Below are 41995 nucleotides of genomic sequence, written 5' to 3'. Positions count from 1 at the left end.
CCGGTCTCCGGGTCCCGCCCGATCGGCGCGATCTCGTCCCACCGGGCGCGGAACTCCGCTGCGCCGGCTCCGGCTCCGGCGCGGGCCCCGGCCTGGGCCCGCAGCGAGAGGTGGGGTCTTTCCACAGAATCCGATGTCAGAGGGGCCCTTCCTTACCGCTCGGCCATGGGGATGCGCAGGTTGCCGCTGGCGGCGGCCTCGGCCGCGTCCGGGTAGCCGGCGTCGACGTGCCGGAGTACGCCCATCGCCGGGTCGTTGCTCAGCACCCGCTCGATCTTCTGTCCGGCCAGCGCGCTGCCGTCGGCCACAGACCTGGCCGGCGTGGATGGAGCGGCCGATGCCGACGCCGCCACCGTGGTGGATGCTCACCCAGGAGGCGCCGCTGGCGGTGTTGACCAGCGCGTTGAGCAGCGGCCAGTCGGCGATCGCGTCCGAGCCGTCGGCCATCGCCTCGGTCTCCCGGTACGGGGAGGCGACCGAGCCGGCGTCCAGGTGGTCCCGGCCGATCACCACCGGTGCGGAGAGCTCGCCGGCGGCGACCATCTCGTTGAACCGCACCCCGGCCCGGTCCCGCTCGCCGTGGCCGAGCCAGCAGATCCGGGCCGGCAGGCCCTGGAAGGCGACCCGCTCCCCGGCGAGCCGGATCCACCGGGCCAGCGACTCGTTCTCCGGGAACAGGTCGAGCACCGCCCGGTCGGTGGCGGCGATGTCGGCCGGGTCACCGGAGAGCGCGGCCCAGCGGAACGGGCCCCGGCCCTCGCAGAAGAGCGGCCGGATGTACGCCGGCACAAAGCCGGGGAAGGCGAACGCCCGGTCGTACCCGCCGAGCTGCGCCTCGCCCCGGATCGAGTTGCCGTAGTCGAAGACCTCGGCGCCGTTGTCCAGGAAGCCGACCATCGCCGCGACGTGCTTGACCATGGAGGCCCGGGCCCGTTCGGTGTACTCGGCCGGCTTGACCCGCGCCAGCTCGGCCGCCTCGGCCAGCTCCACCCCCTCGGGCAGGTACGACAGCGGGTCGTGCGCGCTGGTCTGGTCGGTCACGATGTCGATCTCGACGCCGCGGCGGATCAGCTCGGGAAAGACGGTGGCCGCGTTGCCCACCACCCCGACCGAGAGCGCCCGCCGGTCCCGTCTGGCGGCGACCGCCTGGGCCACCGCGTCGTCGAGCGAGTCCGCGACGGTGTCCAGGTAGCGGGTCCGCACCCGCCGGCTCAGCCGTTCCGGGTCCACGTCGACGATCAGGCAGACGCCGCCGTTCATGGTCACCGCCAGCGGCTGCGCGCCGCCCATCCCGCCGCAGCCGGCGGTCAGGGTGAGCGTACCGGCGAGGGTGCCCGAGCCCGGCTCCGGCGCCCCGCCCCGGGCGGCGAGTTTCGCGGCGACCGCGGCGAACGTCTCGTAGGTGCCCTGGAGGATGCCCTGGGTGCCGATGTAGATCCACGATCCGGCGGTCATCTGGCCGTACATGGTCAGGCCGAGCTGCTCCAGCCGGCGGAACTCGGGCCAGGTGGCCCAGTCGCCAACCAGGTTGGAGTTGGCGATCAGCACCCGGGGCGCCCACTCGTGGGTGCGCAGTACGCCGACCGCCCGGCCCGACTGCACCAGCATCGTCTCGTCGTCGGCCAGCGTGCGCAGCGTCCGGACCAGCGCGTGGTACGACGGCCAGTCCCGGGCCGCCCGGCCGGTCCCGCCGTACACCACCAGGTCGTCGGGGCGCTCGGCCACCTCCGGGTCGAGGTTGTTCATCAGCATCCGCAGCGCGGCCTCCTGCGGCCAGCCGGCGGCGCTGCGGGTGGTGCCGCGGGGAGCGCGGATCGGCTCGGGCATCGGATCTCCTTCGTGGTGGTGCGGGTCAGCCGACGAAGAGCTGGCGGCGGGCGGCGGACTGCTCGAACTCCTCCAGCCGGCGCTGGGCGTCGGCCGGCGTGGCGTCGCAGATCGCCTGCAACAGCACCATCGACAGCGCCATCGGCGCACTGTGCAGGTCGAAGACGAGCTGGGCGCCGGCGGCGGGGAGGACGATCTCGGCGTACTCGGCGGCCGGGCTCACCGCCGAGTCGGTGATCACCACTACCGACATCCCGCCCTCCCGCGCCTCGCGTAGCGCCTCCAGCGCCTCCCGGGGATAACGGGGCAGCACGATGGCGAGCATCGCGGTGGCGCCGGCGGCGCGGGCCTGGTCGAGCCGGTCGGCCAGCAGGCTGCCGCCGGAGTCGCAGACCCGCACGTCGGGGTGCACCTTGGCGGCGAAGTAGGCGAAGTACGCGGCCAGGGGGGCGGCCGCGCGCAGCCCGAGCACCACCAGCGGCCGGCTGTTGGCGAGCAGGTTGCCGGCGGTGGTCACCCGGTCCCGGTCGGCGAGCTGGTCGGCCAGCCGGTGCAGGTTGTCGGCCTCGGCGCGTACCGCCCGCTGGGTCTCGTTGCCGGCCGGCGGGCCGGACTCCGGCCGGGCCTGCCCGGCGGCGGCGATCTCCCGCAGCCGGCGGCGCAGCGCGGGGTAGCCGTCGTAGCCGAGTGCCATGGCGAATCGGGTCACCGACGGCTGGCTGACCTTCGCCAGCTCGGCGACCTCGGCCGCCGAGAGGTACGCGGCGGAGGCGGCGTGCTGGACGAGGCTGTGCGCGATCCGTCGCTGGGTCGGCGTCAGCCGGATGCCCTGGAACAGGTCGAGCACGCGGTCCGTCGGGGGCGCCGCGATGACACCGCTGTCATTCACGACAAGACTGTATGCATGAAAGCATTCAGAGGCAATGGGGCCGGCCAAACGTGATAAAACACTCCAGGTGGACGGTACGAAGCTCCGGCGCGCCATCGCCCGGACCCGCCTGGCCCCCGTAGCCGCCTTCCCCATGCGCTTCATGCGGGTCGCCCGGCACGACGCCCGGATGATCGGCGTCTCGGCCAGGTGGCTGCTCACCTCGCGCGAGCACCACAACTACACCTACGACCTGACCCGGCTCAGCCGGGAGCACCTGGCCTGGTTCGTCAGCGTCAGCTGCGACGCGCCGGTCAAGCAGGTGCGGGGGCACCTCGACGAGATCGAGCGGGACGACACCCTCCGCCAGCACATCGAGCGGGCCACCGCGGCCTCCGACCGGCGCGGCCTGGCCGACCGGACGGTCCGGTACGCCCGGCGCGTCGGCTGGTACGCGATCGTCCGGGCGATCCGCCCGACGCACGTGGTGGAGACCGGGGTCGACAAGGGACTGGGCACCTGCGTGCTCGCCACCGCCCTGCTCCGCAACGCCACCGACGGCGCGCCCGGCCGGGTCACCTCGCTGGACATCAACCCCGAGGCCGGCTACCTGGCCCGGTCCGAGCCCTGGGCCAGCGTGGTCGATCTGGTGATCGGGGACTCCATCGCCTCGATCAAGGCGCTGGACCGTCCGGTCGACCTCTTCCTGCACGACAGCAACCACCACGCCGGGCACGAACGGCGGGAGTTCCAGGCGGTCGAGCCGAAACTCGCCCCGGGCGCCCGGCTGCTCACCGACAACGTCACGATCACCAACGTGCTCGCCGAGCACGCCGAGAAGACCGGCCGCCGCTTCCTCGCGTACCGGGAGACCCCCGCCCGGCACTGGTACCCCGGCGACGGGATCGGGATCGCCTGGTAGCCGCGCCGGCCGTCGTCAGGGCAACGGCAGCCAGAGCAGGATCTCGTCGCGGTCGTCGCCGGGGGCCACCCGGAGCGCACCGGGCAGCCGGCCGACCTCCTGGTAACCCAGTCCCTTGTAGAACCTCTCCAGCCCGTGCCCGCTCCGGACGGTGACGTGCAGTGCGGCCCAGCCGTTCGTCCGGGCCACCCGCTCGGCCGCGCGCATCAGGGCCAGGCCGTGGCCCTGCCCCTGCCGGTCCGGGTGCACCATCACCCGGGTGAGGAGCCGCCAGTGCGCCTTGAGCCAGAACCCGGGGTCGGTGACGAAGAGCAGCGCCACCAGCCTGTCACCCTCGTACCCGACCAGCAGTCGGTCGGGGCCCGCCCCGGTACGCGCCAGGGTGGCCCGGGCGAGCGGCCGTACGTCCTCCTCGGTGACCGGGGGGACGAACCCGACGGCGCCGCCGGCGTTGGTCGCCGCGGTCCAGAGCCGGACGACCTCGTCGGTCAGCTCGGTGGTCAGCGGCGGGTCGAGTACGAAGCGGAGCTCCATGTCGATCATCCTCGTCGCAGCGCTGGCCCGGTGGGCGACGGCGGGCGTCGGCCGTGACCGTGCTAACAACCGGACCGGGCGGCCGGCGCGACCGGGCGCCGTCGGGCCGCCGGACTGATCGGTGCGGGAGAGGGGAGTCGAACCCCTACGCCCGAAGGCACAGGAACCTAAATCCTGCGTGGCTGCCATTACACCACTCCCGCTCGCGTCTGCGAGTCTAGACCGCCGGGGCGCACCGGGCCGCAACCCACCCGCCGCCTCGCGACGGCTGCCCCGCACGTGGCCGCCGCCTCGCGACGGCTGCCCGCACCCTAGCCGTCGGACCGGCGGCGCCCCCGAACCGTGCTCGCGGCGACCAGCACGGCCGCACCGACGACGGCCCAGATCGCCAGGGTGCCCGCCGGCCAGCGGGCCGCGTCGGCACCGAAGTAGGCCACCGACTTGATCATGTCGGTGGCCAGGCCGGGGATGTTCCACCGGTGCATGGCGCGGAAGAAGTCCGGCAGGAACTCCGGGGCGTAGACGCCGCCGGAGCCGGGGTTGCCGAGCACCACCAGCACCAGGATGACCAGCGCGGTACCGGGCAGCCCGAGCCAGCTCTGCACCGCCGCGGTGGCCATGGCGGCGGCGAAGGCCACCAGGGCTCCGGTGCCGACCAGGCCGCCGAAGTCGCCGGGGAAGACGTCCAGGCCGGGGCCGACGACCAGGGCGCCGGCCAGCCCGAGCAGCGCGGAGTGGACCGCGAGGGCACCGATCCGGACGGCGGCCCGGGACAGGCCTGCGGGCACCGGGCCGAGGGTGATGGCGAGGGCGACCGAGCCGAGGTAGCCGCCGAGGACGAACCCGACGCCGAGATAGAACGGAACCAGGCCCCGGGGGTCGCCCGCGGCCACCGGGATGGCGTCGCGGACCACGAGGGGGACCTGCGCGCGTTGCGCGGCGGTGCTCACGAGCTGGCCGATCGCCTGGGCGGCGAACGGCGCGGCGCCGCTCGCGGTGGTCAGGGTCAGCCCCGGCGCGCCCCCGGCCGGCCCCGATTCGAGTACGGCGTATACGTCGCGCCGGTGCAGCGCCCGGTCCGCGGCGCCCCGGTCGGGGTAGGCGATCGGGGCGAGTTCCCTGCCGTGCTGGCGTACGGCGGCGAGCAGGGTCCGGGCGGGCTGGTCGGTGCCGACGACGGCGACCGGCAGGTCCCGGGGCCTCGGATCGTGCAGCGCCCCCACGTAGGAGACGATGAAGCCGGTGGCGAGCACCAGGGTGCCGAGCAGCATCAGCGCGCCGCGGAGCAGCGCCGGGCGCCAGATCCGGTCCGGCTCCGCCCGCTGCCCGGCGGCCCCGGTCGACGGCGGGTACGGACTGCTCGGATTGTCCATCAGCTCACGCTATAAGCAGGTAGTCACCGTCTAGGGGTGATTCGCCGGGGCCGGGCCGACCCGGACGATCTCCCGGCTCACCACGATCGCGTAGCCGACCAGCACGGCCGCGGTCAGGGTCAGCGCCAGCAGGGGCCGGGTGACCACGGCCATCACCAGGCCGGCGGCGGCGACGCCCAGGAACGCCAGGACCAGCCGGATCCGGGCGACCGCGCCGAGGGAGAGCCGGTGCAGCGCCAGGCCGGTCAGCATCCACACCCCGATCGACACCCCGAGCACCAGGCGCAGCACGCCGGGCAGCCGCTCCGACCCGGCGGCGACCTCCCGGACGACCTGACCGAGCGCCCAGCCCAGGAAGAGGATCGCGGCACCGACCGGTGCGTGCAGGTAGGCGTACCCCTGCCCGCCGCGCAGCCGGGACGCGGCCAGCCCGCTGGTCAGGAAGGTGGTGTAGACCCACCAGAGGCAGGCCGGCACCAGGAAGGCGACCGCCGCCGCGGCGACCGCCTCGCCGTTGCGCCCGTGCAGCGGTACCGCGCTGAGCAGGTTGGCCAGGGTGCTGCCCAGAAGGATGATCACGTACTGTCCGACCCGCTCCGGCAGGTGTGACCGGTCGACCGGATGCCGCGCCAACCAACGGTGCCCCAGCCAGGGCGTGCTCAGTTCGAGCAGCAGCGCGACGGCCCACAGCACCGGCCGGGTCGACGGCGCGAGCGCGAGCGAGGCCAGCCAGAGCAGCCAGCCGGTGCCGAAGCCGGCCAGGTAGACGGTCGCCACCGGGCGGGCGGAGCGCCGGGTGCCGAACACGCGCAGGTACATCAGGATCAGCGCGCCCCGCAGCAGCAGGTAACCGATCGGCAGCAGCAGGCCGTGCGGGACCTGGTGGGCGCCGAGCGCGAGACCTCCGGCGCCGATCGCCGCCGCGAAGACCAGCAGCCGGTGCGGCCCGTCGTCCGGGTCGAACCGGGTGTCGTAGAACGACTGGCTGAACCACGCCCACTGGACGAGCAGGAACACCCCGAGCGCGGTGAGCGCCCGTCGGGTGTCCGGGGACGCATCGGTACCCAGCCGGGCGGTGGCCGAGGTGAGCGCCAGCACGATCACCAGGTCGAAGAAGAGTTCGAGCCAGGTGGCGTGCCGCTCGCTGTCCTGACCCGCCGGTCCCGGGGCGCGCAGCCGCACCAGGCGGGCCGCCGCGTGCAGCCCGGGAACCCCTCGCCACCGGGCATCGCCACGTTTCCGGCCAGGAGCGATCACCAGGGGTAATCATCGCGTACCCCGGGACGGCGCGCGGCGGCTCGGTCCAGGTGCTCCCCCGGCGGGCCGGTCCCGGCGACGGCAGGCGTCAGTCCAGGCCGAGGTCGCGGCGGAGCTTGGCCACGTGCCCGGTGGCCTTGACGTTGTAGAGCGCCCGCTCGATCCGGCCCTGCTCGTCGATGACGAAGGTGGAGCGGATCACCCCGGTGACCGTACGTCCGTAGGACTGCTTCTCGCCGTAGGCGCCGTACGCGGTCAGCACGGCCTTGTCGGCGTCGGCGACCAGCGGAAACGTGATGGCGTCGCGCTCGCGGAACTTCGCCAGCCGGTCCGGGCTGTCCGGTGAGATGCCGACCACCTCGTAGCCGGCCGCCTGCAGGGAGGCGAGCGAGTCCCGGAAGTCGCAGGCCTGCTTGGTGCAGCCCGGCGTCATCGCGGCCGGGTACGCGTAGAGCACCACCTTGCGACCGCGCAGCTCCGTCAGCGAGAGCGTCTCACCGCTGTCGGTGGGGAGGCTGAAGTCGGGCGCGGCGTCGCCGGGCGCGAGCGGGGAGGGCGAGGTCATGACCTGGACCCTATCGCCCGGTGGATCCGAGATTGCGCGTGGTGTACGCCTCTTGCAAAGTATTGGCAACTGTTGTGGCCGGCCCATAGGCTGAGCCGGCCGGCGCGGCGGATCCCGTGCCGGGGACAGGGGAGGTGACGTGGACAGTCTGGCGATGCACATCTCGAACGGGATCGTCAACGGTCCGGTGGCAGCGGTCTTCGCCGTGTTCGCGCTGGTGGTGCTCGCGCTCTGCGTGGCCCGTGGGCGGCAGGACCTGGACGACCGGCTGGCGCCGATGGCCGGCCTGGTCGCCGCGTTCATCTTCGCCGTGCAGATGCTCAACTTCCCGATCTTCAGCGGCGCGGTGAGCGGGCACCTGCTCGGCGGGGCGCTGGCGGCGGTACTGGTCGGGCCCTGGGTCGGTGCGCTCTGCGTGGCCGTGGTCCTCATCGTGCAGTCGCTGATCTTCGGTGACGGCGGGGTGGCGATGCTGGGCCTGAACATCACCAACATGGCGATCCTCGGTACGGCCGTCGCCTACCTGCTGGTCGCCCTGCTGCTGCGCCTCCTGCCGCGCACCGTCAACGGGCTCGGGGTGACCGCCTTCGTCGCCTCGGTGGTCAGCGTGCTGGTCGCCTCGCAGGGCTTCGTCCTCCAGTACTGGCTCGGCGGCACCACCGACGTCGGCAGCAGCCTCGGCGGGCTGGCCGGCACGATGGCCGGGGTCCACCTGCTGATCGGCATCGGTGAGGGGCTGATCACCGCGACCACCGTGGTCACCGTGGCCAAGGTCCGACCCGACCTGGTCTACGCCCTGCGCGGCCTGCGGCCGGTGCCGGCGGCGGCCGACGCCGTGCCGGTCACCGGAGGTGTGCGATGACGATCACCCGGCGTTCCGGGGCCTTCATCCTCGGCGGGCTGCTCGTCGCCCTGCTCCTCGCCGGGGTGGTCAGCAACTTCGCCTCGGCCCACCCCGACGGTCTGGACTCGTCGCTGCGCAAGGGCTGCACCTTCGACGCCGAGGACAACATCACCGGCGGCAGCTGCCCGGCGCAGGAGACCAGGGAGCACGAGCTGGCCGACTCCCCGCTGGCCGACTACGGCGTACGGGGCGTCGACAACCCGTACCTCTCCACCGGGCTGTCCGGGGTGCTCGGCGTGCTCCTCACCTTCGCCGTCGGCGGCGGGCTGTTCTGGCTGGTCCGGCGCCGCCCCGGCGCCGACCGTGCGGACGCCGGCCCCGCCGCCGGGACCGGCACCGGGGAGTAGGGGACCGGGTGGGTGCCGGGCACGCGCACGTGCTGTACCGGGAGCGGACCTCGCCGGTGCACCGGCTGCCACCGGAGGTCAAGATCGCGGCGATGGTGGCCTTCACCCTCGCCGTGGTCGCCACCCCGCGCGAGGCCTTCTGGGCGTTCGCCGGCTACGCCGGGCTGATCGCCCTCGTGGCGGCCCTCGCCCGGGTCGGCGCCCGCTGGCTGGTCACCCGCTCGCTGATCGAGCTGCCGTTCGTGGCCTTCGCCTTCGCGCTGCCGTTCCTCGGCGCGGGCGCGCGGGTCGAGTGGCTGGGGTTGCAGCTCTCGGTGGACGGGCTCTACGGCGGCTGGAACATCATCGCCAAGGGGACCCTCGGAGTGCTCGCCTCGCTCCTGCTCGCCGGCACCACCACGATGCGGGACCTGCTGCTGGGCCTGGACCGGCTGCGCTGCCCGCAGATCCTGACCCAGATCGCCACCTTCATGCTCCGCTACCTCGACGTGCTGGTCGGCGAGGCACAGCGGATGCGGGTCGCCCGGCTCTCCCGGGGCGACGATCCGAGGTTCCTGTGGCAGCTGCGCGGCTTCGCCGTCGGGGTGGGCGCGCTCTTCCTCCGCGCGTTCGAGCGGGGCGAGCGGGTCTACCTGGCGATGGTGTCCCGGGGCTACCAGGGCAGGATGCCGGCGGCCTGGCGGGACGACGGGGCGGCGCGGGTCCGGCACTGGCTGGTCGCGGCGACGGTGCCGCTCGCCGCGACCGGCATCGCCGCCACCGCGGTGGTGCTGCGATGATCGGGCACGTGGAGCCCCTGCCCGGGCCCGGGGCGTCCCCGCCCCGGACGTCCCGCCCCGACGCGCCGGCGTCCTCGGCCGCCGTAACCGCCGTACCGTCGCTGGACGTCCGCGGCCTGCGGTTCAGCTACCCCGACGGCCAGGTCGCGCTGCGCGGGGTCGACCTGACCGTGCCCCGGGGCGGGCGGGTGGCCCTGCTCGGCCCGAACGGCGCGGGCAAGACCACCCTGGTGCTGCACCTCAACGGCATCCTCTCCGCCGGGGCCGGCACGGTGACCGTCGGCGGGCTCGCGGTCAGCCGGGAGCGGTCCACCCTGGCCGAGATCCGGCGCCGGGTCGGCATCGTCTTCCAGGACCCCGACGACCAGCTCTTCATGCCGAGCGTCGCCGAGGACGTGGCGTTCGGCCCGGCGAACCTCGGCCTGCGCGGCGCCGAACTGGCCGCCCGGGTGGAGGAGGCGCTCGCCGCGGTCGGCATGGCCGAGCACCGGGACCGGGCCCCCCAGCACCTGTCGTTCGGCCAGCGCCGCCGGGTGGCGGTGGCCACCGTGCTGGCGATGCACCCCGAGGTCCTGGTCCTCGACGAGCCCTCCTCCAACCTCGACCCCGCCGCCCGACGCGAACTGGCCGCCATCCTGCGGGGGCTGCCGGTGACCCTGCTGATGGTCACCCACGACCTGCCGTACGCGCTGGAGCTCTGTGACCGGGCGGTCATCCTCGACGACGGCCGGATCGCCGCGGACGGGGCGACCGCCGACCTGCTCGCCGACACCGACCTGCTGGCCCGGCACCGGCTGGAGCTGCCCTACGGCTTCGACCCGGCGCTGGCGGCCCGGCAACTCGCCGCCGGCGGGTAAGGAAGGGCCCCCGCTTATCGCTTCCGGTAGAGGAAGGGCCCCTTCCTAACCGCCCTCGGCCGTCCGCAGGCCGGCGCGCGGCGAGGCCGCCACCGGATCCTCCGGTGCGGCCGGGTCCACCGGCCGGGTCGCCCGCAGCCGCAGCACACCGGCCATGGTGAGCCCGGCCCCGATCGCGATCACCAGCGCGACCAGCAGCCGGGCCGCCCCCGCCGGCCACGGCACCGGCACCACCGACCGGAGGAAGACGGCCGCGTTCGTCACGCCGGCGAACAGGGCCAGACCGGTGCCGGCCAGCGCGAGCGCGAAGTCCGCCGCCGGCCGCCGGGAGATCGCGTACGCCCCGGCGGCGAGCGCGCCGAGGCCGGTGAGGGTCGGCCAGAGCTGCCCGCCGAACAGCACGCCGAGCAGGGCGCCGGTTCCCGCATCCGCGCCACGGCCGAGCGCGAAACCGATGGCGGCGACCCCGCCCAGGCCGGCGAGCGCGGCCAGGGCGACCGTGCCGGCCCGACCCGCGCGGGAGGCCCCGGGCAGCAGGCCGAGGGCGCCCACCGCGAGGCCGCCCAGCAGGCTCAGCGCCCACCAGGGGAACGGATCCGGTGGAGGTAGCCAGTCCAGGCTGCCGTGCAGCTCCAGCGCGGTGGTGCCGTCGCGCAGGGGCACCACCCAGTCCCGGATCCGGTGCTCCTGCTCCGGTGCCGCCGCGACGGCCGGTGGTTGCCCGGACCCGGTCCAGCGGCTGCGCTGGTCGTGCCAGCGCGCCAACGGCTCGGTGCCGACCCGCTGCCAGGACGGCGGTTGGCTCGGATCGGCACCGGCCGGGATCCCGGTCTCCCCGTCCAGGGTGCGGTTGAGGTACGTGGCCGGGGAGCGGCTGTTCTCGTACACGCCGTCGGGGCGGATCTCCAGGTACGGCTCACCGGCGTACCCGAGCACCTCGATCGTGCGCCCGGTGTGGTTGAGCAGTTCCAGCCGGGCGCCCGCCTCGATCACCCGTACGGTGAGGCCCGGCACCTGCGGGTTGACCCCCCGCACCGTGCTGCGGTAGTTGGTGCCGTCCGGGGCGTCCGCACCGTGCGCGGCGGCCGGGGCGGCGAGCGCGAGCGCCCCGAGCAGCCCCGCGACCAGGGCCCCGAGGAGCTGGGTCGGGCGGGCCCGGAGCACGCCGTGCCGGCTCACCGCCCGGCGGCCGCCACCGCCGCGGTGATCGCCTCGGCGCTGGCCTGTACCTGCTTGCCGGCGACCAGCACGGTCGGCGTGCCCGTGACGCCGGCCCGGCTCGCCGCGTCCGTCACGTGCTCGGTCCATGGTTCGAAGGTATTCGCCCGGACGCAGTTGCCAAAACTGTCCCGGCCCAGCCCCACCCCGGCGCCGATGTCGATCAACTCGTTGTCGGTCAGCCCGGCGCTGCCCTCCGGCGGCTGCCGGTCGAACAGCGCCCGGACGTACTCCCGGAACTTGCCGCCCTCGGCGGCGCAGCCGGCGGCCGCGGACGACCGGGTCGAGTACTGCGTGCTGGAGAAGCGGTTCAGGAAGGCGACCGGGTGGTAGGTCACCTTCACCCGGCCCTGCGCGACGAGTTGGTCCAGGGTGCCGCCGGCCTGCTGCTCGAAGGTGCGGCAGATGGGGCAGATGAAGTCCTCGTAGACGTCGACCGGGACCGGGCCGGAGCCGAGCACCACGCCGGTGCCGTCGGGGTTGGCGCCGGCCGGCGGGGTGAAGTCGCCGGACTGCTGGCTGCGGTAGATGCCCCACCCGATCAGGCCGGCGAGGACGAGCAGGACGGCGGCGGCCGCCGAGGTCCAGAGCGTCCGCTTGCGCCGTCGCTCCCGGGCGAGCTGTTCCCGGACCACGCGGGCGGGGCGACCCCGCCCCTTCGGGTTCTTGCTGTTCATTGCGTCTCTTCCTCGCTGTCTTCCAGTGGGGCGCGGCCGGTCGCGGCGTCCACCGAGAACGGGGTACGCGGCCAGGCCAGCAGGAAACCGGCGAGCACCAGGAACGCCAGGTCCCGGAGGATCTCCGTGCCGTACGTCGGGTCCTGTCCGGCGGCCAGGTCGCCGCCGCTGCCGAAGCAGCCGCAGTCGATCGAGAGGCCGCGCGCCCAGGCCGAGGCGATCCCGGCGATGAAGACCACCAGCAGTACGGCGGAGACGCCCGCGACCAGCCGGGTCGCGAGCCCGATCAACAGGAGTACGCCGAGGGCGAGCTCCACGAAGGGCAGGGCGGCTCCGATCACCACCGCCAGGTCGTACGGGAACACCTGGTAGGCGTTGACCGCCCGGCCGGAGGCGGCGAGGTCCCCGATCTTGGAGGCGCCGGCGACGAGCCACACGGCGGCCAGACCCAGCCGGGCGGCGGTACCGATCCAGGGGCGGGCGGTCAGCCAGCGGCTGGTTCCTGTCACACGCTCAGTCACGATCACTGGTCGTCCCGACCTGCCCGGAAGTTCCGGGCAGCCGTGGTGAGCTTTCCGTCAGTTCCGTCATCGCCGTGGGTGGAATCACGGTCACTTACGGTACGCGGACCCTTCCGGTCGGGAGCGGTGATCGACCTTCCCGCCCACCGGGTCGACCGGAACCCGCCCTCCGGGCCGTCCGGGACCCGCCCCACCGGGCCGATCGGAACCCGTCCCGGCGGTCGATCGGAAAAGGCCGGACACGCCGGGAACTTTCCGGGGTGGGCCGCCGACTATCGAGACGTGGCAGGGGATCTGGATCGAGGGGCGGCGGCGTCGCGGGCCGATGCCGCCCCGGGGGCGGACGGCCGCCGGGCACCCGAGGTCGCGCCGGGTGGGGTGGTTCGGCGAGCATGTCTCGCATGACTGCTGCGAACCGCCGTCGGCTGACGCGCGCCGGGGCGACCCTCGGCCTGCTGCTGGCCGCCCTGGCCCTGCTGCTCGGCCCAGCCACCCCGGCCAGCGCACACGCCGTCCTGGTCAGCAGCAGCCCGCCCGCCGGGGCGGTGCTGCCGGGCGCGCCGGCCGAGGTCGTGCTCACCTTCAGCGAGGCCGTCCGGAAGGTCCCGGACAAGATCCGCGTGCTGGGTCCGGACGGAGAGCGGGTGGACCGGGGCGAGCCGACGTTCAACGGCGCGATCGTCACCATCCCGGTCGACCAGGCCGGCCCGTCCGGCACGTACCTGGTCAGCTATCGGGTGATCTCCGCGGACAGCCACCCGGTCGCCGGCGCGTACACCTACTCGGTGGGTGCGCCGTCGACGCCGCCCACCGACAGCGGTACCGACGGGGTGCACCCGGCGGTCGACGTGGCGGTACGGGTCGCCAAGTACCTCGGGTACGCCGGCCTGCTCCTGCTGGTCGGTCCGGTGCTGGTGCTCAGCCTGCTCTGGCCCCGGCGGCTCGACCGGCGCGGCCCGGCCCGGCTGGCCTGGACCGGTGTGGGACTGATCGCCCTCTCGACCCTGGCCTCGATCTGGCTCCAGGTGCCCTACGCCGCCGGAGGCGGGTTGTTCGCGGTCAGCGGCAGCGGCTTCGGCGACGTACTCGGCAGCGCGTTCGGGGCGGCTCTGCTGGTCCGGTTGGGCATCCTGGCGGCGGCGGCCATCCTGCTCCGCCCGCTGCTGACCGGGCGGGCCGGAAAGAGCGACCACATCCTGCTGGTCGTCCTCGGGGTGGCGGGGCTGGCGACCTGGCCCATCGCCGGGCACGCTGCCGCGTCGCCGGTGCCGGCGGTCTCGGTCGTGGTCGACACCGTCCACCTGGCCAGCATGGCGGTCTGGCTCGGTGGCCTGGTGATGCTCGCCGTCTTCCTGCTCCGGCAGGCGAACGACCGGGAACTCGACGCGATCCTGCCGGTCTGGTCCCGCTGGGCGACGGTGGCGGTCTCCGCCCTGCTGCTCGCCGGCGTCGTACAGGCCCTGATCGAGGTGAGCACGCCCAGCGCGCTCGTCTCGACCACGTACGGCCGGCTGATCATTGCCAAGGTCGTCCTCTTCGGGCTGGCCATCGCGGTCGCGGCGTACTCCCGGCAGCTGGTGCGGCGCGCCCTCGTCGGTGAGCTGGCGGACCCCGCCGAGCTGGCCGAGGACGCCGAGCCCGACGAGCATGCCGAGCTGGATGAGCATGCCGAGCACGCTGAGGACGCCGGGCCCGACGGGCCGGACGAGCCCGACGGCTCCGAGCCGGACCTCCGGTCGGACCGGGCGGCCCGACCCGGCCGGATGCGTCGCGCGGTCTGGGTCGAGCTGGCGATCACCGCCGTCGTGCTGGCGCTCTCCGCGGTGCTCGTGCAGACCCCGCCGGCCCGGACGGCCGGTGCCGAGGACGCCGCCCGGGACCTCTTCTCCACCACCCTGACCAGCGAGCTCTACCGGTTGCAGGTGGAGGTGAGCCCGGCCGGTGTGGGCAGCAACTCGGTGCACCTGTACGCCTTCACCCCGGAGAACAAGCCGCTGCGGGTCATCGAGTGGCGGGCCACCGCCGCCCTGCCGGACCAGGGCGTCGAGCCGATCGAGGTCCCGCTGCTGCCGTTCACCGACAACCACGCCACGGGGGAGATCAGCCTGCCGACCCCGGGGAGTTGGCAGCTCCGCTTCACCCTCCGGATTTCCGACATCGACCAGGCCACGGTGAGCGCCACCGTGCCGATCACCTAGAGAGGTAATTCATGATCCGTCACCGCAGGGGCGCGCTCTCCGCCGTCGCCCTCGTCCTCGGTGCCAGCGCGGTCGGCGTGTTCGGACTCGCCGCTCCGGCGTCCGCACACGTCACGGTGAACCCGAAGGAGGCGACCCAGGGGGGCTACGCCGTGGTGAACTTCCGGGTGCCGACCGAGAGCGACACCGCCGCCACCACCAAGGTGGAGGTGACGATGCCCGAGGACGCCCCGGTCGCCACGGCGGCCATCAAGCCGGTGCCGGGTTGGACGGCCGCGGTCGAGAAGCGCAAGATCGATCCGCCGTTGGAGGTGCACGGCAGCCAGGTCACCGAGGCGGTCTCCAAGATCACTTGGACGGCGTCCTCCGGCGCGGCGGTGAAGCCGGGCGAGTACCAGGAGTTCCCGGTCCAGATGGGACCGCTGCCCAAGGTCGACCGGATGGTGTTCCGGGCGCTCCAGCACTACTCCGACGGCAACGTGGTGCGCTGGATCGAGCCGCCGGCGGCCAACGGTGGCGAGGCGCCGGAGGATCCCGCGCCGGTGCTGACGCTGGCCGCGGCGCCGGCCGCCGGTGCGCCGTCCACGTCGGCCCCCGCCGATCCGGCCCCCGACCTGGAGGCGGCGGCGTCGACCGGGGACGACGACAACTCGCTCGCGCTCGGACTGGGCATCGCCGGGCTGATCGCCGGTCTCGGCGGACTCGCGCTCGGCGGACTGGCGTTCGCGCGGGCCCGCCGGACGAGCGTTCCGCCAGCCGCCTGAGCCGCGGTCCGCACCGATTCGGCGGCGATTCCCGGGGGCTCTCCGCCGGCCCGCCCGGCAACCGATCCGGGGTACGTCCACTGGCCCGTCGACCTCCGTCGGCGGGCCAGCGGCGTTTTCAGGCAATAATCCGTGTTCAAGCGATTTCGCTCGGTATGGTCGGCGGATACTGCGACCCAGAGGAGAGACGCGAATGCGGTTCGTACGGCTGACCGCCGGGATACTCCTGCTCACGATCGGACTGCCGGTACTGCTCGCGGGTGGGGCACTGTGGACCGTCTGGCAGCAGCGCGGGCCCAGCGGGACGTTCGGTGGCCCGTTGGAACGGGTCGAGACGGCCGGCCACGCGATCGTCGTACCGGATCTGGATTCGCTGCTGCGCCGGGACGCGCCGTTCGTGCGTACCGGCCGGACCGGGCTGCGGATCATCGCCCGTACCGGCCCGGATCCGGCCTTCGTCGGGCTCGCGCCCGCTGCCGAGGTTTCCCGCTATCTCTCCGCCACCTCGTACACCCGGGTCGACCGGGTGAGCCTGACCAGGGGGAGCCTGCCGCTGCGGGTCACCGCCGCGGAGCGTCCGCCGGCCGGTGCCGCGATCGGCCTCCCCGGTGAACAGAACTTCTGGGTCCGACACGGTGTCGGGGCGCTCGACCTGGCCCCGGACGAGGTCTTCGGACACGGCCTCAGCCTGGTCGTGATGTCCCCCGAGGCCCGGCCCGGCGTCGGCGTCGACCTGCGGGCCGAGGTACGTCCCGGGTGGCTCGCGCCGCTCACCCGGGTCTCGCTGGCCGCCGGGGCCTTCCTGGCGCTGATGGGCATCGCCCTGCTGGCCTGGCCGGTGCGGCCGGTCCGGCCCCGCGAGGTGGTGTTCGTCGTCGAACCCGACCAGGTGCCGGTGCTGGCCGCCCGGCTCGGCGTGCCCAGCCTGGACCAGGTCGGCCGGTCGCCGGAGACGGCGCCGGGCCCGCCGGGCCAGGCGGGGACGTTCTCCGCTCGGACGCCCGGCCCCGCCGGGCCGGTGTCCGAACCTTCTGGTCAGGTCCCCCTGCGGGCGGCGCAGTTCTCCCGATCGACCGGACAGTTCTCCCGGCCGGCGGAGCAGGTTCCCGGGCCGGCGGAGCGCGGGATGCGGCCGGCGGAGCAGCCGGCCCAGTCCGGGTCGGCGGGGTCGTCGGCGGACGGTTCGGCCCGACGCATCCGCGACACGGTGCCGATACCGTTCCGCCCGGCACCGCCCGCGGCGGGCCACGCGGAGCGTACGGCGGCTGCCGAGGCGAGACCGCCGGACCGGCCCGAGACCCTGGCGGACGTGCTGATGGGCTTCGGCGGAAGGAACGAGCCGGTGTCGACGCCCCGGCCCGACCGCCTCGGCTGGCCCTCGGCAAGTCCCTTTCTGGGCACGCGGCTCTCCGCGCCGGTCGGGCCACCGCCGCCTCCCGGGCCGGTCGGGCCGCCGCCTCCCGGGCCGGTCGGGCCGCCGCCTCCCGGGCCGGTCGGGCCGCCGGTGTCCGCGCCGCCCGGTTCGGCGTCGATGTCGGTCGCGCCGGTGTCGGCGCAGCCCATGCCGGCGCCCGCGCCGGTGCCGGTACCCGCGCCCGCACCCACCCCGCCGATGCCGCCGCCACCGGCTCCGCCCCGCCCCATGCCTCCGGTGCCCTCACCGGTGCCGCCCGTGCCCGCGCCGGCCCCGGTACCGGCGGCGGTGCAGAACCAGCCGCTCCGGCTGCTCACCGTACGACCGGCGAGTCCGGGTGCGGAACTGGTGGCGGCGGAACAGCCGCAGGCCGGCCGGACGCCGCCGAACCGGTCGAGGTGGTACGACAACGAGCCCCGGCGCTCCGATCGCCTGCCGTCGAGTCACTGAGCAGGGCGGGGCCGGAGCGGCGAGTGGCCCCCCGCGCTGCCGACACGGAAGGCCACTCTCACCGGGGGATCGGTGTACCGAAGGGACGTTGTTGGTGTTGGCACTAGATTAGCCGCATCAGGGCGGACTAGATAGATCTGTCCATTTGGTGCAAGTTCTGCTCCTACCGGACGCTCGGCTCCCGCCGGGGCTCGACGGGTTCGGCGCGGGGCTCCGTCGCGTTCGGCCGGATGGGGAGCACCACCAGCAGCAGCAGGGCGAGCAGCACGTAGAGGTTGCGCAGCAGGAACTCGCCGGGGGCATTCGTCCGGTCGAAGTCGCGCCCCCAGTCGTAGTACGAGACCACCCCGTACACGATGACGACGGTGACCAGTGCGGAGAGTGCCAGCAGCGCGATCCGGCGGCGGCGGCCGGGCGGGCCGGCGGCCGGATCCGGCCGGCGTAGCCCGACGTCGACCAGCACCACCAGGGCCGGGATGAACCAGTAGGCGTGGTGGGGCCAGGTGATCGGTGAGACCAGGATGCCGACCAGCCCGGTCAGGGTCAGGCCGGCGACGACGTCACCGGCCCGGGCGGCCCGGGCCGCCCGCCAGAGCCCGTACCCGGCGATCGCGACCACCAGCAGCAGCCAGAGCAGCTGGTGGGGTCTCTCCGGCGTGGTGAACCGGCTGAGCAGGCCGTACAGCGACTGGTTGCCGGTGTAGTCGGGGCGGCCGACCCGGTCGGTCAGCCAGAGTTCGTGGGTCCAGAACCGCCAGGAGTCGCCGGGGGCGATCGCCGCCGCCAGCAGTGTCGCGCCGGCCGCCGTGGCGCTCGCCACCAGCGCCGCCCGCCACCGCCGGGTGGCGAGCAGGTAGACGATGAAGATGCCCGGATAGAGCTTGATCGCCGTCGCCAGCCCGATCCCGACGCCGGCCCAGCGCGACTTCCGGGGTACGGCGAAGAGCAGGTCGGCCAGGACCAGCACCACCAGCAGCATGTTGATCTGGCCGAACAAGATCGTCTCGCGGGTGCTCTCCACGGCGAAGACCAGCGGTACGGCGAGCCCCGCCGCGAACCACCGGGACACACCGTGGCGGCGGGCGACCGGCGAGACCAGCCACCAGGTGGTCACCACCAGCGCGAGCGCGGTGAGCGTGGTGAAGAGAGCGACGGTGGCGCCGATCCGCAGGTCGGCGAAGGGCCGCAGCAGCAGGGCGGTGAAGGGCGGATAGGTGAAGTACAGCTCACCCTGGACGTCGTCGGCCTGTACGTAGTCGTAGAGCGGATTGCCCGCAGCCCACCAGCGGGTCGCACTGACGTAGATCTTGAGGTCGAAGAAGTGGTGCGGGGCGTTCAGCGCGTAGAGGAAGGGCACCACCGCGGCGATCAGCACCACGATGACGATTTGACGCGCGGTCCGCCCGCCAGGATCGTCCTCGACGGTGTCCGGGGGCGCGGTGGGATCGGGGGGCACGGGAAAACCCTAGCGGGCCGTTCTGTCCGCAGCGTTGAGGCGCGGGTCCCCGGGCTGCGCGTAGTCTGGGCGGCGTGGCTGATCTTCTCGTCTGGGTCGACTGTGAGATGACCGGGCTCGACCTCGGCAAGGATGCGCTGATCGAGGTCGCGGCCCTGGTCACCGACCGGGACCTCAACGTGCTCGGTGAGGGTGTCGACGTCGTCATCCACGCCGACGAGCAGGCGTTGGACGGTATGCCGGAGATCGTCCGGGCGATGCACGAACGGTCCGGTCTGACCGAGGAGGTGCGCCGCTCGGCGGTGACCCTCGGCGAGGCGGAGGACCTGGTGATGGAGTACATCACCACGTTCGTGAAGGAGCCGCGGACCGCCCCGCTCTGCGGCAACTCCATCTCCACCGACCGGGGTTTCCTGGCCCGGGACATGCCGAAGTTCGACGCGCACCTGCACTACCGCATGATCGACGTCTCGTCGATCAAGGAGCTGTGCCGGCGCTGGTACCCCCGGGTCTACTTCGGCCAGCCGGCCAAGGGACTGACCCACCGGGCCCTGGCCGACGTCCGGGAGAGCATCCGGGAGCTGGAGTACTACCGCCGGACGGTCTTCGTGCCGTTGCCCGGTCCGGACGTCGACACCGCCAAGGCGATCGCGGCCGAACTCTGAGCCGTCCCGCCCCGCTCGGCCAACCCGGTCGACGGGGCAGGTCGCGATGTGGCTATCATTGGTCGGCGCCCCGCCCAGGATCGACTCCCGGGTGTGGCGTTGCGGATGTTTCCGCGCGTGGTGGCTGTAGCTCAGTTGGCAGAGCACCGGGTTGTGGTCCCGGGTGTCGTGGGTTCAAATCCCATCAGTCACCCCACGAAGAAGGCCGGTCGGGGAGTCCCCGACCGGCCTTCTCACTTCTACCGGGTCATGGCGTCGTCGTCGCGCTCGCCTGCGGCGACGGCCCGCCCGAGGGGGTGCCGCCGGGTGCCTGGTACGGGATGGCGCTGCCCTTGACGTACTCGGACCAGCTCATGTTCCAGTCGGTCCAGCCGTTGCCGTTCTCCAGCCTGCGCTCGGTCCCCTTGACCACGATCGGGTCGCCGACCTTGGTCTGGCTGAACAGCCAGGAGGCGTTCGCGGTCGACATGTTGACGCAGCCGTGCGAGACGTTGGTGCGGCCCTGCGAGGCGACCGACCAGGGTGCGGCGTGGACGAACTCCCCGCCCCAGGTCAGCCGCTGGGCGTACTCGATGTCGGTGACGTAGCGGTTCGCCGGGTTCGGGTCGTCCCGGGTGTCGAAGACGGTCTTCCTCAGCTTCTCGATGACCACCATCGTGCCGCTGGAGGAGGGGGTGCTCTTCTTGCCGAGGCTGATCGGGATCGTCTTGACGACCCGGCCGTCCTTCTGGACCGTCATCTTCTTGGTCCGGTTGTCCACGGTCATCAGCACCGCCGCGCCGACCTTGGCGTCGACGGTGAGGTCGGCCCGGCCGTACCAGCCGCCGCCCATCGGCAGACCACCTGCCTGGATCTTGTAGAAGACCTTGGTGTTGGCCTTCCAGTAGGTCTTGGGGCGGTAGCGCACCTCGGTCGGGCTGACCCAGCGCCAGATCCCCTCCTGGGCCGGGGTCGCCCGCACCGTCATCCGGCGCTGCACGTCGTCCCGGTAGTCCTCGGGGATCGCCCGGCTGAACTTCACGATCAGCGGCATGCCGACCCCGACCGTCTGACCGTCACCGAGGAAGCTGGTCACCCGGATCTGCTTGCCCGGCTTGGCCATCGTGGTGAAGGTGCTGGTCGCCGTCGCCGGCTTGCCGTCGTCGCCGGTCGCCGTCACGGTCGCGGTGTACGTCGTGCCGTAGTCGAGCTGCTCCTCCGGCAGCCACGTACCGGCAGCGGTGAGCGTGCCCTCGACGGCCGCACCGGCCGCGTCCTTGACCTCGACGGTGGTCTCGGTGGCGTCCTTGCTGGTGAAGGCGATCTCCGCCGACGCGGGCACGTCCTTCGCGTCGGCGGCCGGCGCGGTGATCGCGGCCGAGGCCTTGGGCTTCTGCTCCGGGTCGCCGCCCTGCCAGGACGACCCCCCGCCATCCTTGCCGCCGCTGGTGCAGGCGGTCCCGGTGAGGGCGAGGGCGCCGGCGAGCAGGACCGAGGTCGCCACCCGCACCGCCCGCAGCCGCCGGGATGCCGGCCCCGCTCCGCTGGTACACCGCCTCAACTGTCCTCGGCTCGCTCGCATGATCCCCTCACAGTGTTCCCACGGCCGTTTCCCCACTCGGTACCCACGGCCATCCTCTATCAATGACGCCAGCCGGCAAGTTTTCGTTTCCCTCCGTGCTGGGAAACACCGTGGAGCGGACTGGTATGGACGGGTAGGCGGGCATTTGTCACGACCTCGGCATGCGCCCGCCGACCCGTACGCCGACCGTCCGGCTAGCCGGACTGTCCCGCGCCGCCGCCGTCGGTGACGGGGATGGCGCTGCCCTTGACGAACTGCTCCCAGGAGAGGTTCCAGGCGGTCCAGCCGTTGCCGGCGGCCAGCTTGCGCTCGGTGCCGCTGACCGTCACCGGATCACCGACCTTGGTCTTCTCGAAGAGCCAGCGCGCGTTGGCGGTCGAGACGTTCACACAGCCGTGCGAGACGTTGCGCCGACCCTGGTTGGCGACGGACCAGGGCGCGGCGTGGATGTACTCCCCGCCCCAGGTCAGCCGCTGCGCGAAGTCGATGTCGGTGACGTACCGGTTCGTCGGGTCCGGGTCGTCGCGGGTGTCGAAGACGGTGGACTCCTTCTTCTCCATCACCACCATGGTGCCGCTGGAGGAGGGGGTGCTCTTCTTGCCGAGGCTGACCGGGATGGTCCGGACCAGCTTGCCCCCCTCGTAGACCGACATCTTCTTGGTCCTGTTGTCGACCTTCATCTCGAACCTGTCGCCGATCTTGCCGGTGGCCTTCCGGTCGACGTTGCCGTACCGCCCGTTGCTCAGCGGAATGCCCTCGAGCCCGATCCGTACGTCGAGCGTGGTGCCCGGCTTCCAGTACTCCTTGCCCCGGTAGTAGGCCTGGGTGCCGTTCTCCACCCAGTGCCAGGCGCCCGGCTGTGGCGGGTCGGACGTGACGAACATCCGCCGCTGCACCCTCGCCCGGTCCTTCTCCTTGATGCCCGGTGAGAACTCCACCACCACCGGCATGGCGACGCCGTAGGTCCTGTCGTCGAAGAGGTAGAGGCCGGAGCCGATGACCGAGCCCGGCTTGGCCATGGTGGTGAACGAGGTCGTCTTCGTCTCGCTCTGCCCGGCCGGCGTGGTCGCGGTGACCTTGGCGGTGTACGTCTTCGCGTACTTCAGCGGGGTGGCCGGCACCCACGAGGAGCCGTCGTCCCGCAGCGAACCCTTGACCTCGCCCCCACCGGCGACGGTCAGGGTGACCTGCGTGATCTTCCCGCCGCTGACCTTCGTACCGATCTCCGTGCTGACCGGCTGCTTCTTCGCTCCCTCAGCCGGCGTCACGGCCAGCGCCAGCGGCTCGGCGGGCGGCGTCGGACTGGCGCTGGCGCCCGCCGACCCGCTCACGAGCCCCGGTTTCTTGTTCTCGTTGCCGCACGCCGCCGTCCCAAGCGGCGTGACGACGGCCAGGGCGACAACCGTCGCCCAGGCCCGCGTGACCTTCCCCATCCCCACCTCGGTCCACTCGAATCCCGCAGACATCGTGCCGTATCACGGCCATAGTTTCGTGCCCCGACACCGGACGTCTGGGCGGAATGGGGACTTTTGTCCCGATAGAGGTGCTGGACACCGGCGGGGGGTATCTGGTTGGAGGGCCCCTGCGCGCCCGTGTTAAGGTTTCTCCCGTTGTCAGCGAGCGCCGCTAGCTCAACTGGCAGAGCAGCGGACTCTTAATCCGCGGGTTCGGGGTTCGAGTCCCTGGCGGCGCACCAACGATGAAGGCTCTGACCTGGCGTTTTACGCCGGATCGGAGTCTTTTTCGCGTCCATTGTGGATGTGTGGGTGCTCCGTGGGTGCTCGGCGGTTTGGGCGGGCGTGATCTTGCCTGCCGGCCGGTGTTCCGACCGCCGCCTTGTCGCGGGTCTGTCCGTGTGATGTTGCGGAAGCTGGCGGTGTCGGTGGGACGTGTTGTCCCGGCGGGTATCGGGTGTGACTCACCTTCGGGCGGGCCGCTGGCCAGCCCAGATGGCCCCACCTGGGTTCGGGCGCAGGGACAGCGCTCGCACGTCATCGGGGTCTGCGGTGAAGCGCGGGATCGTGGTGGGCAGACCGACGGCGGTCAGCTCAGCACGATGGGTCGGTCCGGACCTTGCAGCGTGACGACCAGTTGGGGTTGCGGGCCGGGCCGGACCAGCAGGTCGATGTCGAGGGCGGCCAGGCTCTTCCGGATCGGGGCGGGATCGGGGTGTTCGGCCTCCAGGGACCGCAGCGGCAGCGTCGGCAGCCCAGTCGTGGTGGGGTGGGCTGTGGTGCCCCAGTCGATGAGGAATGGCACGATCCCGTCGGCTGGGTCATCGGCACCGGGGGTCAGGCGCCACGTCAGGAGGTTCCCGTCCGAGGTGTGACGCGACATCGTCCTGGGCGGTCCCGGGTCGTAGCCGCGGGCGATCACGGCTGCGACGGCGTGGTCGAGATCCGGCGGTCGGATCGACCAGGTGACCACCCGGGAGGCGGTCAGCCGGTCGATGCCGAACGGGCGTGGCTGGACCGGATCGGGTTGATCGGGGTCCGGACCAATGATCTCAAGGTACGCGGCGCCGCCCAGGCCGACGAGATGGTTCGCGGTGCCGAGACCGACGTGGCTACCGCCCCTGACTGGACGGACGCCGGTCAGCCGTTCGAACCCCGCTACCGCGTCGGCGAGATCCGGCACCGCGAACACGATGTGGTCAAGCACGTGGGGTTCCTCCCCGCAGACGCCGGAAACGTGATCCGCACAACCGTACTCATCGGCCGAAAGGAGTTAGCCGGCGTCACCCGCTGGCTCGGTTCGACGGGTTCCTCCGACCTGCCGAAGCGCAGCCCTATCCCGATAACCCTGCCCGGCGTAACTGTGGACTTGGTCGCGTTGATGGCTGTGGGTCACGGCTATGGCACGGCGGGATAGGACAAGATGATGACTACGGCGAGATCATTCGCCTCACCGTTGAGAACCTGGGGTGCCCGATGAAAACCCCGGCCGATGCCGCCGCCGCCCGCGTCTCTTTCCAGCTCACCTACGCCCGTAGCCTCAAGCGCCGCGAGTTCATGCCAGGGGAACTGACCGGCCCCGACATCCCGTGCGCCTACGACGGAGAGATCAACGCATCAGGCGACTGGAACGACTCCCGCGACGACACACCCGCCACCGATGACGGCGGGTCGGAAGAGAGCGGCGTAGCCAAAACCGTGTTCGCAGGGCGAGACGAGTCCGGCTGGATCGACCGGTACGCCAACTACGCTGTCAACGAGGCCGTCCACGAAGCCCTGGAGTGGTACCGGGTGGACGGCCATCCGTGGCTGGATCCGCACGGGCCGGCCGAAGACGAGATCTACAGCGCCGTTAACGACCTGGTCGACCGACTCGCCGCCATCCGGGCCCGACACGCACCAGTTGTGGCGCACCGGCTCTGACCGTGCCGGAAACCGCTGGTGGGCTGCCCGCCGCGCTTGCTGGTCTGCCTGATCCGCCGGCCCGGCGAGGGATCCGACATCCGCTGACGGTCGTGGTGACCGCGGCGGTGTGCGCCGTGGTGGCCGGCTACCACTCGTACACCGCGATCGGCGAATGGGTCGCCGATGTTCCGGCCGCGACGGCTCTCGCCCTGGGCATCGCTCCCGACCGGCGGCCGTCCGCGGCGATGACCGCGGACCACGGTGGGACGCTGCCGGACCTTCGCTGCGCGCTGCCGCTGGGAGCGGAGCCTCGGTGGTCGGACATGCTCGCGGTGGTGATCGCCACCGACTCCAGCGGGGTGGGTCAGCCTTGTCAAGGCCCTGTTCGTCGGCTGGACATGATCGTTGGGAGGGGTAGAAACTCGGGTTATGGCTCCGGCTACGCATAGCGCTGCCCCCAACGCGGTCGGCTACCAGCATCAGACCTGGTGGGCGTTGGTGGAGCTCCTGCGGTCTGGGGGTGATAGGCCAGACGCGTCCATCACCCTGGAGTTGCATGACGACGTCGCGTGGGAAGAGGACGGTAACCCGACGCAGCTGCTTCAGGTCAAGCACCATCAGCACACGCATCGGGCGTTGACTGACACCTCGCCGGATGTGTGGCGCACGCTGAAGGTTTGGATGGATGACGCGGCGCCAGGCGACGCGTCCGGGCCGCAGTTGCTGCTGGTCACGACTCAGACGGCGGGCGGTGGCACGGCGGTTGCGGCCCTGCGACCCGAGACGCTCGATGAGCGCGCTGCCCTCGCCGGGCTTGAAGCGGTCGCCAAAGACACGACCTCGGCGCAGACCAGAGGCGCCCGGGAGCAGTTTCTCGCGTTGGGTCCGGGAGACCGGCGGACCTTCCTGTCCAGGATCCGTGTTATCGATGGCTCGCCGCACATCCAGGACGTGCCGAGCCTGGTACGCGCGCATCTGAGCTGGGCGCTGCCTACGGGGCATGAGGAGCTGTTCTTGGCGATGGTCTGGCGGTGGTGGGATGAGCAGGCGTTGGCGATGTTGCAGGGGAGGCTGCGTAGCCTCGATGTTGGTGTGGCCCGAGCCGCGATCGCTGATATCCGTGATCAGTTCACCAGCGAGAGGCTGCCCACCCTGGTCGAGTTGCTGGACGTTGATGTCGACTCCGTCGCCGCGGAGTACCGGACCCACACGTTCGTGCAGCAGATGCAGTGGGTCGCCTATCCGCCGCGGAACCTGCAGAAGGCGATCGTGGACTACTACCGCGTTTATGCCCAGACGGTCCGGTGGCTGGATGAGGATCTAATTGGTGTGGCTGAGCTGACCAAGTTTGAGGCTGAGCTTGTCGATGAGTGGGAGCGTGAGTTCGACTGGATGCTCGACACGCTCGATGATGACGCGGACGAGGCTGCCAAGCAGGAGGCCGGTAAGCAGATGCTGCGGCAGCTGCTGACGCAGACGGGCATCACCGTCCGTGCGCGTTACAACGAGCCGTTTTTCGTTCGCGGGAAACGTCACGTTCTAGCTGATGCGGGGCGGATCGGTTGGCATCCGGACTTCGAAAGCCGTGTCAAGCAGTTGTTGCAGGTCGCCGGGTGAGCGGGCGCATCCCCGCCGGAGCAGTACGTGACGCTGGGAGGCCCTGTGACCTTGTGGACTGACCGGCCGCCGATCGTGGCGGCGATGTTGAACCCCGCGCTGATCGCGGTGATCCTCGCTACCGCCGCGGACGGGTACCGCAAGGAGTCGCAACGCGCGTTGCCGTGGGCGTTGGGGTTCATCATCGTTCCATTGGTGCTGCATCGGGGCACCCGGCAGGCTCTACCCACCTCGACCAGGACGCACCTCGCGACGTGGACCTCTCGTAATCCGTTGCTGCGTGCCGGCTTCCCGCTCCGGGCGCTGGGCCTTGTCGAGCCGGTGCGAGAAGGTGTGCGGTTCGGCCTCGCCCATGGCGTGTTGACTGTGGAGGGAGACACTTTAGGAGGTAGGACCCGCCGGGCGAGAGGCTTCCAGATGCCCGATGAACTCGCCGACATCCTCCGCAGGGCGAACTTCGTCGGCCGTTGGTTGGCGAAGATTGACAACACCGCGACCGTCTTCGCGGTCCTCGGCGTGACACCCTGATTACGTGCAGCTGCTAGCGATCATCCTCTACAGCAACCACGGCCGCCGACGTGTCCTCAGTTTCACCACCGGGGCGCTCAACATCGTGACCGGGGAGTCGAAGACAGGCAAGAGCGCCCTGCTCGACATCGTCGAGTACTGCCTGGGCCGCGACACGCTCCAAATGCCGATCGGTCCGATCACCAGCACGGTGTCCTGGTACGCGGCGCTGTTCGACCTGGACGGCGGTCGAGCGTTCGTCGCACGCCCCGCTCCTGACATCGGCAAGGCGTCAACCCAACGCGCGATGCTGGAATTCGGTGCCGACCTGACCCCGCTAGAGTTCGACGATCTCGTGGTGAACGCCGACTCGGATGCCGTTCGGGAGCAACTCGGACGCCGCATCGGCATCGAGGAGAATCTGCACGAGCCGCCGGTGGGCTCGGCGCGGTATCCACTCGAGGCGCACATCGGACACGCCGCGTTGCTGTGCCTGCAGCGGCAAGGCGAAATCGCCGCCCGCGACCTGTTGTTCCACCGCCAAGGCGATCAGGGCATGGCCCAAACCCTCAAAGACACCATCCCGTACTTCATCGGCGCGGTACCGCGAGACCAGGCGCTCAAACGAGCCCAGCTCCATGCGGCCCGCCGCGAGCTGCGCCGTGCGGAAACGGCCTACCGGCAGGCGATCCGGGCGAGCGAGGCCGCTGACGCGGGTCTGGCAACGCTGTGGCGGGAAGCGCACGCCCTCGGAATGGTTGACGCCGAGCAACCGGCGCAGCGGTCCAGCGTCGTTGCCCTCCTGCACGCCGCGGTCACGGCGTCCACTGCGCCGGAAGTACCCGACTCCGAAACCGCCGTGCGCGTCGCCGCCTTGCAGCGGGAACGCGACCAGGTACGCGACCGACTTCGCGCTCTCAACGCTGAACGCGACGTGCTCCTGCAGCAGAACGACACCGAAACCGACTTCGCCGGAGCCGTCCGAGTCCAGACCGCCAGACTGGCAAGCCTCAACCTGCTGGGGCTGCCGACCAACGGCCAGGCGGCCCCGGCGAGCCGCACCCACGACGGGGCAGAGCCGTGCCCACTGTGCGGCTCGTTGCTCGCCGAACCGGACCCCACGCCAGAACAACTCCGTCAGAGTCTGGTCCAGCTCAACAACCAGCTCAGCGGCGTCGACGCGGCCCGACCGGCCCGACGCGAAGCATTGCAGGCGCTGGACGAGCGAGCCACCTCGCTGCGGAACCAGCTCAGAGCGGCCGAGGGCGCCATCCAGTCGCTAACCGCCAGTGGGACGGTCACCGAACAGCTTCCCGACACCGCACGACGGGACTTCACCCGCGGCCGCATTCACGCCACGCTCACCACACTCCCCGGCAGCTCCGAGGCCGAGTTGGCGCGACTACGCCACCAATACGATGCGGCCCTCGATCAGGTACACACGCTCGAAGCCGAACTTGACCCTTCCGAGGAACGCGAACAACTCACCTCACGCTTGGTGACCATCAGCCAAGACATGACCAGATGGGCCGACCGGCTTCAGCTGGAGCACCGCGGCGGAAGCGTCCGTCTCGATCTCAACCGCCTCACCGTCGTCACGGACACCGAGCAGGGCCCCGCACCCTTGTTCCGCATCGGTAGCGGGGAGAACTGGGTCGGTTACCACCTCGTCACCCACCTCGCACTGCACCGCTACTTCGTGCGACAACACCGACCGGTCCCACGGCTACTCATGCTCGATCAGCCCACCCAGGTGTGGTATCGCTCCGAGGTCGACCAGAAATCGGGCACACCAGATCAGGACACCGACCGTGAAGCAGTCGATCGACTGTTCCGCCTGATCTACGACGTGGTCACCGAGTTGGCACCCGACATGCAAGTGATCGTCTGCGACCACGCCAACCTCCCCGAGGGCTGGTTTCAGGACTCCGTGCAACACAACTGGCGCGGCGGAGAAAAGCTGATCCCCCAAGAATGGATCGACCAAGTCACACCGCGGTGAACTTGACCCAAACCGACAGCGTGGGCGCTTGCTGTGGCGGGGCAACCGGTGCGTCAACGTCGTCGAGCCGGCGTGGAGGTGCGCCAGCGTGGCCCTCGATCATGTGCTCGGCGATGCATCTGCACCGGGCCATCTAGCGCGGAACCAGCCCGATGATTGCGCGCGCCACGCGCTGCCGCCCGATCGACGGCACCGACCCCGGGCCAAGGATGTAGACGAGATGCCATGGCGAAACGCGAGGACGTCAACATCCTCGGCGAACTGATCCTGCTCGTCCGCTGGGCCGAGATCGGGCGACCTGGTACTGGGAACTCAGTCCAACGAGTGCGCTGTGGAGCCGTCGTCTGCAAGGCCAAATCGCCGCAAGGAATCCGCCCCGGACTGGTCGCCAGCCCGTTTCCACAGCTCGGCCAGGTGCCACAGCGCCTCGGTGTTGCCACGGTCGGCATCCTGCCGGTACAGGGCCTCGGCTCCACCCTGGTCGCCGGCCCATTCCCGCAGCTTGGCCAGGCTCCGTAGTGCCTCGGTGTTGCCGCGATCGACGGCCTGCACGGCTAGGACCTCCGCTCCGGCCTGGTCGCCGGCTCGCTCCCTCAGCCTGGCCAGGTTCCACATCGCGTCGGTGTCGCCACGGTCGGCGGCCTGCTGGTACACGGCCTCCGCCCCGGCCTGGTCTCCAGCCCACTCCCGCAGCCTGGCCAGGTCTCGCAGCGCGTCGGTGTCACCGCGGTCGACGGCTTGCCAGTACCGGGCCTCCGCCCCGGCCTGGTCGCCGGCCCGCAACCGCAGCACGGCTAGGTCCCGCAGCGCCTCGATGTTGCCGCGGTCGACGGCCTGCACGGCCAGGGCCTCCGCCCTGGCTCGGTCGCCGGCCCACTCCCGCAGCATGGCCAGGTCCCGCAGCGCCTCGGTGTCACCGCGGTCGGCGGCCCGCCGGTACAGGGCTTCCGCCCCGGCCTGGTCGCCGGCCCGCAACCGCAGCTTGGCAAGGTCCCACAGCACCCCGGTGTGGCCGCAGTCGACCGCCTGCACGGCCAGGGCCTCCGCCCCAGCCTGGTCTCCGGCCCGCTCCCGCAACCGGGTCAGATCCCACAGCGCATCGGTGTTGCCGCGGTCCGCGGCCTCCCGGTACACGGTCTCCGCGCCGGCCTGATCGCCGGCCCACTCCCGCAGCCCGGCCAGGTGCCACAGCGCGTCGGTGTTGCCGCGGTCGGCGGCCCGCCGGTACACGGATTCCGCCCCTGCCTGGTCATCGGCTCGCTCCCGCAGCCCGGCCAGATACTGCAGCGCGGCGGTGTCACCGCGGTCGGCGGCCCGCCGGTACAGGGCTTCCGCCCCGGCCTGGTCGCCCGCCCGCTCCCGCAGCCTGGCCAGGTCCCACAGCGCGGCGGTGTCACCGCAATCGGCGGCCCGCCGGTACAGGACCTCCGCCCCGGCTCGGTCGCCGGCCTCCTCCCGCAACTCGGCCAGGTCCCGTAGCGCGTCGGTGTTGCCATGGTCGGCGGCCTGCCGGTACAGGGCTTCCGCCCTTGCCTGGTCGCCGGCCTGCTTCCGTAGCCTCGCCAGGTACCGCAGTGCATCGGTGTTGCCGTGGCCGGCGGCCTGCCGGTGCATTTGGACAGCGCGGCGGTAGCGGCCCCGTCGGGTCGCCTCGTGTCCAAGGGTCTGCAGGAGGTCCGGGTCGGCGATTGTTGAGGCGGCCGCGTTCCAGAAGGCGGCGGGCGGAAACACGCCGGCGCGTTCGGTGCGGCCGGTCTGTTCGAGGTAGTCGGCCAGCCGGTAGGTGGGTTGCGCATCCAGAGATGGTGGGTCTCCGGGGCGAGGGCGGATGCGGGTTACCGGTCCGGGTACGCCCTTGGACGGTTTGGCGGTGTAGGCCAGGGCCTGTGTGAACCACTCGTCGCCGGCTCGCTCCCAGTCGTGGTCGTTCAGGTATCCGGGTGCGGCTTGTTCGAGCAGCGTGTGGGGGATCGCCAAGGGGTGGCCGAGGCGGCGGGCATCGATCGCGACGTCGATGACGGCCCGGGCGGCGGGTGGGGCGTTGCGGTAGCGGCGCAGCAGCTCGGGCGCACCGGCGAGGTGTTGGGTGATCCGACCGGCGTCGGCGTGCTCGGCGGCATGACGCAGCCGAGGGTCATCGCCGGCGGCATTTCGTAGGGCCATCAGGTCGGTAGCGGCGAACGTGTTCGGGACCTGGATATCCGTGCCTTCGAGGAGTTCGCGTGCCTGCGCGTGTGGGTCGGGCTGGCCTGCCGCGGGTCGGCTGGTCAGCTCGTCCCAGAACTGCGGCCACAGGGTGGCCAAGACGAGCACGGGGCCCCGGTCGGGAGCGTGCAGCAACTCGCGCAGCCCGGCGCTGATGCGTTCACCGGTCGCCGGGTCAGTGGTGATCAGGTAGTGCTGGGCTTCGTTGAGCCACACCACCGTGTACGGGCCGACCTCGCCGATCGCCTCAGCGGCGGCGTCGGAGCGGGACGGGCTGATCGGATGCCACACTCGCCACCGGCCGGACGTGCCCAACGGCCGGATGGCTTCCCAGCAGGCGCGGGTCTTACCCGTCGACGACCCCCCAACCAAGGTGGCCATCCGGCTGGCTTCACCGGCGACCGCGTCGATGACCTTCGCTAGCCGGCCGTCGTGTGCGCGGGGGATGTAGCACGGCAGTTCCGACAACGGGACGCCGTGGTCGGCAACATCGATCGCTCGGTGCACCTCCAAGGCGGACGGACTGCACTCGGTTACCGGTATCCCCAGGCGCGTAGGCATCGCCCCCCAGGGCGGGGCCATCTTCGCGGCGACCCAGAGATCGCGAACACGGTCGGCCGCCACGGCCGGGTCCCGGCCGGCGTCACGGGCGAGCGCGACGACCACGGAGACCGCGTCCTGCTGCTTCGCCGGAACCTCACGTCCGCCGATGATCCGGCCGATGACATCGCGTTTCGGAGCGCCCGGCAGGTCGTCGTCGGCGGCGATCTGGTTGACCAGGTCGTCCAACGTCGGCGAATCGGCCCTTAGATACAGCTCGTAGACGGCATCACGCAGCTCACGCGCCGGCCCTGGGGACAACTCCACGAACTCGATCTGCCGGGGCCGCCGAACGGGCGGTCCTGTCTCGTCGGCACTCATCGCCGTCCAGCATCCCCTACCAACTGCTGGGCGGTCATCCCCGTCGTCACTCATCGCACCTGAAGTGGATCTCCTCGAATCGCCGTGAAGGTAGTGGAACAAGCCGGCGCCGATCATTCGGCGTTCCTCGACTACAGGAGCATTCGATGTCACAACACGATCCTGGCCACGACAACAAGCCGCGAACCAAGCTGGCCTGGGCGGCGACCACCGGCATGATCGCCGGAGTCACCCGGGCATTCGTCGACTGGGCCATCCGGCACCTGACTCACAACTCCTGACCACCCGGCGCAGCCTCGCCGGCCGGCGCTCGGCGGCCAGGGAGCGCGACCAGTCCGACAACTCATTGAACGAATGGCTGCACCGCCTTGGCTGACCTGGCCGACGGGGAACATCTCGGTGGCCGCCACCAGATGGCCGGTGGCCCTTCCACCACCGATCACACGTCATCCGCTACCGGTACCGCGTGTACTGGGACGGGTAGAACACTCACCCCACGCCCGGATCGAGGTGGTGACCTGGATTGTGATCGCGGGCGTCGCGTCTGCTGGTAAATCGCCGGGCACGCCGAGGCCGCGGTGGTCGAGAGCGGCGCCGAGTCAGCGAGGTGACCGCCTAAGGTGTGCCAGGGCAGGTCCGGGTTTTCGGCGCAGCGATCTTGCCAGAAGGAGGACGGGTTTCGGTGGAAGCACTTGGAGTTGATGTTGGGGGCGTCATCACCGACGCCCGCGCCAAGGGAACCGAGAGATGGCTGGACAGTGGATCGGACTACCTGAACACGCCCCTCAACGAAGGTGTCATCGAGGCGCTGAGCCGGCTGTCCCGGCAGCGGTTTGGCTCTGGCATTTTCCTGGTGTCCAAGTGCGACCCGCTGACTCAGGAGACGACGCGTCGGTTCCTGCACCACATCGACTTCTTCGCGCGGACAGGCGTTCCCCCGGAGAACGTGCACTTCTGCCTGGGCAGGAAGGACAAGGCGCCCATCGTCGCCCAGTACGGGATTACCCACTTCGTGGATGACCGGCTGGAGGTGCTGTCCCACATGAACACCGTGCCCAACCGCATCCTGTTCAAGCCCAACGAAGCGGAGGTGGACGCCCACCGGCAACACCTGCCGCACGTCACCGCGGTGCACAGCTGGACCGAGGTCACCCAGGTCATCCTGGAGGAGCGGCACACGATCTAGCGCGCGGACCGTTGCGGGCAGCGCGAAACGGCAGCCCCGGCACCGCGGCGATGGCCCGTAGTGGACCTCACTTCGGCGGTGCCTTGCGGCTGAGGCGCATGGCGTCCCCGCTGCTATGGGCCGCCGGCCGAAACACGTCGTGCGGGGTCACGTCGTGCGACGTCACCGATGTCCAATTTCATCGATAGCCGATTCACGGAACCTCGTACGTCTGGAAGAGGTCCTCGAAGAAGACGCGCAGCATCAGACGGGCGGACTGCTGCTCGTTCAGGTCTGCGGCGCACTGTCATGGCGTTGAAGCTTGCAGCTGCGAGCCGCCCATGACTGAACGCGCACCCTGGGCCGGACCGGAGGGGCCCATCGGGTATCCGGTCACGGCCGGAAGAAGTCTCGCTGATCGCGGCCGCTCAGCAACCCGTCCGGGATGCTTGGGCCGGCGGGTGCTGGCCCGCCGGCCCAAGCAGGTTCTGGCCCGAGGTGACTTGCGCGCGGGTGCGCCTGGCCGGGCTTATGCCGCCTTCGGTCGTCGGCGGGGGACCAGTGCGGCGGCTCGTTCGGCCTTGGCGCGTTCCACGTCGAGTTCGGCGATGACGGAGGTGTAGGTGTCGCCGGTGATGGTGATTGAGGAGTGTCCGAGGAGTTCCTGGACGTCCTTGAGGTCGGCGCCGGCGGCTTTGAGGAAGGTGGCCGCGCAGTGGCGGAGGTCGTGCAGCCGGATTGGCGGTAGTCCGCAGTCGCGTACGAGGCGTTCGAAGCGGTATGTGACCGTGTCGGGGTGCCATGGTTGGCCGTCGGGTTGGACGAAGAAGAAGCCAGTGTTGGGCCATGGTCCGTGGCAGGCGAGTTTCCACCGGGCGCGTAGGGCGTGATAGCCGCGTAGCGCGGCGAGGGTGAAGGTGTCGAGTGAGACGTTTCGGTTGCCCGCGTCACTCTTGACGGCCTTCGTGACGGGGGTGTAGCCGAGGGTGGCGACTTGCTGTGAGATGCCGATGAGCGCGGTGTCCAGGTCGACGGCGGTGTCGGGCAGACCGACGGCTTCGCCTCGCCGCAGCCCGCGGTGCAGGATAAGGACGAACATGGGGTAGAGGGCTCTGTCGTGGTCCTCGGCGTAGTCGAGGAACTCGCCGGCTTGCTGCGGCGTCCACACCATCACAGGGCTGGGACGCTGTCCGGTTTCCTTCCACCGCTGCACCGCCTTGTCGGTCCAGATCCGGGCCTTCGGCCGTTGCCCGGAGGGCAACTCCACATGAGCGGCTGGGTTGAAATCGATCAGCTGTCTGGTGATGGCGTCGTTGAGGGCCTTCCGGAGAGTCGCGCGGATGCGGTGCATCGTGGCCGGCCCGATGGTGCGAACGCCTCTGACGCTGTCCCGGACCTTGCGATCGTCGCTCTGCCGAGCGAGTTCGATCGCGGTGTTGCGGTCCGCGATGCTGTTGAACATCGCCTCGATGTGATCGATCCGCAGCTTGTCCAGCGGGATCTGCCCGAGGTGGGGTATCAGATGGATGCGGAGGTGGGATTCGTAGGAGAGGGCGGTGGTTGCCTCGATTTTGCGTCGCGACGTGTGCCACTGCCGGAGATATTCGGCCAGGGGCATGGTCACGGTGGTTGGTAGTCCGGCTCGTATCCGCTTGCTTATGGTTTCGGGGTCCGGCAGCGGCGAGCCGGGTTTGACCGTGACGAGCATCGTCGCAATCTCGCTGCGGACCTTCTGATCATCGCCGGCGAGATCAATCAGCGCCTTAGCTTGACCGCACTCGGCGACAGCGTCGTCGCGGCTGTCGAAGCCGCTGCGACGTAGCTGGCGGCGTGGGCCGTCGAGCAGTGGGGGGAGTTCGAGTTGGTAGGCCCACCGACCGTGGGTGGCGCTCCATGCGCCAGTGGCGCGGCGTAGCTGCGGGCAGCGTATGCCGAGCTTCTTGCCGTTTTCGTCACGGCACGAGCAGCGTTTGAGAATGGATCCTTCCGCCATGTTGGCAGTTCTCCTTCAGAGACAGACACCTAGAAATGCCCGTTGGCTGTGGATTGCACGCGGGTTGATCGACGCGTGCGTTGGGGTATGTCGTCAAGTCGCCTGTTACCTAATAGGCGAGCGGCCGCGATGTCGACCGCCCTCACGGCCCGGCCTGAAGTGGCTCCGGCAAGCATTCTGTGGCGTCGGTGTTTTTCACGTAGTCGTGAGAGTTCGTTCGCCGAGTACGTCGAGGCAACCCGCGCAGTCGTTGCTTGATGGTCTCGGTGCGTTTCACGTGGCTCTCGACGCAGTTAAGCCTTCAGGGTTGGTGCTGGCGTCAACGACGGCGGGGAGGTGGTCCCCGGTTCGAATGGCGCCGATGTCGGCTCGGTCGGGAAGCCCGACAGTCTGGGCTCCTCAATCAAAGGTCGAGCGCTCGCCTGGTGCCGCTGTGGCACATCAGGCAGGTGAACCGGCGGGCGAGGCGGGCCACCGTGTCGAGGCCGCGCTCGTGATCACGGGCGGGCCGGGCGCGGCCGGTGTGTCGGCAGTGGTCCGGGCGGCGGCCAGGTCGGCCAGGGCGGATCCGTCGTCGCCGCGTGGCAGGAGGGCATCGGCCAGTGAGGAGCAGGAGGTCATCTCCGGCGATGAAGTCGGCGGCGAGGATGGCCGGCAGTGCGGTGCCGTAGCGGCCGGTACGGGGCTGTTCGATGGACGGGCTGTGCCCGGTGGTGCACGTCAGCGGCGGCGCTGTACTCGTACTGCCAGCCCTGTTCGGTGAAGTGTGCCTTCAGGTCGCGGTCCTCGGCGAAGTAGTGGCGGACCGTGCCGCCGACTGCCGTGGCGGCGACCCGGCTACCCCTGCGACTGCCATGGGGATTTCCGGTCAGGCATCGGCGGCGTCTAGAGGTTATCGAGTTGCCACGGTGTGGTGCCGTACCCGGTGTGGTCCTGGCACCAGCGCCGCAATCCGTAGGAGTCCTTGCGCAGCTCGGCGATCAAGGGGCCGGCGGCACGGACAGTCGAGTCGATCTGTCCGGTGACCTGTCCGAGCCCGGCGATGTCGAGAGTGCTCAGGTGCTGCACGATCAGGTCCTGGCCGGCGGTCAGGTAGGGCTTGGGGTCGCTGGTCAACTCGGCGGCCCACGACACCACCATCGCGATGACCGGTTCCGGCTCATCGCAGTCCGCGGTGACCAAGCCTTTCCAGTCGAGCTTGTCGGCCTTTCTGATACCCACGGCCCAGGTACCGAAGGGCGCGGACTGTGGGCGGGCGGACACCTCGTAGGGGCCGTAGCCCTCGCCGCCGTCGATGAGGACGGCTAGGGTACGCCGCCGGCCTGACCCGGGTCGGCTTTCCAGCCACCGGTCCACCGTCTGCGGTCGCCAGTACGGGCGTGCGTGACCCTTCTGGATCACAGTGCCGTCCTGGGGCGGCATCTGCTGTCGCCTGCGGTAGCCACGGATGGTGCCGGGAGAAACGCCGGCTCTCGTGGCGAGATCATCGGTGTGGTAGCGGCGGCTGATCGGCGGGTCCACGTCGCCGGCCAAGGCGTTGATATGGACACGCCAGGCGGTGGTCAGCTCGCCAGTGGTACCTGCGTGTCCCTCGACCATCCGGCAGTAGCGGTCGATGTACTCGCGCAGGCCGCGCTCGTGGCGCCGCACCGAGGTGATGGACGGGTCCAGCCAGCAGGCGAGGATGTCGTCCACGACGAGCGCGTGCCCGTCATTGGGGATGACCTGCTCACGATGGGCGTAGATCTCAGCCCAGATCAGGGGTTCGGCGGCCTCAGGGGTCCGCAGCTTGGCCACGGGTAGAAAATACAGCGCGGGCTGCATTCAGGGAAGCCGGCGTAGGCCGGCTCGCTGCTCACGGCCGAGACTCCCACGCGTCGCGGCCGTCCCATCGGCGGTGGATGGTCAGCCAGGCTGTTGAGCCGTCCCGGCGTTGCGCCGACTCGCTGGTGGCCCCGCAGGGGCAGCTGATCGTCAGGTGCCGGTCCGCCTCATCTGGTGGCAGGACGTGCGGATCGTCGATGTGCACGAGTTGAGGGTACGGCCGGCGACGGACATGGGGGAGGTCCAACGGTCACCGGTCGACGGCCATCTCCACGATCGCGACGTCGCAGCGGTCGCAGTAGAGCCGGTACCGGTTGTCAGGTTGGCTTTCGCCGACCAGCCCGCGGGTATGCCCTCGGTGGCCGCGCTCGTCGGCGAGCCGGTCGAGGCGCCGCCAGAACTCGTCACCACCGAAAACAGCTTGCGGAACGTGGACTGGTTCGCTGGTCATGGCTGCGTCCCATCGGCCGCAGTCACCTGGCGTCGATGACGGCGTCCCACGCCTCGACCGTTTCGATCGGGCACAGGCAGGGGTCGACGTACCAGCGGACGTCACGATCGCTGGTGTTCAGGTCCGCTGGCGGGTCGGGGAAGCGTTCGAGGATGTCTCGTTGCTGGCGCGGTCGCCGGGTTACGCGGACCAAGCCAGTCATCGGGGTGGCGCAGGTGATGCATCTGCCGCGTTGCAGGGTGATGGCGGTCATGATCCCGATGGTGGCTCGCGGCTGAGCCGGGTGACACCGGTTGGTGGTGTCGTGATCACGGAACGCTCGTTCAGGTGCCGCCTCCAGGCGTGTGGGCCGTTCGACCGTCGCGTCTCGACAGTTGGAACGACCGGCTGACCCGGGTCGGCCGGTTGCGCAGGGGAGCGCGACGGACAGCGGCTGTGCGCTCCTTCGTGCACGCCAATAGCGACAAGTCGGATATAGCCACCCCTCGGCCTAACTCGGCAAGATGAGCCAGTTTCCATTCGGCCGCTCGCGCGTTGGGGAGATCGATAGCGGGGCGGACCCGACCTGCCCCGAAACTTCTAGGCCGAAGGGAACCCGCAATCGAAAGAAGTGACGGCGCGGAGCCGTCCGACAAGGAACCTCCCTCTACACCGGCCAACCGGCCGGTGTCGGCATGGAGGGAGACGGCCGCAACGACAGCCACCGCGCTTGACCTGACCGCAGAGATCTTGCAGTCAGGTGGGCGCGATGGCCCTGCCCAAGCGGCCAGGACCATCGCTCACCTGCTACGGCTCGCCGCATTCCTCATCCCAGAGATCCGCGGCAAGCAGTAGCCGACCCCACGTCGGGGCCCCGCATCCAGCGGGGCCCCGACACGTTTTCGTCCCCGGCATGTTGCAACTTCCAAGTAGCTATTTTCGTGCGCAACTGTCTGTCGGGTCTATGGGTGACGGGTCGGGACTTGAGTCCCGGGTTCACTCACCGTGTGGGCGGGGGTACTCACAGACGAACAGGTGAGGTCTACTCATCTTCTGTCAGGCAGGCGACAGTTGCCAAGCGAACAGGCGCCCGCCCTCCCGATGCTCAGGACGAGCAGGTGTTGAGCATCCCCTGCAACGCGGACTTCTCCGCCGACTGCAACCGCAGACCCCAGTTGTACTTCGTGGCGACCCACATCTTGGCGTACGTGCAGCGGTAGGCGGTCCGGGACGGCATCCACGTGGACGGATCCTGGTCACCCTTGCTTTGGTTCACATCGTCGGTCACGGCGATGAGCTGAGGACCCGAAAGGTCGTTCGCAAAGGACTGCCGCCTCGCTGTCGTCCACGAGTTGGCGCCGGAACGCCACGCCTCGGCCAGCGGCACAATGTGGTCGATGTCGACGTCCGCCGGGTTGCTCCAGGTGGCGCCGTCATACGGGCTGTACCAGCTGCCGGAGGTCGGGTAGCAGGCACTGTCGACGCTCACGCCGCTGCCGTCGCGTCGCAGGACCGTCTCCCGGGTGTTGCAGGCGCCCGAAACGGTGGTCCAGTGCGGGAACAGGTCCCGGTTGTAGCCGCTGGTGGATCCTTCGGTGGCGACGGTCAGGGCGTTGAGGTTCGACTGCGCGGTCGCCTTGGACGGGATGCCGGGCGGCGCGGCGGCTGCGGGACCTGCGACGAGGACGGACGCGGCCATCGCCGCGGTCGCGGCGACGGTGGTGAGGGTGAGCCGGATACGGCGTCGACGATCGGACACGGGTGCTCCCGAGGCGTTGGGGGTACGGGAGCATCAACCTTGTGGACGGGTGTAACGGCACCGCAGCGGACGCGTAACGAAGCATCGACGGGCGTCGGAAGAGTGGGCGGTGCCCGCCTAGCCTCGACCGGACGGGGCCCACAAGTACAACCAAGGCCGGCCGCTGCCCGCGACCGACTCCAGCTCGTACACCCCGGCCGTGTCGACGTTGATCAGCTCGGAGCCGTACTCGTGCCACAGCCAGGTTTCATCCAGCCGCTCGGGCGGGAGCCCGTCGTCGTCCAGCGGCACGGCGACCCCGGGCCACGGCTGACTCGCGCTTATCGCGGCCGGCGGGCTGAGGGGCGGATGACTCATCCACCCCTCGACCCACCAACTACATTTAGAACGTGTGGCAGATAGTGCCCATGGCCGTGCGGCCACAATAGGTACCGGCGTTGCGATTCTCCCGCAACACAGCCATCCATTCGTTAGGTGTCAAATCTCTCGTCGCAGATGACAGGACGGGTCCACTCGAACCAGCGAGAAGCTGGAGGGTTACCCTCTCGTAGTTGTAGGGGTATCCGTTCTGGAAGAATGCCGCAGCGGTCCTTGACGTGAAGTTATAGGAGACGCATATCGTCCCGTTGGAGAGGTCTCTACAACTCTCGACGTAGTCATCGGCCTGAGCGGCGGATGCGGGCACGAGCAGTGCGCCGAGACCTACGGTCAGGGCGATTCCGGCGTCCCGGATTCGGCGCATCAAAGGGTGCCGGCTGGATCGTTGCTCAGTCAGTGCTTGCATGGGTAGGAACCTTTCGATAAGAATGCGGAAAACGTCGCCGCGGCCCGCGCGCCTTGTGAGGGCGAACTGGAAGCTCGGACCAGCCCGCCTATCTGCACCTCCTCGTCCTGGGCGACCCGTCCCGACGCGATGGCGGCCATGATTTGCGAGGTCCCAGCGTTGCTGAATGGCATTGGCGGGAGACCGACTGGGATGTCTCGCTATCGCTTGCCATCGACAATCTCAGAAGTGCCGGGGGGCGTCGTTGACGCACAACGCCTGACCATTGACGACTAGCGACACGGCGTCCTGAGACCGGACACCTCCTGGCTTGGCATCCTGCCAAGGAGGAGGAAACGCGTTGGCTCGACAGGGTAAGTGGCACGGTGAGGGAGCGGCCGTCGACCGGCCCGCCGACGGCGGGGATCTTCTACCTGCTCCCACACGCGATCATCAGACGCGCCGGACCGGGTCGTGCCTGTTTGCCGGAATCAGGTCGTGCGGTTGGCTACTGGGGGAAGGCATGTATTCGAACGTGCGGTATTCCCCGGGCCCCTCGCTAGAGCCGCCAGCCGGGCCCGCGGTGAGCGGGCCCGACCAGCGTCGAGATCAATGTTCGAGCACCCAGGTGATGATGGCGCGAACGACGCCGGCGATGGCGCCGCGGACGGCGGCGAGGGTGAGCTTCTCGCGCACGGTAGGATGCCTGGACCGAAGGGGCCCTGGCCAGCGGTTGAACGCTGTTTGCCCTGTTCAATCCGCGTATGAAACTGTAACCGCGTTTCAACTGCTTGTTGCCGCCCTTGGGTGGGTGTTCGCCGCGGATCGAGCTGCCGGAGCGTCGGGTGACGGGGGCGAGGCCGGCGTAGGCGGCCAGGTGCCCGGAGCTGGCAAAGGCGGAGGCGTCGCCGACTTCGAGCAGGATCCGGGGCGCCGGTCCTGACCCCGATGCCGGGCATCGAGGTCAGGACCTGTGCGCATCAACATCCTCTCGACCTCGCTGGCGACCTGGTCGCGTGGGCGCGACACGTCGCGCAGGGAGTCGGCGAGTCGGGGCAGGATCGTCTCGGCGGCCAGGTCCGCTGCTGTGGGCTGCCGTCATCGGGTGGGACTGAGGGTCAGCAACGCCAGATTGGCCGGTCTGGTCGTGGTCCCGGGGGCCGATGCCAGGCGGGGTCACTCCTCGCGACCAGCCACGGAGCCGGCGGCTGCTTGGCCATTCTGGAGTCGGAGCTGGCTAGGTGGTTCGTTTGCTGGGCAGGTGAGTGCCGAGGTAGCCGATGACGAGGCGTCCGCTGCCTGCGGTGTCGTCGAGGAAGTGCAGGCGGGGGGCGGGGTGTTGGCCTGTGCCGATGCGGATGTGGGCGTACATGGCGGCCTGCCCGGCAGGGTTGACGTCTAGTGGGGTGGGGAAGACGCGTGCGCTGGCGAACTTGTCGAATTCGGTGACGCTGCGGCTTTCTCCGAGTGCGATCGACGCGGCCGAGAGGTGCACGCCGGGGCCGCCGTGGCGGGTGAACGCGATGGGGTCGCTGAGGTCGCCGCCGGGTTGACGCTCGCCTCGTCGGACTGCGGCTTTCGCCTCGGTGTAGGCGGCGAGGGTGGCCAGGGCGCTGACGGTACGTCGTCGCCAGGCCGGCGCCTTGGGGTGGTCATCGAGGCGGGCGGCGTGTGCGGGGTCGAGGGTGAAGGCGAGCAGGGGATAGGTAGCGGCGGCCTGATCGACGATCTCGGCGAAGGTTGCCGGTGTCAGGTACTCCTCGGGCTCTGGGTCGGCTGCATCGGGTTCCAACTCGCATAGCCGTCCCAGTGCCCGGCCGAGGCGGCGGATGGCCGTGTCGCGTTCCTCCTCGGCCGCGTCGACCAGTTGGCCGTACAGGTCCCGGTCGGCGCGGACGTGAACCAACTCGCCGGTCAGGCGGGTGAGCTCATTGCGCAGCCGATCCAGTTCGTCGGCCGGCGGCCCCGGCGCAGCCTGTCGCTGGGTGCTCTGCACGGCTGCCGCCTCCAGGGTTTGACATCGATCTCGTTCGATCCTGAGGAAGGTCCGGAGTTCGTTTGCTTGTGCTTCCAGCTTGGTTACCTCATTCGAGGCGCGGCAGGCGATGCGTCGCTGCTCTTCGGCGCAGGTTTCGGCCTGCCGCGTCTGGGATAGGGCCGCCTCGACGGTCTGCGTGGCGACTCGAAGGAAGAGGCGGACCCCTTCGTCGTCGGTGTCGATGAAATTCAGCAACAGGTTCATGGCCTGGAGAGGATCCATGGTCCTGGCCCTACGTAGGGCGTTCATATCTCC

Annotated in this window: 37 protein-coding genes, 3 tRNA genes and 2 pseudogenes; 18 read left to right on the top strand and 24 right to left on the bottom strand. The window is 70.6% G+C overall.

Annotation, left to right across the window (positions count from 1 at the left end; genetic code table 11):
* Positions 1-152: 152 nt before the first annotated feature.
* A pseudogene (hutU, locus tag ACQEUR_RS18480) lies at positions 153-1827 on the bottom strand (urocanate hydratase).
* Positions 1828-1852: 25 nt separating this feature from the next.
* Positions 1853-2716 (bottom strand): MurR/RpiR family transcriptional regulator, encoded by an 864-nt coding sequence (locus tag ACQEUR_RS18475; protein WP_433032471.1) that lies wholly within the window; start codon positions 2714-2716, stop codon positions 1853-1855.
* A gap of 67 nt (positions 2717-2783) precedes the next feature.
* Here ACQEUR_RS18475 and ACQEUR_RS18470 point away from each other — a divergent pair, with 67 nt between their 5' ends.
* Complete coding sequence (locus tag ACQEUR_RS18470; protein WP_433032468.1) at positions 2784-3617, top strand: class I SAM-dependent methyltransferase; 834 nt, start codon at positions 2784-2786, stop codon at positions 3615-3617.
* 15 nt (positions 3618-3632) lie between these two features.
* Here the strand turns inward: ACQEUR_RS18470 and ACQEUR_RS18465 are convergent, their stop codons facing one another.
* From ACQEUR_RS18465 to bcp, 5 genes are all read right to left on the bottom strand, one after another.
* Positions 3633-4151: an N-acetyltransferase family protein gene (locus ACQEUR_RS18465; protein WP_433032466.1), complete on the bottom strand. Its 519-nt coding sequence runs from the start codon at positions 4149-4151 to the stop codon at positions 3633-3635.
* Between the two features lie 122 nt (positions 4152-4273).
* A tRNA-Leu gene (locus tag ACQEUR_RS18460) sits at positions 4274-4354 on the bottom strand.
* Positions 4355-4462: 108 nt separating this feature from the next.
* Positions 4463-5524 carry a hypothetical protein gene (locus tag ACQEUR_RS18455; protein WP_433032463.1) on the bottom strand — a complete coding sequence of 354 codons (1062 nt, stop codon included), beginning with the start codon at positions 5522-5524 and terminating at the stop codon, positions 4463-4465.
* Between the two features lie 30 nt (positions 5525-5554).
* Positions 5555-6781, bottom strand: a complete 1227-nt coding sequence (locus tag ACQEUR_RS18450; protein ID WP_433032460.1) for a low temperature requirement protein A — start codon at positions 6779-6781, stop codon at positions 5555-5557.
* An 88-nt stretch (positions 6782-6869) separates the two neighbouring features.
* Entirely contained in the window at positions 6870-7346 is a 477-nt protein-coding gene (gene bcp, locus ACQEUR_RS18445) for a thioredoxin-dependent thiol peroxidase (RefSeq protein ID WP_433032457.1), read from the bottom strand.
* Positions 7347-7485: 139 nt separating this feature from the next.
* Between bcp and ACQEUR_RS18440 the strand changes: the two genes are divergently transcribed.
* From ACQEUR_RS18440 to ACQEUR_RS18425, 4 genes are read left to right on the top strand one after another with little or no spacing between them, the layout of a single operon-like run.
* Positions 7486-8208, top strand: coding sequence for an energy-coupling factor ABC transporter permease (locus ACQEUR_RS18440; RefSeq protein WP_433032454.1), 723 nt, complete (start codon positions 7486-7488; stop codon positions 8206-8208).
* Positions 8209-8210: 2 nt separating this feature from the next.
* Entirely contained in the window at positions 8211-8597 is a 387-nt protein-coding gene (locus tag ACQEUR_RS18435; protein WP_433032485.1) for a PDGLE domain-containing protein, read from the top strand.
* Positions 8598-8605: 8 nt separating this feature from the next.
* Positions 8606-9376 carry a cobalt ECF transporter T component CbiQ gene (gene cbiQ / locus ACQEUR_RS18430; RefSeq protein WP_433032451.1) on the top strand — a complete coding sequence of 257 codons (771 nt, stop codon included), beginning with the start codon at positions 8606-8608 and terminating at the stop codon, positions 9374-9376.
* Positions 9373-10233, top strand: a complete 861-nt coding sequence (locus ACQEUR_RS18425) for an energy-coupling factor ABC transporter ATP-binding protein (protein ID WP_433032448.1) — start codon at positions 9373-9375, stop codon at positions 10231-10233. Before cbiQ ends, ACQEUR_RS18425 begins: the two co-directional genes overlap by 4 nt.
* A 45-nt stretch (positions 10234-10278) precedes the next feature.
* Here the strand turns inward: ACQEUR_RS18425 and ACQEUR_RS18420 are convergent, their stop codons facing one another.
* From ACQEUR_RS18420 to ACQEUR_RS18410, 3 genes are read right to left on the bottom strand one after another with little or no spacing between them, the layout of a single operon-like run.
* On the bottom strand, positions 10279-11412 hold the full coding sequence (locus ACQEUR_RS18420) for a hypothetical protein (RefSeq protein WP_433032445.1): 1134 nt from the start codon (positions 11410-11412) through the stop codon (positions 10279-10281).
* Positions 11409-12128, bottom strand: coding sequence for a DsbA family protein (locus ACQEUR_RS18415; protein WP_433032442.1), 720 nt, complete (start codon positions 12126-12128; stop codon positions 11409-11411). The genes ACQEUR_RS18420 and ACQEUR_RS18415 overlap by 4 nt, the downstream gene beginning before the upstream one ends.
* Entirely contained in the window at positions 12125-12655 is a 531-nt protein-coding gene (locus ACQEUR_RS18410; RefSeq protein WP_433032439.1) for a DoxX family protein, read from the bottom strand. The genes ACQEUR_RS18415 and ACQEUR_RS18410 overlap by 4 nt, the downstream gene beginning before the upstream one ends.
* A 386-nt stretch (positions 12656-13041) precedes the next feature.
* On the opposite strand from ACQEUR_RS18410, the gene ACQEUR_RS18405 reads away from it, so the two are divergent.
* The 3 genes from ACQEUR_RS18405 to ACQEUR_RS18395 all read left to right on the top strand — a co-directional run bounded on the left by ACQEUR_RS18405 (position 13042) and on the right by ACQEUR_RS18395 (position 17475).
* Complete coding sequence (locus ACQEUR_RS18405; RefSeq protein ID WP_433032436.1) at positions 13042-14847, top strand: copper resistance CopC/CopD family protein; 1806 nt, start codon at positions 13042-13044, stop codon at positions 14845-14847.
* A gap of 11 nt (positions 14848-14858) precedes the next feature.
* On the top strand, positions 14859-15611 hold the full coding sequence (locus ACQEUR_RS18400) for a YcnI family copper-binding membrane protein (protein WP_433032433.1): 753 nt from the start codon (positions 14859-14861) through the stop codon (positions 15609-15611).
* Between the two features lie 193 nt (positions 15612-15804).
* Positions 15805-17475 (top strand): hypothetical protein, encoded by a 1671-nt coding sequence (locus ACQEUR_RS18395; RefSeq protein ID WP_433032430.1) that lies wholly within the window; start codon positions 15805-15807, stop codon positions 17473-17475.
* Positions 17476-17638: 163 nt separating this feature from the next.
* Here ACQEUR_RS18395 and ACQEUR_RS18390 read toward each other — a convergent pair whose 3' ends face one another.
* The gene (locus ACQEUR_RS18390; RefSeq protein ID WP_433032427.1) at positions 17639-18931 is read right to left on the bottom strand and encodes a glycosyltransferase family 87 protein; all 1293 of its coding nucleotides are present in this window, start codon (positions 18929-18931) and stop codon (positions 17639-17641) included.
* A 74-nt stretch (positions 18932-19005) separates the two neighbouring features.
* Between ACQEUR_RS18390 and orn the strand changes: the two genes are divergently transcribed.
* Positions 19006-19596, top strand: a complete 591-nt coding sequence (orn, locus tag ACQEUR_RS18385) for an oligoribonuclease (RefSeq protein ID WP_433032424.1) — start codon at positions 19006-19008, stop codon at positions 19594-19596.
* A gap of 120 nt (positions 19597-19716) precedes the next feature.
* Positions 19717-19792, top strand: a tRNA-His gene (locus ACQEUR_RS18380).
* 51 nt (positions 19793-19843) lie between these two features.
* Here the strand turns inward: ACQEUR_RS18380 and ACQEUR_RS18375 are convergent.
* Entirely contained in the window at positions 19844-21157 is a 1314-nt protein-coding gene (locus ACQEUR_RS18375; protein WP_433032421.1) for an Ig-like domain-containing protein, read from the bottom strand.
* Between the two features lie 194 nt (positions 21158-21351).
* Positions 21352-22590, bottom strand: coding sequence for an Ig-like domain-containing protein (locus ACQEUR_RS18370; protein ID WP_433032419.1), 1239 nt, complete (start codon positions 22588-22590; stop codon positions 21352-21354).
* Between the two features lie 187 nt (positions 22591-22777).
* Between ACQEUR_RS18370 and ACQEUR_RS18365 the strand changes: the two genes are divergently transcribed.
* Positions 22778-22853: transfer RNA gene (locus ACQEUR_RS18365), tRNA-Lys, on the top strand.
* A 347-nt stretch (positions 22854-23200) separates the two neighbouring features.
* Here the strand turns inward: ACQEUR_RS18365 and ACQEUR_RS18360 are convergent.
* Positions 23201-23818, bottom strand: a complete 618-nt coding sequence (locus ACQEUR_RS18360; RefSeq protein WP_433032416.1) for a VOC family protein — start codon at positions 23816-23818, stop codon at positions 23201-23203.
* A gap of 269 nt (positions 23819-24087) precedes the next feature.
* Here ACQEUR_RS18360 and ACQEUR_RS18355 point away from each other — a divergent pair, with 269 nt between their 5' ends.
* The 5 genes from ACQEUR_RS18355 to ACQEUR_RS18335 all read left to right on the top strand — a co-directional run bounded on the left by ACQEUR_RS18355 (position 24088) and on the right by ACQEUR_RS18335 (position 28642).
* Complete coding sequence (locus ACQEUR_RS18355; RefSeq protein ID WP_433032413.1) at positions 24088-24534, top strand: hypothetical protein; 447 nt, start codon at positions 24088-24090, stop codon at positions 24532-24534.
* A 92-nt stretch (positions 24535-24626) separates the two neighbouring features.
* Positions 24627-24965 (top strand): hypothetical protein, encoded by a 339-nt coding sequence (locus ACQEUR_RS18350; RefSeq protein WP_433032411.1) that lies wholly within the window; start codon positions 24627-24629, stop codon positions 24963-24965.
* Positions 24946-26133 (top strand): ABC-three component system protein, encoded by a 1188-nt coding sequence (locus ACQEUR_RS18345; protein WP_433032408.1) that lies wholly within the window; start codon positions 24946-24948, stop codon positions 26131-26133. Before ACQEUR_RS18350 ends, ACQEUR_RS18345 begins: the two co-directional genes overlap by 20 nt.
* 45 nt (positions 26134-26178) lie before the next feature.
* Entirely contained in the window at positions 26179-26661 is a 483-nt protein-coding gene (locus ACQEUR_RS18340) for a three component ABC system middle component (RefSeq protein ID WP_433032405.1), read from the top strand.
* Between the two features lie 4 nt (positions 26662-26665).
* Positions 26666-28642 carry a DUF3732 domain-containing protein gene (locus ACQEUR_RS18335; protein ID WP_433032402.1) on the top strand — a complete coding sequence of 659 codons (1977 nt, stop codon included), beginning with the start codon at positions 26666-26668 and terminating at the stop codon, positions 28640-28642.
* A 312-nt stretch (positions 28643-28954) separates the two neighbouring features.
* Here the strand turns inward: ACQEUR_RS18335 and ACQEUR_RS18330 are convergent, their stop codons facing one another.
* Positions 28955-31768: a tetratricopeptide repeat protein gene (locus ACQEUR_RS18330; RefSeq protein ID WP_433032399.1), complete on the bottom strand. Its 2814-nt coding sequence runs from the start codon at positions 31766-31768 to the stop codon at positions 28955-28957.
* A gap of 146 nt (positions 31769-31914) precedes the next feature.
* Here ACQEUR_RS18330 and ACQEUR_RS18325 point away from each other — a divergent pair, with 146 nt between their 5' ends.
* Positions 31915-32049, top strand: coding sequence for a hypothetical protein (locus ACQEUR_RS18325; protein WP_433032396.1), 135 nt, complete (start codon positions 31915-31917; stop codon positions 32047-32049).
* Positions 32050-32450: 401 nt separating this feature from the next.
* Entirely contained in the window at positions 32451-32954 is a 504-nt protein-coding gene (locus tag ACQEUR_RS18320) for a hypothetical protein (RefSeq protein WP_433032393.1), read from the top strand.
* Between the two features lie 508 nt (positions 32955-33462).
* Here the strand turns inward: ACQEUR_RS18320 and ACQEUR_RS18315 are convergent.
* The 9 genes and pseudogenes from ACQEUR_RS18315 to ACQEUR_RS18275 form a co-directional block, all read right to left on the bottom strand.
* Entirely contained in the window at positions 33463-34926 is a 1464-nt protein-coding gene (locus ACQEUR_RS18315) for a tyrosine-type recombinase/integrase (protein WP_433032390.1), read from the bottom strand.
* 885 nt (positions 34927-35811) lie between these two features.
* The gene (locus ACQEUR_RS18310; protein ID WP_433032387.1) at positions 35812-36723 is read right to left on the bottom strand and encodes a helix-turn-helix transcriptional regulator; all 912 of its coding nucleotides are present in this window, start codon (positions 36721-36723) and stop codon (positions 35812-35814) included.
* 58 nt (positions 36724-36781) lie between these two features.
* The gene (locus ACQEUR_RS18305; RefSeq protein ID WP_433032384.1) at positions 36782-36955 is read right to left on the bottom strand and encodes a hypothetical protein; all 174 of its coding nucleotides are present in this window, start codon (positions 36953-36955) and stop codon (positions 36782-36784) included.
* 45 nt (positions 36956-37000) lie between these two features.
* Positions 37001-37201 carry a hypothetical protein gene (locus ACQEUR_RS18300; RefSeq protein WP_433032381.1) on the bottom strand — a complete coding sequence of 67 codons (201 nt, stop codon included), beginning with the start codon at positions 37199-37201 and terminating at the stop codon, positions 37001-37003.
* Between the two features lie 22 nt (positions 37202-37223).
* Positions 37224-37454, bottom strand: coding sequence for a hypothetical protein (locus ACQEUR_RS18295; RefSeq protein WP_433032378.1), 231 nt, complete (start codon positions 37452-37454; stop codon positions 37224-37226).
* A gap of 831 nt (positions 37455-38285) precedes the next feature.
* Positions 38286-38879 (bottom strand): HNH endonuclease family protein, encoded by a 594-nt coding sequence (locus tag ACQEUR_RS18290; protein ID WP_433032482.1) that lies wholly within the window; start codon positions 38877-38879, stop codon positions 38286-38288.
* Between the two features lie 177 nt (positions 38880-39056).
* Positions 39057-39296 carry a hypothetical protein gene (locus ACQEUR_RS18285; protein ID WP_433032376.1) on the bottom strand — a complete coding sequence of 80 codons (240 nt, stop codon included), beginning with the start codon at positions 39294-39296 and terminating at the stop codon, positions 39057-39059.
* Between the two features lie 1184 nt (positions 39297-40480).
* Positions 40481-40776: pseudogene (locus tag ACQEUR_RS18280) on the bottom strand (transposase); the annotation flags it as partial.
* Positions 40777-40939: 163 nt separating this feature from the next.
* A complete protein-coding gene (locus ACQEUR_RS18275; protein WP_433032374.1) occupies positions 40940-41944 on the bottom strand; it encodes a hypothetical protein in 1005 nt (334 codons plus the stop codon).
* Between the last annotated feature and the right edge of the window lie 51 nt (positions 41945-41995).

The sequence above is a fragment of the Plantactinospora sp. CA-290183 genome, from assembly GCF_050936375.1.
GTDB lineage: Bacteria > Actinomycetota > Actinomycetes > Mycobacteriales > Micromonosporaceae > Plantactinospora.
This window is presented reverse-complemented; position numbering and strand designations above follow the sequence as displayed.

What these genes read in the sequence shown, in the direction of transcription:
- ACQEUR_RS18465 (WP_433032466.1), bottom strand. Translation starts at nt 4,151, where the DNA reads ATGGAGCTCCGCTTCGTACTCGACCCGCCGCTGACCACCGAGCTGACC.
- ACQEUR_RS18455 (WP_433032463.1), bottom strand. Translation starts at nt 5,524, where the DNA reads ATGGACAATCCGAGCAGTCCGTACCCGCCGTCGACCGGGGCCGCCGGG.
- bcp (WP_433032457.1), bottom strand. Translation starts at nt 7,346, where the DNA reads ATGACCTCGCCCTCCCCGCTCGCGCCCGGCGACGCCGCGCCCGACTTC.
- ACQEUR_RS18425 (WP_433032448.1), top strand. Translation starts at nt 9,373, where the DNA reads ATGATCGGGCACGTGGAGCCCCTGCCCGGGCCCGGGGCGTCCCCGCCC.
- ACQEUR_RS18415 (WP_433032442.1), bottom strand. Translation starts at nt 12,128, where the DNA reads ATGAACAGCAAGAACCCGAAGGGGCGGGGTCGCCCCGCCCGCGTGGTC.
- ACQEUR_RS18405 (WP_433032436.1), top strand. Translation starts at nt 13,042, where the DNA reads ATGTCTCGCATGACTGCTGCGAACCGCCGTCGGCTGACGCGCGCCGGG.
- ACQEUR_RS18400 (WP_433032433.1), top strand. Translation starts at nt 14,859, where the DNA reads ATGATCCGTCACCGCAGGGGCGCGCTCTCCGCCGTCGCCCTCGTCCTC.
- ACQEUR_RS18395 (WP_433032430.1), top strand. Translation starts at nt 15,805, where the DNA reads ATGCGGTTCGTACGGCTGACCGCCGGGATACTCCTGCTCACGATCGGA.
- ACQEUR_RS18375 (WP_433032421.1), bottom strand. Translation starts at nt 21,157, where the DNA reads ATGCGAGCGAGCCGAGGACAGTTGAGGCGGTGTACCAGCGGAGCGGGG.
- ACQEUR_RS18370 (WP_433032419.1), bottom strand. Translation starts at nt 22,590, where the DNA reads ATGGGGAAGGTCACGCGGGCCTGGGCGACGGTTGTCGCCCTGGCCGTC.
- ACQEUR_RS18355 (WP_433032413.1), top strand. Translation starts at nt 24,088, where the DNA reads ATGAAAACCCCGGCCGATGCCGCCGCCGCCCGCGTCTCTTTCCAGCTC.
- ACQEUR_RS18345 (WP_433032408.1), top strand. Translation starts at nt 24,946, where the DNA reads ATGGCTCCGGCTACGCATAGCGCTGCCCCCAACGCGGTCGGCTACCAG.
- ACQEUR_RS18330 (WP_433032399.1), bottom strand. Translation starts at nt 31,768, where the DNA reads ATGAGTGCCGACGAGACAGGACCGCCCGTTCGGCGGCCCCGGCAGATC.
- ACQEUR_RS18325 (WP_433032396.1), top strand. Translation starts at nt 31,915, where the DNA reads ATGTCACAACACGATCCTGGCCACGACAACAAGCCGCGAACCAAGCTG.
- ACQEUR_RS18315 (WP_433032390.1), bottom strand. Translation starts at nt 34,926, where the DNA reads ATGGCGGAAGGATCCATTCTCAAACGCTGCTCGTGCCGTGACGAAAAC.
- ACQEUR_RS18300 (WP_433032381.1), bottom strand. Translation starts at nt 37,201, where the DNA reads ATGACCAGCGAACCAGTCCACGTTCCGCAAGCTGTTTTCGGTGGTGAC.
- ACQEUR_RS18295 (WP_433032378.1), bottom strand. Translation starts at nt 37,454, where the DNA reads ATGACCGCCATCACCCTGCAACGCGGCAGATGCATCACCTGCGCCACC.
- ACQEUR_RS18290 (WP_433032482.1), bottom strand. Translation starts at nt 38,879, where the DNA reads ATGGCCGCGTCCGTCCTCGTCGCAGGTCCCGCAGCCGCCGCGCCGCCC.
- ACQEUR_RS18285 (WP_433032376.1), bottom strand. Translation starts at nt 39,296, where the DNA reads ATGAGTCATCCGCCCCTCAGCCCGCCGGCCGCGATAAGCGCGAGTCAG.
- ACQEUR_RS18275 (WP_433032374.1), bottom strand. Translation starts at nt 41,944, where the DNA reads ATGAACCTGTTGCTGAATTTCATCGACACCGACGACGAAGGGGTCCGC.